The organism is Priestia sp. TRM10, assembly GCF_057808375.1.
In genome coordinates this window covers 1-57,671 of sequence record NZ_JBJZOT010000003.1, presented here as the reverse complement: position 1 = coordinate 57,671, position 57,671 = coordinate 1, and the positions used below count along the sequence as shown (strand labels likewise).

Annotated in this window: 57 protein-coding genes and 3 pseudogenes (1 of these 60 running past the window's edge); 29 read left to right on the top strand and 31 right to left on the bottom strand. The window is 34.3% G+C overall.

Annotated features, from left to right (window positions below; genetic code table 11):
* A protein-coding gene (locus ACK3CR_RS03910; RefSeq protein ID WP_328125064.1) for a PTS sugar transporter subunit IIB crosses the window boundary here: on the bottom strand, nt 1-212 show its 5' end (the start). Its footprint begins 283 nt before the window's first position; only the first 212 of its 495 coding nucleotides appear in the window; the start codon lies at nt 210-212; its stop codon lies off the left edge, out of view.
* A complete protein-coding gene (locus tag ACK3CR_RS03905) occupies nt 209-649 on the bottom strand; it encodes a mannose/fructose/sorbose PTS transporter subunit IIA (protein ID WP_328125063.1) in 441 nt (146 codons plus the stop codon). The genes ACK3CR_RS03910 and ACK3CR_RS03905 overlap by 4 nt, the downstream gene beginning before the upstream one ends.
* Before the next feature lie 195 nt (nt 650-844).
* On the opposite strand from ACK3CR_RS03905, the pseudogene ACK3CR_RS03900 reads away from it, so the two are divergent.
* Nucleotides 845-1,162 (top strand): annotated as a pseudogene (locus ACK3CR_RS03900) (DDE-type integrase/transposase/recombinase); the annotation flags it as partial.
* Between the two features lie 447 nt (nt 1,163-1,609).
* Here ACK3CR_RS03900 and ACK3CR_RS03895 read toward each other — a convergent pair.
* From ACK3CR_RS03895 to ACK3CR_RS03860, 8 genes are all read right to left on the bottom strand, one after another.
* Nucleotides 1,610-3,430 (bottom strand): IucA/IucC family protein, encoded by a 1,821-nt coding sequence (locus ACK3CR_RS03895; protein ID WP_488974816.1) that lies wholly within the window; start codon nt 3,428-3,430, stop codon nt 1,610-1,612.
* A complete protein-coding gene (locus ACK3CR_RS03890; RefSeq protein WP_328125061.1) occupies nt 3,417-4,625 on the bottom strand; it encodes an MFS transporter in 1,209 nt (402 codons plus the stop codon). Before ACK3CR_RS03890 ends, ACK3CR_RS03895 begins: the two co-directional genes overlap by 14 nt.
* A 9-nt stretch (nt 4,626-4,634) precedes the next feature.
* Nucleotides 4,635-5,936: a lysine N(6)-hydroxylase/L-ornithine N(5)-oxygenase family protein gene (locus tag ACK3CR_RS03885; RefSeq protein WP_328125060.1), complete on the bottom strand. Its 1,302-nt coding sequence runs from the start codon at nt 5,934-5,936 to the stop codon at nt 4,635-4,637.
* The gene (locus tag ACK3CR_RS03880) at nt 5,906-6,508 is read right to left on the bottom strand and encodes a GNAT family N-acetyltransferase (RefSeq protein WP_243520487.1); all 603 of its coding nucleotides are present in this window, start codon (nt 6,506-6,508) and stop codon (nt 5,906-5,908) included. The genes ACK3CR_RS03885 and ACK3CR_RS03880 overlap by 31 nt, the downstream gene beginning before the upstream one ends.
* Complete coding sequence (locus tag ACK3CR_RS03875; RefSeq protein ID WP_488974815.1) at nt 6,498-8,300, bottom strand: IucA/IucC family protein; 1,803 nt, start codon at nt 8,298-8,300, stop codon at nt 6,498-6,500. The genes ACK3CR_RS03880 and ACK3CR_RS03875 overlap by 11 nt, the downstream gene beginning before the upstream one ends.
* Nucleotides 8,278-9,786, bottom strand: a complete 1,509-nt coding sequence (locus tag ACK3CR_RS03870; protein ID WP_488974814.1) for a pyridoxal phosphate-dependent decarboxylase family protein — start codon at nt 9,784-9,786, stop codon at nt 8,278-8,280. Before ACK3CR_RS03870 ends, ACK3CR_RS03875 begins: the two co-directional genes overlap by 23 nt.
* Before the next feature lie 12 nt (nt 9,787-9,798).
* The gene (locus ACK3CR_RS03865; RefSeq protein WP_328125057.1) at nt 9,799-11,163 is read right to left on the bottom strand and encodes an aspartate aminotransferase family protein; all 1,365 of its coding nucleotides are present in this window, start codon (nt 11,161-11,163) and stop codon (nt 9,799-9,801) included.
* Nucleotides 11,164-11,288: 125 nt separating this feature from the next.
* Nucleotides 11,289-11,516, bottom strand: a complete 228-nt coding sequence (locus ACK3CR_RS03860) for a hypothetical protein (RefSeq protein WP_243520480.1) — start codon at nt 11,514-11,516, stop codon at nt 11,289-11,291.
* A 796-nt stretch (nt 11,517-12,312) separates the two neighbouring features.
* On the opposite strand from ACK3CR_RS03860, the gene ACK3CR_RS03855 reads away from it, so the two are divergent.
* The 3 genes from ACK3CR_RS03855 (at nt 12,313) to ACK3CR_RS03845 (ending at nt 16,351) form a co-directional block, all read left to right on the top strand.
* A complete protein-coding gene (locus ACK3CR_RS03855; RefSeq protein ID WP_328125056.1) occupies nt 12,313-13,170 on the top strand; it encodes a peptidoglycan-N-acetylglucosamine deacetylase in 858 nt (285 codons plus the stop codon).
* A gap of 532 nt (nt 13,171-13,702) precedes the next feature.
* Nucleotides 13,703-14,131 carry a hypothetical protein gene (locus tag ACK3CR_RS03850; protein ID WP_328125055.1) on the top strand — a complete coding sequence of 143 codons (429 nt, stop codon included), beginning with the start codon at nt 13,703-13,705 and terminating at the stop codon, nt 14,129-14,131.
* A gap of 1,242 nt (nt 14,132-15,373) precedes the next feature.
* The gene (locus tag ACK3CR_RS03845; protein ID WP_328125054.1) at nt 15,374-16,351 is read left to right on the top strand and encodes a bile acid:sodium symporter family protein; all 978 of its coding nucleotides are present in this window, start codon (nt 15,374-15,376) and stop codon (nt 16,349-16,351) included.
* Between the two features lie 175 nt (nt 16,352-16,526).
* Here ACK3CR_RS03845 and ACK3CR_RS03840 read toward each other — a convergent pair whose 3' ends face one another.
* Nucleotides 16,527-16,682 (bottom strand): hypothetical protein, encoded by a 156-nt coding sequence (locus tag ACK3CR_RS03840; RefSeq protein WP_243520472.1) that lies wholly within the window; start codon nt 16,680-16,682, stop codon nt 16,527-16,529.
* A 279-nt stretch (nt 16,683-16,961) separates the two neighbouring features.
* On the opposite strand from ACK3CR_RS03840, the gene ACK3CR_RS03835 reads away from it, so the two are divergent.
* Complete coding sequence (locus ACK3CR_RS03835) at nt 16,962-17,312, top strand: hypothetical protein (RefSeq protein WP_243520470.1); 351 nt, start codon at nt 16,962-16,964, stop codon at nt 17,310-17,312.
* Between the two features lie 68 nt (nt 17,313-17,380).
* Here the strand turns inward: ACK3CR_RS03835 and ACK3CR_RS03830 are convergent, their stop codons facing one another.
* Nucleotides 17,381-18,259 carry an Rpn family recombination-promoting nuclease/putative transposase gene (locus tag ACK3CR_RS03830; RefSeq protein ID WP_480381061.1) on the bottom strand — a complete coding sequence of 293 codons (879 nt, stop codon included), beginning with the start codon at nt 18,257-18,259 and terminating at the stop codon, nt 17,381-17,383.
* Between the two features lie 1,005 nt (nt 18,260-19,264).
* On the opposite strand from ACK3CR_RS03830, the gene ACK3CR_RS03825 reads away from it, so the two are divergent.
* Nucleotides 19,265-20,665 carry an MFS transporter gene (locus tag ACK3CR_RS03825; RefSeq protein WP_328125251.1) on the top strand — a complete coding sequence of 467 codons (1,401 nt, stop codon included), beginning with the start codon at nt 19,265-19,267 and terminating at the stop codon, nt 20,663-20,665.
* A gap of 543 nt (nt 20,666-21,208) precedes the next feature.
* Here ACK3CR_RS03825 and ACK3CR_RS03820 read toward each other — a convergent pair.
* Complete coding sequence (locus ACK3CR_RS03820) at nt 21,209-22,123, bottom strand: 1,4-dihydroxy-2-naphthoate polyprenyltransferase (protein WP_328125250.1); 915 nt, start codon at nt 22,121-22,123, stop codon at nt 21,209-21,211.
* 513 nt (nt 22,124-22,636) lie between these two features.
* Here ACK3CR_RS03820 and ACK3CR_RS03815 point away from each other — a divergent pair.
* A complete protein-coding gene (locus ACK3CR_RS03815) occupies nt 22,637-23,026 on the top strand; it encodes an SET domain-containing protein (RefSeq protein WP_243520602.1) in 390 nt (129 codons plus the stop codon).
* A 124-nt stretch (nt 23,027-23,150) separates the two neighbouring features.
* Here ACK3CR_RS03815 and ACK3CR_RS03810 read toward each other — a convergent pair whose 3' ends face one another.
* On the bottom strand, nt 23,151-23,813 hold the full coding sequence (locus ACK3CR_RS03810) for a ParB N-terminal domain-containing protein (protein ID WP_243520600.1): 663 nt from the start codon (nt 23,811-23,813) through the stop codon (nt 23,151-23,153).
* 184 nt (nt 23,814-23,997) lie between these two features.
* Here ACK3CR_RS03810 and ACK3CR_RS03805 point away from each other — a divergent pair, with 184 nt between their 5' ends.
* On the top strand, nt 23,998-24,279 hold the full coding sequence (locus ACK3CR_RS03805) for an AbrB/MazE/SpoVT family DNA-binding domain-containing protein (protein WP_243520598.1): 282 nt from the start codon (nt 23,998-24,000) through the stop codon (nt 24,277-24,279).
* Between the two features lie 281 nt (nt 24,280-24,560).
* On the top strand, nt 24,561-24,734 hold the full coding sequence (locus ACK3CR_RS03800) for a DUF3934 family protein (RefSeq protein ID WP_243520596.1): 174 nt from the start codon (nt 24,561-24,563) through the stop codon (nt 24,732-24,734).
* A 111-nt stretch (nt 24,735-24,845) separates the two neighbouring features.
* Here the strand turns inward: ACK3CR_RS03800 and ACK3CR_RS03795 are convergent, their stop codons facing one another.
* Nucleotides 24,846-25,001 carry a hypothetical protein gene (locus tag ACK3CR_RS03795; protein ID WP_164468797.1) on the bottom strand — a complete coding sequence of 52 codons (156 nt, stop codon included), beginning with the start codon at nt 24,999-25,001 and terminating at the stop codon, nt 24,846-24,848.
* Nucleotides 25,002-25,343: 342 nt separating this feature from the next.
* Complete coding sequence (locus ACK3CR_RS03790) at nt 25,344-26,312, bottom strand: NAD(P)-dependent alcohol dehydrogenase (RefSeq protein WP_328125199.1); 969 nt, start codon at nt 26,310-26,312, stop codon at nt 25,344-25,346.
* A 395-nt stretch (nt 26,313-26,707) separates the two neighbouring features.
* Between ACK3CR_RS03790 and ACK3CR_RS03785 the strand changes: the two genes are divergently transcribed.
* Nucleotides 26,708-27,013, top strand: coding sequence for a DUF5634 family protein (locus ACK3CR_RS03785; protein ID WP_243520591.1), 306 nt, complete (start codon nt 26,708-26,710; stop codon nt 27,011-27,013).
* Between the two features lie 338 nt (nt 27,014-27,351).
* On the opposite strand, the gene map is transcribed toward ACK3CR_RS03785, so the two are convergent.
* From map to ACK3CR_RS03765, 4 genes and pseudogenes are all read right to left on the bottom strand, one after another.
* Complete coding sequence (gene map / locus ACK3CR_RS03780; RefSeq protein ID WP_328125200.1) at nt 27,352-28,092, bottom strand: type I methionyl aminopeptidase; 741 nt, start codon at nt 28,090-28,092, stop codon at nt 27,352-27,354.
* Between the two features lie 187 nt (nt 28,093-28,279).
* Nucleotides 28,280-28,459 (bottom strand): annotated as a pseudogene (locus ACK3CR_RS03775) (hypothetical protein); the annotation flags it as partial.
* 885 nt (nt 28,460-29,344) lie between these two features.
* Nucleotides 29,345-29,614 carry a hypothetical protein gene (locus ACK3CR_RS03770; RefSeq protein ID WP_488974813.1) on the bottom strand — a complete coding sequence of 90 codons (270 nt, stop codon included), beginning with the start codon at nt 29,612-29,614 and terminating at the stop codon, nt 29,345-29,347.
* A 4-nt stretch (nt 29,615-29,618) separates the two neighbouring features.
* A complete protein-coding gene (locus ACK3CR_RS03765) occupies nt 29,619-30,803 on the bottom strand; it encodes a ParM/StbA family protein (protein ID WP_328125202.1) in 1,185 nt (394 codons plus the stop codon).
* A gap of 1,268 nt (nt 30,804-32,071) precedes the next feature.
* Here ACK3CR_RS03765 and ACK3CR_RS03760 point away from each other — a divergent pair.
* Nucleotides 32,072-32,683: a DUF3967 domain-containing protein gene (locus tag ACK3CR_RS03760; protein ID WP_328125203.1), complete on the top strand. Its 612-nt coding sequence runs from the start codon at nt 32,072-32,074 to the stop codon at nt 32,681-32,683.
* A 578-nt stretch (nt 32,684-33,261) separates the two neighbouring features.
* Here ACK3CR_RS03760 and ACK3CR_RS03755 read toward each other — a convergent pair.
* The 4 genes from ACK3CR_RS03755 to ACK3CR_RS03740 all read right to left on the bottom strand — a co-directional run bounded on the left by ACK3CR_RS03755 (nt 33,262) and on the right by ACK3CR_RS03740 (nt 36,730).
* Nucleotides 33,262-34,251: a hypothetical protein gene (locus tag ACK3CR_RS03755; protein ID WP_328125204.1), complete on the bottom strand. Its 990-nt coding sequence runs from the start codon at nt 34,249-34,251 to the stop codon at nt 33,262-33,264.
* A 459-nt stretch (nt 34,252-34,710) separates the two neighbouring features.
* Nucleotides 34,711-35,256, bottom strand: coding sequence for a replication-relaxation family protein (locus ACK3CR_RS03750; RefSeq protein WP_488974812.1), 546 nt, complete (start codon nt 35,254-35,256; stop codon nt 34,711-34,713).
* 10 nt (nt 35,257-35,266) lie between these two features.
* Nucleotides 35,267-36,433, bottom strand: coding sequence for an FtsK/SpoIIIE domain-containing protein (locus tag ACK3CR_RS03745; protein WP_488974811.1), 1,167 nt, complete (start codon nt 36,431-36,433; stop codon nt 35,267-35,269).
* Between the two features lie 120 nt (nt 36,434-36,553).
* Complete coding sequence (locus tag ACK3CR_RS03740; protein ID WP_430238101.1) at nt 36,554-36,730, bottom strand: hypothetical protein; 177 nt, start codon at nt 36,728-36,730, stop codon at nt 36,554-36,556.
* Nucleotides 36,731-36,893: 163 nt separating this feature from the next.
* Here ACK3CR_RS03740 and ACK3CR_RS03735 point away from each other — a divergent pair, with 163 nt between their 5' ends.
* Nucleotides 36,894-37,106, top strand: a complete 213-nt coding sequence (locus ACK3CR_RS03735) for a helix-turn-helix transcriptional regulator (protein WP_151588166.1) — start codon at nt 36,894-36,896, stop codon at nt 37,104-37,106.
* A gap of 118 nt (nt 37,107-37,224) precedes the next feature.
* Here the strand turns inward: ACK3CR_RS03735 and ACK3CR_RS03730 are convergent, their stop codons facing one another.
* From ACK3CR_RS03730 to ACK3CR_RS03710, 5 genes are all read right to left on the bottom strand, one after another.
* Nucleotides 37,225-38,742: an FAD-dependent oxidoreductase gene (locus ACK3CR_RS03730; RefSeq protein WP_328125167.1), complete on the bottom strand. Its 1,518-nt coding sequence runs from the start codon at nt 38,740-38,742 to the stop codon at nt 37,225-37,227.
* Between the two features lie 141 nt (nt 38,743-38,883).
* On the bottom strand, nt 38,884-40,005 hold the full coding sequence (locus tag ACK3CR_RS03725) for an ABC transporter permease (protein WP_328125168.1): 1,122 nt from the start codon (nt 40,003-40,005) through the stop codon (nt 38,884-38,886).
* Nucleotides 40,006-40,018: 13 nt separating this feature from the next.
* Nucleotides 40,019-41,149, bottom strand: coding sequence for an ABC transporter permease (locus tag ACK3CR_RS03720; RefSeq protein ID WP_328125169.1), 1,131 nt, complete (start codon nt 41,147-41,149; stop codon nt 40,019-40,021).
* Nucleotides 41,149-42,093 carry an ABC transporter ATP-binding protein gene (locus ACK3CR_RS03715; RefSeq protein ID WP_488974810.1) on the bottom strand — a complete coding sequence of 315 codons (945 nt, stop codon included), beginning with the start codon at nt 42,091-42,093 and terminating at the stop codon, nt 41,149-41,151. The genes ACK3CR_RS03720 and ACK3CR_RS03715 overlap by 1 nt, the downstream gene beginning before the upstream one ends.
* 62 nt (nt 42,094-42,155) lie before the next feature.
* Nucleotides 42,156-42,731 carry a TetR/AcrR family transcriptional regulator gene (locus ACK3CR_RS03710; protein ID WP_268586755.1) on the bottom strand — a complete coding sequence of 192 codons (576 nt, stop codon included), beginning with the start codon at nt 42,729-42,731 and terminating at the stop codon, nt 42,156-42,158.
* 359 nt (nt 42,732-43,090) lie between these two features.
* On the opposite strand from ACK3CR_RS03710, the gene ACK3CR_RS03705 reads away from it, so the two are divergent.
* From ACK3CR_RS03705 to ACK3CR_RS03630, 16 genes are all read left to right on the top strand, one after another.
* Nucleotides 43,091-43,276 carry a helix-turn-helix domain-containing protein gene (locus tag ACK3CR_RS03705; protein ID WP_328125171.1) on the top strand — a complete coding sequence of 62 codons (186 nt, stop codon included), beginning with the start codon at nt 43,091-43,093 and terminating at the stop codon, nt 43,274-43,276.
* 16 nt (nt 43,277-43,292) lie between these two features.
* Entirely contained in the window at nt 43,293-43,715 is a 423-nt protein-coding gene (locus tag ACK3CR_RS03700; RefSeq protein WP_268586757.1) for a sigma factor-like helix-turn-helix DNA-binding protein, read from the top strand.
* Nucleotides 43,716-43,747: 32 nt separating this feature from the next.
* Complete coding sequence (locus ACK3CR_RS03695; RefSeq protein ID WP_328125172.1) at nt 43,748-44,152, top strand: cupin domain-containing protein; 405 nt, start codon at nt 43,748-43,750, stop codon at nt 44,150-44,152.
* 11 nt (nt 44,153-44,163) lie between these two features.
* A complete protein-coding gene (locus tag ACK3CR_RS03690; RefSeq protein ID WP_328125173.1) occupies nt 44,164-45,183 on the top strand; it encodes a methyltransferase in 1,020 nt (339 codons plus the stop codon).
* An 11-nt stretch (nt 45,184-45,194) separates the two neighbouring features.
* Complete coding sequence (locus ACK3CR_RS03685) at nt 45,195-45,320, top strand: hypothetical protein (protein ID WP_328125174.1); 126 nt, start codon at nt 45,195-45,197, stop codon at nt 45,318-45,320.
* The gene (locus ACK3CR_RS03680; RefSeq protein ID WP_430238110.1) at nt 45,313-46,995 is read left to right on the top strand and encodes an NAD(P)/FAD-dependent oxidoreductase; all 1,683 of its coding nucleotides are present in this window, start codon (nt 45,313-45,315) and stop codon (nt 46,993-46,995) included. Before ACK3CR_RS03685 ends, ACK3CR_RS03680 begins: the two co-directional genes overlap by 8 nt.
* Nucleotides 46,988-47,812, top strand: coding sequence for a cyclase family protein (locus ACK3CR_RS03675; RefSeq protein ID WP_328125176.1), 825 nt, complete (start codon nt 46,988-46,990; stop codon nt 47,810-47,812). Before ACK3CR_RS03680 ends, ACK3CR_RS03675 begins: the two co-directional genes overlap by 8 nt.
* A gap of 13 nt (nt 47,813-47,825) precedes the next feature.
* Nucleotides 47,826-48,803 carry a class I SAM-dependent methyltransferase gene (locus tag ACK3CR_RS03670; protein ID WP_328125177.1) on the top strand — a complete coding sequence of 326 codons (978 nt, stop codon included), beginning with the start codon at nt 47,826-47,828 and terminating at the stop codon, nt 48,801-48,803.
* Nucleotides 48,800-50,080 (top strand): beta-ketoacyl-[acyl-carrier-protein] synthase family protein, encoded by a 1,281-nt coding sequence (locus ACK3CR_RS03665; RefSeq protein WP_328125178.1) that lies wholly within the window; start codon nt 48,800-48,802, stop codon nt 50,078-50,080. The genes ACK3CR_RS03670 and ACK3CR_RS03665 overlap by 4 nt, the downstream gene beginning before the upstream one ends.
* An 18-nt stretch (nt 50,081-50,098) precedes the next feature.
* Nucleotides 50,099-51,340, top strand: coding sequence for a beta-ketoacyl-[acyl-carrier-protein] synthase family protein (locus ACK3CR_RS03660; protein ID WP_328125179.1), 1,242 nt, complete (start codon nt 50,099-50,101; stop codon nt 51,338-51,340).
* A complete protein-coding gene (acpS, locus tag ACK3CR_RS03655) occupies nt 51,337-51,711 on the top strand; it encodes a holo-ACP synthase (RefSeq protein ID WP_268586766.1) in 375 nt (124 codons plus the stop codon). The genes ACK3CR_RS03660 and acpS overlap by 4 nt, the downstream gene beginning before the upstream one ends.
* Nucleotides 51,708-51,953, top strand: a complete 246-nt coding sequence (locus tag ACK3CR_RS03650; RefSeq protein WP_268586767.1) for an acyl carrier protein — start codon at nt 51,708-51,710, stop codon at nt 51,951-51,953. Before acpS ends, ACK3CR_RS03650 begins: the two co-directional genes overlap by 4 nt.
* Complete coding sequence (locus ACK3CR_RS03645; protein ID WP_328125180.1) at nt 51,937-52,392, top strand: SRPBCC family protein; 456 nt, start codon at nt 51,937-51,939, stop codon at nt 52,390-52,392. Before ACK3CR_RS03650 ends, ACK3CR_RS03645 begins: the two co-directional genes overlap by 17 nt.
* A gap of 1 nt (nt 52,393) precedes the next feature.
* Nucleotides 52,394-52,909, top strand: a complete 516-nt coding sequence (locus ACK3CR_RS03640; RefSeq protein ID WP_419146692.1) for a methyltransferase family protein — start codon at nt 52,394-52,396, stop codon at nt 52,907-52,909.
* 273 nt (nt 52,910-53,182) lie between these two features.
* Nucleotides 53,183-54,394, top strand: coding sequence for a cation:proton antiporter (locus tag ACK3CR_RS03635; protein WP_268586769.1), 1,212 nt, complete (start codon nt 53,183-53,185; stop codon nt 54,392-54,394).
* A gap of 220 nt (nt 54,395-54,614) precedes the next feature.
* Complete coding sequence (locus tag ACK3CR_RS03630) at nt 54,615-54,935, top strand: TetR/AcrR family transcriptional regulator (protein WP_419182650.1); 321 nt, start codon at nt 54,615-54,617, stop codon at nt 54,933-54,935.
* Nucleotides 54,936-55,010: 75 nt separating this feature from the next.
* On the opposite strand, the gene ACK3CR_RS03625 is transcribed toward ACK3CR_RS03630, so the two are convergent.
* Both ACK3CR_RS03625 and ACK3CR_RS03620 read right to left on the bottom strand, forming a co-directional pair.
* Nucleotides 55,011-55,160, bottom strand: a complete 150-nt coding sequence (locus ACK3CR_RS03625; RefSeq protein ID WP_419182651.1) for a ferredoxin family protein — start codon at nt 55,158-55,160, stop codon at nt 55,011-55,013.
* Between the two features lie 199 nt (nt 55,161-55,359).
* Nucleotides 55,360-56,523 (bottom strand): annotated as a pseudogene (locus ACK3CR_RS03620) (YhgE/Pip domain-containing protein).
* Nucleotides 56,524-56,625: 102 nt separating this feature from the next.
* Between ACK3CR_RS03620 and ACK3CR_RS03615 the strand changes: the two are divergent.
* Nucleotides 56,626-57,234, top strand: a complete 609-nt coding sequence (locus tag ACK3CR_RS03615; RefSeq protein ID WP_328125181.1) for a TetR/AcrR family transcriptional regulator — start codon at nt 56,626-56,628, stop codon at nt 57,232-57,234.
* The last annotated feature ends 437 nt before the right edge of the window (nt 57,235-57,671 follow it).

Here is a 57,671-nt window from a genome sequence, read left to right as displayed (position 1 = left end):
CTATGGAAGGCTTTTTCCATTTTAGAGATAGAGACAACACTCGCTTTTACGTTCGAAGGAGCGACAGAAAGAATGAGTGTTTTTCTCATTTCGTCTGCTGCCACTTCATCTGAAACAACGATAATTCGGTCTGCTGCATTTGTCTTTATCCATCTTGTTAATACCTGCCCATGAATAAAACGATCATCAATTCTTGCTAAAACGATTTTCATAATAATCCATCCTCTCCAATTTGACTGGTTTTTTGAATTTTTTCTAAATGTTCGCTGCACACTTGAAAACTCTCTTCATTTACTTGCTTTAATCTTCCTAGCATTTCCTTTAATGTGACATGTTCTCGCATAGCTAATACTTCTAATAATATAGGCAAGTTCACGCCAGATACCATATCTGCTGTTTTGTTTTTAAGAATATATGGAGTAGCCGCGTTATAAGGAGTGCCCCCAAAAATATCAACCAAAAAAAGCACTTCGTTTGCCACTGGAATTTTCCCTAGCACCTCTTTGTACTTTTCTTGAAGTGTTTGGGTGCCTTCTCCTTTTAAAAAGGGCACTGCAACTAGATTATCTTCCTTCCCAAATATCATTCTTGAAGATCCTTCTAATGCTGTAGCAAAATCTCCATGTCCACTAATAATTACTGAAATCATATATTTCTTCTCCCCTCTTTTAAAGCTTTCCACTAATTATCATTGCAATTTCCGTGCCAATAAAGTGTATTAAGCGCTTTCAATTGTTTTTCATCTGCTTATTTTTATTTTTTAATACACATTTATCTAAACAAACAAACCTGTATTAAAATAGACATCATTTTAATACAGGTTTGTTTTTACACTTATAAATACACAATAGACAAGAACCCAGCCTATCCTATAGCAATTAAAGAGCTAAAGAAAGGGAAAAAGATGCCCGTAGGTATCCAAATAAGGCAGGTAAAATATCTTAATAATATTGTAGAGCAAGATCATCGTTTTATTAAAAAGAGAGTTTGTTCGATGTTAGGATTGAAATCTTCTCGTACAGCCAAATCTATTCTTTCGCGAATAGAAGTGATGCATATCATTAAAAAAGGACAACTTACTTTACAGGACAAGTCTGTCCAAAATCAAGTAAAGTTCATTCATCAACTATTTGAACGACAGCATAAAAACAGATTCCATTAGAAATCTATATAGCTCTTTTAAAGAGATGTAACCCTTGCACCAGAACCTTTTTATTATGCCAAAAACACTCCCTTATGATACATAGATTTAGAGATGGATTTTGATACAAAAATAAAATGTAATTGAGGAGGAATTAAAGGTGTTATTACATTGTCTCAAAAACTATAAGCTTTAGAATATAAATAGCACATGTACAATTTAAAAGATGAACGTTGTAAAATGAAATAATAAATTTCTTAAAGAATATTCATCATGTTATGCTAACTTTGTGCCATTTAATCGAATAAAACAATGCCTAAACGATTAACAAAACGAACTCCTTGATAAAAGGAATTCGCTTTGTTAATCGTTTTTTAAATGGTTTCAAGCTTAATAAAATGATATAAAGTAACCCTCTTAGTATCAAAAAAACCATTTATTTTTCACCTATCCTAATTTGCACTTATCTTATTTCACTTCAACTTTTCCCATTTTTTCTGCTACGTCAATATGTAGGGCATTTGTTACTACCCCAAACTCACTAGCATGAGGACGATCGTCATCATCTTCATATCCATAATCAAACATCCGGTTGCGATTTAATGTTAATTTTGTAAACGTTGGACGCAGTAAATCAAATAACTGATAGCGCTCCTGTAAATGCGGAAATCTTTGTTGATATGAAAGGATTTCCTCTCTCATAATTCCCCAAAATGTATGTTCAGAAAAGGCTTCCTTTTCTTCTAAAATGTTACTTAAATAACGGAAATGACAAATGAATAACCCTGTTAAAATAAATTGTGTTAAACCTTCTGGCTCTTCACTTCGCAGCACTTGTTTCATTCTGTCTGAAAGACCCTTTAGCTCAGGGAATGGTTGATCACTAACATTGACATCGTCAACAAAATCCTTCATGATTGTTCGTTCAGGCGTATAGTCCTTTAATACAAGAACCGTGTTCTGCCCATGCGGTGAAAACACCGTTCCATATTGATATAAGTAGTGAAGCAGAGGTGGTAAAATTGCTTTGGCAAGCTTGTTAACCCATTCCTCAACCGTCAAGCCGGATTTTTCAATAAGCTTAGAAACGAATGGTGTCCCTTCATGATCGACATGTAATAAGGAAGCAAGCGTGATTGCTTGTTCTTCATCCCTTAATTCGTTATAAATGCTCTCCCTCCAAACAACACCAAGCAACTCTAGATACTGGTAAGGAGCTCCTTTTACAGCATGAAAGGTTGGTTGGTCGACATTCATGGTAGCGACTTCTCCTAGTAATCCGAGTCGGCATTCATCTTTTAAGAAGGAGTCATTTTCAAGAATGTTTTTCATAAATGTCGTAACTTCAGGTGCAATCACGGTTCTCTCACCAGGTAAACCACGGTAAACTAATGTGTTTAAAATACTCATTGGTAATTTCACATGATACTTTTCCTTATTGCTCATATTGACAAAAGTTCGAATTGACTGCTGTGGAAGGTATTCGTCTCCGCCTTCTCCTAATGGAATGAGCTCCTGCTTAGCAATTTCCGCAGCAAACATCGGGACAATCGACTGATTCCACTGCCAAAGGTGAATCGGCATAAAATAGTAATGCTCTGGCTGAACATTCATTGCTTGTAATCGCTTAGTAAATCGTTGGCGCTCTTCCTCTCCTAGCTCTTCATCGATCACTTGATCATGGGATAACCCTTCAACTGAGTGAAAGGTTCCAATGTTTTTATGAACGGCAATCCATGAAAGATTCACTTGTTTCTTTTGTTCTGGTGCAAATTGAACGTAATCATCATAGCCAAATCCGATTCGTCCTTTATTATATGTAATCCATGGATGACCAGTCATTTCTCCTTCAAGTTCTGCGTAGTCCATATATACTAGCTTTTCAGCAGTCTTTGATTTTTCTTGTATATGAGTATCTGCTAGTAGTGTGTGTAAGTATTCGCGAACCAAATGGCCAGTCGTAGATCCTGACATCTTTCCTTCTTCTTGAATACTAAGTAAAAGAGATAAAGCAATTGGGATATCCTTGTCATCATTTTTTAAAATCCTAATACTATCAGGAATAACAGAAACACTATCAAACAAACGTGCCTTTGCCTGGAAGTGATAAACCTTTCCTTTTTTATCCTCCCATTCATACGTACGAATGCCGTTTTCCTCACTCAATACATCTGGCACGAAAATTTCTTCATAAATAAATTCCTGAAGCATCTTCGCTAATAACTTCTTATCGGCATGAATCCAATTTTCTTTTGTTAACATGGTTAAAGGTGTATCACATATCTTCACGTTGTCCAACTCCCTTTTTTTTAATATAGATTGAAGACTTAATAGGTATATAAAACAGTAGGAACAAGCCTATCGCGGAGCCAATTAATAGCAATCCACTTACGAGGAACGGTCCTTTAAAGCCACTTAATTCGACCATGACTAATGATGACATCGGTGCAAACAACAACGCGATGTTTTGGGTTGAAATCACAAGGCTATAGGAAAGCGGTGATCTCTTCCCAATTCCTAATTGAAAAAAGAGCAAATCCATTCCGATTAAACTGACAAAAAAACCAACACTGTATATGACTCGTACGAAAATAAAGCTCCAAACTTGATCGACAGTGGTCTGAAGAAAGACCATAATGCCTGTTAATCCTGTTAAAGCAAGTAAAATCACACGAATATGTGCTTTTAAAAACCCTCTTGGTAATAATCCTTGTAAAAAGATCGCAACAAGACTAGGCATAACATACATCAGACTTAAACTTTGATTAGACAGAGTATAATTCTGTTCAAGAAACATTGTTAAGTAAGGGCGAATTGCTTGATGACCTAGGAAGAACAGAAAGACAATCAGCAAATAGACGATTAATTCTCCTTGCCATCTATTCTCTTTATGAGCGTCTTTTTTCTTTTCTTCAGAGCCTGCCTGTCTCGTTTGCTTCGGCAGATATAGCCAGCAGCCAATTGCAAGAACAAGATCACAGAAAGCAAAGATATAATAGCTATTCAATGGCAGTGATTGATTGATCGCAAAACTGCCAAGTAGCCCTGATACAATCACGCTTCCATGGAAGATGAATAAGTACGTTGTTGTTCCTTTTAGCTTTTCTTGTTCATTTTTACTGGCTGCCACTAATGCTGGATAAAGTAAATAGATACTGCTTTGAAAAAACAATAATAGAATAGAGACTAGTAAAAACTGTTCAAAGCTAGTAACGGTGGGAAGAAGGAATTTACAGCCTCCCATTGCGAACAATCCCACAGGAATGATCAGTTTGAGACCCCATTTTTTTAGAAAAATAGACCATATTGGTGTCATAACAATTACAACAATTCGACACACACTTATATACAAGCTTGTTGCTTGAACCCCTTCCACTTGAAAATACGTCGAAAATAGCTGTGGAAAAAAAGGGGATAGAAGCATTTCTGATATAAGAGTTGAAAGCAAACAAAGATAGATAAAGCCTTTTTGGACAGTTGTCACATTCGCTTCCTACATTCCAAATTGTTGAAATACATTTTTTTCATATGTTTGATAAATCTTTTTACCAGCAATTTGGTTAATAATCGTTGCACTTCTAAACGCACCAAGACCTAGATCTGGAGCACCCACTCCGTGTGTATGTAACTCACCATTTTGAACAAAGAGATGATTGTTTCCTTCCATCTTTGTTTTTACTTTATAACCTTCTGTAATCTGTAACTGGCTGTTTTCATCCCACTCAAGTTGAGACTCAATTCCCTTTAAGAAATCTGGAATATATGGATGATACCCAGTTGCTAGAATAACAACATCAGAGTTTACTTGTTTATTAGCTTCTTGTTCATACTGATAGAGCGATAACTGTAAATAATCATCCCATTCCTCTATAGAAACTAGTTCTGTTAACGCTTGAAGGTGGATGTTTGGTTTCTTATTGCTAACCGATCGCTCATACATTAAATCATAAATATCAGCAATCGTTGAAAAACTAATTCCTTTGTATAATAGGGCTTGATTGGCTAAAACCCCTTGCTTCTTCTCTTCGGTCAGCTTATAAAAATAGTTTGTGTACTCAGGTGAAAAATGCTCTAGCCCTAACTTCGAATACTCCATCGGATAAAAGCCCTTTGATCTTGTATACCAGGATAATTCATAGGAATGATCTGGCTGCTTAGATAAGAGATCATAGAAAATTTCGGCTGCACTTTGTCCTGAGCCAATAACCGTGACAGAGTTAGCATCGAGAGCTTTATTCCGTTTCTTCATATAGTCAGATGAGTGAAAGATCTGATCACAATCCGCCATTTGAAATCTTTCCGGAATATATGGCTTCGTACCGATTCCAAGCACAACATGCTTTGTCACATAGGTTTTTCTTTCCTCCTTACTAAGGGAATAAACTTTCACACGGTAATAGCCTTCCTCTGTCCGTTCAATCCCCTCAACCTCTGAATCAAATTGAAGCTGTGGAAGCTGTTCTGCAACCCATTGACAATAATGATTATACTCATTTCGCGGGATATGAAACTTCTCCAAAAAGTAAAACTGATATAACCGTTTTTGCTCATGTAAATAATTTAAAAAGCTAAACTTACTTGTTGGATCCACCATTGTAACAGCGTCTGCCATAAATGGGACTTGGAGAGTTGTTCCTTCTAATAACATCCCAGGATGCCATTCAAATTGCGGTTTTTTATCAAAAAATAATGATTTGCATTCTGTTTTTTCTAATAATGCTGCTAATCCTAGATTAAACGGACCGATTCCGATTCCGATGACATCTAAAATTTGTTTTGTTGCCAATCCGTCCATCTCCTTTCAAACACGCCTCTTTCACAAAACATCAATAATCCAGTTTTATCGGGAAGTTCAACCTCTTTGATAGGGGTAAATCCGCATTTTTTAAACACATGAATCATTTTTTCATTTCGGATATCTGGTTCTACGATAATTTTCCTCGTTTCAGACACTTTGAATTTATGAAATAAGATTGTCAGCAGCAATGGATAAATATACCCTTTCCCTAAATACTCTTTAGGTCCAATTAACAAATGAAGCCCCTGATCAAATCGATCAAACTCATAATAATTGCCAATCACATCATCTTTGACCCAGTAGGACTCCCAATAACTCATTGGAGAGCCGTTGATTTCCCCAATCAATAATGTTTGATGATCATCTGCCAAAAATGCCTCGACATGTTTTTTATATTTTTCAAATGGCAGATCCAGCTTCCAATAGGGAATCACATGGATCTCATGCATCCAGGAATGAAGCAGGCTCACATCCTTTATTGTGACTTCGCGATACGTAAGAATAAGTTTTCGAATTGGATCACAATGCTCAATAGGATAGGTTTGCTTTAGTGCCAGATTAGACTTCATAAAGCTCACCTGCCCTTTTAAACAGTGGATTTTCAACAGATACGTAGACAGATTGTGTCTCAAGGGATCCGACCAACTCATCCATATTATGTACTCTCGTTAAGAGATTGGCCTTACATGGCAGCGTTTCTTCATGTAATAAAGAATTTATAAGATTCGTAAAGTCACCATATTGCTCGAATAAGTCATGTAATTCTTCTTTTAACAGCCTTAATAATTGATGTTCTTCAGCCAGACGACTAACGCCAAAGGCATTGATTAACCCAAATAGGTGGTTGAAAAAGAAATAATAACGAAAACGCTCCTCTGCAATCGAATCGGTACAAATGGTATCGCTTTTATCATTTAAAGTTGGAATCACTTGCTTTAACTGTTGTGCACGTGATTCCATAAAGTAATATCCTTGGTTATCACGGTAATAAAACGTTGCAGGGTAGCCATCCTCATCTAATTTGACCACTGAATTCTGCTGGTGTGCTTCAAGAGCAATCCCATAGGTAGCATACATCCAATAAAGCGGATGCAGGCTTATGTTTAGATAACGGCGAAACCACTCCTCACTTGCTTGCTCAGTTGAAATCTGTTTTTGTTCAGCAAGGTGATAAATAATATTTGCGAGGTGGGAATTCCCGCCTTCGATATGGTCCTGACAAAGACCTGCAAGTAACGTTGTTCTTTGTGTATAACCTGACTGAAAAGGATTCTCACGAATGACAACCTCAAAACCTGACTCTTTGTCTTGACCAAGCTTCACCGTTATATAGGCAGGATCTTCAATAATATTGAATGAAGGGTGCAAATCGTTTAACCCGGTTGTTAATACTTGTTGGAGCAAACGGCTCACTTCCACTCCACGATCAAGCTCTTTTCGCTTATTGATTCGCAGCGAGTTCGTTATTTTTACTGGAATTGAAAACTTAAACATATACCTGGCTTCCTCATGGTAAACCGTTCGTACCGAGGACGTTGGATAAAACTCGCGTCCCTGTGGTCCTAAGTAGGAAAGGTTCCCTAATTGAATTTGTTTGTGAACCCCCTTTCTTCCAAGTAACTTTCTTGCTTGTAAAGGATGAATAGGGATTAAAGAATAGTCATCCTCCTTGCAATATTGTTCTTTAAAAGATTTTGTAATGGATGGATCTCTTGTTAATTCTTCTTTAATTAACATTGTCGCTGTTTGAGGTAAAATGGAATCTTCCTCCACCAGTTCTTTTTTCACTTGGAAATAATGAAGCTGAAAGGCACCTTTTCGTTCAGGAGCATAGATATGTTCCTCGTCTTCATCAATTCCTTGACGACTTTTTGGTGTTGGGTGAACTTGATGACCAATTAACAGTGACTGCTCTGATTGAAGAAAGCTTTTTTCCACCTGATAGGATTCTTCAAGGTCATTTCTACGATGCGAGAGAATCCCTTTCATCGTTTGATAGCTTAGAATTGTTCGAAGCATCAGCTCTTCCGTTTGTACAGGATTCGTAGATGCTTCAGCTAAATCCTTTTGCAGATAAGAAATTAACGTTAAAAAATCTAGCTGCTTTACTTCATCATTCGTTACTTGGTAGTACATATTTGGTGAAAATAAATGACGTCCTGTTTCCGATTTATAGCGAACTGGTATATATAACGTTACAGACTGATTAGCAAAAGGAATCACAAGCACACACTCAAACTTATCTTTCAAAGGAAGCTCTACATGTATAGCTTCCTCCCATTCTCCTTTACCTGTTTCCTTAATATAGCAATTTAATAGATTTTGCATCGTTAAATGATTAGTAATGAACGGAATATTCATAGACTTTCTCGCCTTTCTCACTCTCGATTTTCTTTCCAATCTGTTTGATGTTTTCAACATGGTTTTTCATGTTTTTAAGCGAATTTAACGGATGAAGCATCGTAAATTTTAAATATACCTTTCCATTTTGCTTTGTTTTTGCCATGATTAGCTCTCCACTTTGGTAGAAATAGCGCTGCAATTCAAGATTTAGCTGATTGACAAAGTGTGGATCGTCAACGTATTCAGGGAGAAGACGGAATAATACCGCATTCAACCTTGGTTCATGAAGAACGTCAAAATTATGCTGACGTAAAAGATCAGCCGTTTCTCTTGCTAATTGAATCGTATAATCTATCATTTTTCCAAACATATCCGTACCTAGTAACTTAAAAGTCATGAGGACTTTTAACGCATCAAATCGTTTCGTTGTCTGAACACTTTTTTCAACAAGATTGATAATGCCTTCTTCATGATCTTCTTCAGGATTTAAGTAATCCGCATGGTACATAATGTGTTGAAAAGATTGTTTATCTTTGACAAAAAAAGCCCCGCAGCTAATTGTTTGATAGTAAAGCTTATGGAAGTCAATGGTAATCGAATCTGCTTCCGACAAATGATTAAGTAGATGCCTGTATTGATGAGAAAATAACAAGGCCCCCCCATAGGCCGCATCGACGTGCAGCCATAATTGATACGTATCCACTAGGTCGGCAATTTCTTTTAGATTGTCGATACTTCCAAAATCAGTTGTTCCAGCAGTTGCAACAATCGCAAACGGGATTAACCCCTCTTTTTGTAGCTGTTCAAGGTTTTTCCTCGCATCATCTAAGCAAAGCTGTTGCTGATCGTTTGTTTTCACTTTTACAACCGAATGAATACCTAGACCGAGTTGAGCAGCTGATTGCTGAACTGTAAAATGTGCATGCTCTGAGCAAAGAATACGCAGTTTGCTAGCCTCAACCGGGAGTCCATCTCTCTGAGCATTGACAGAAAAATAGGTCCGGCAGGCTTGGTTTCGAGCAAGCAGCAATCCCATGTAATTGGACTGTGTCCCGCCACTTGTAAATACTCCATCCGCCTTCGCTGGATAACCAATTTGTTTCATAAAATATTTCAGAACCTCTTCTTCAACATACGTTGCAGCTGGGCTTTGATCCCATGAATCCATTGATTGATTTAGTGCCCCTATAATCACTTCTGCAGCAATCGATGGCAGCAATGGCGGACAATGAAGGTGCGCCATTGCTGAAGGATGAGAAATCCATAACGAATGTTTGGCGACATCATGAATGTCTTTCATAACAGCTTCCATTTGCTGTCCACTTGCAGGCATATGCGTTACTTTTCTTGCCATCTCTTCAATGTCTTCACGTGAAGTTCCAGTAAATGGTTTGTCGATCTTTGCGTTTGCTATGAGCCTGACAGTACTTTCGATTAGTTCATGAAAGGTTTTTTCGCTTTGCTCACCTGGATACAGAAACCATTGTTCAAAATTCGTATTCATTTCTATCACCTACTAACGCAATCCGAACTGGGCTTCAGCTTTTTTTATAGATTCATAGAAACGTTGTAATACGTCATCAATTTGCTCTTTTGTCATGATGAGAGGCGGTAATAAGCGAACCACTGTGCCAAATCGACCGCCAACCTCTAAAATTAAGCCGCGTTTAAAGCATTCCTGTTGAATTTCACTTGCAAGTTCAGGGTATGCTGGATAGCTTCCTAGTTGATTGGCTTGTGCTTTTGGATTAACAATCTCCACTCCAATCATCAGTCCGCGTCCTCTTACATTACCTATTGATGACATCTCTTTTTGAAATGCACGTAGCTGTTTCATGAAATATGCTCCATTCTCAGCAGCCTTCTCAGGCAGATAATGCCCTTTAATATACTCTAAGCCTGCTTGACCAGTTGCCATCGCCATTTGATTTCCTCTGAATGTTCCAATATGTGCTCCTGGTTCCCACTGGTCAAGGCTGCGGTCATAAAGTATCACTGATAATGGAAGACTTCCTCCAATCGCTTTTGATAACACAAGAACATCTGGTTCAATCCCTGCGTGCTCGAAGGCAAACATTTTTCCTGTACGACCAATTCCGGTTTGTACCTCATCAATGATTAACGGAATATTTCGTTCCTTCGTGATTCGCCGAAGCTCCTTTAACCACTCAATCGGCGCTGGGATGGAACCGCCTTCCCCTTGAACGACTTCGACAATAATGGCTGCCGGAGTAACAATTCCACTTTCAGGGTCATCTAGTAAATTTTCAATATAGGTGCTGCTCACCTTATGTCCTTCTTTTCCAATACCAAAAGGACAACGATATTCATATGGATATGGTAGAAAATGTGTATCTGGGACAAGGGCATGAATATTCTTTTTTGGCCCTAAGGTTCCACTTACACTTAAGGTTCCATGTGTTGAACCATGATAACCTCCTTGGAATGATAAAATCGATCGATTCCCAGTAGCTGTTTTTACTAATTTCAAAGCAGCCTCAATTGCATCTCCGCCTGTAGGTCCACAAAATTGAATCTTTGCTTTTTCAGCAAACGAAGCTGGTAAGGAAGCAAATAATTCATCAACAAATTTCTCTTTTACAGATGTTGTGAGATCAAGTGTATGTAATGGAAGTTTTGAAGCTAGCACCTTTTGAATTGCTTCATGGATCACAGCATGATTATGTCCTAAAGCAAGGGTGCCTGCTCCTGCTAGGCAATCGATGTATTGTTTTCCATCCATATCTGTTACATATACACCTTCAGCCTGTTTAATCGCTAGAGGAAGACGTCTAGGATATGACCTCGCATTCGATTCCCTTTTTTCCTGTGAAGCTAATAATACTGAATTATCCGAATATGATGCAGTTACTGATACCATAAATACTCACTCCTTAAACAATTTTAAATTTAATTGATAAAGATTTTCATTATCACTCTAAACAACACAGTAATTGATAATGATTATCAAAGTCAATAGATTTTGCGAAAATCAAATCATAGTACCTAAAATGGAAATAAATACGGTTCGAATGGTCCTATTTTTTTATCTAACTCTTCAATTGCATTTACCAGTGTTTCTACTTTAGCCATCTTTTCACTAAAGACAGTGACCTCTAAATTCTCATCTGTAAATTCTTCAATCACATTACTAATCACTTCTATAGAATCAGTTGATTCCTCCGCAGACGAATGATTATAGGAAGGTGAAGCAACACCTAATGCTAAAATCAAAAACATTAAAACTGAAATCAGATTTTTTATTAGAAAAGTGCCTATTATTCTCTTTTCAGAACCATACACTTTTAAATGGGAATTTAGTTGTGTTTATCTCTAAATTTCGCTTTTGTTGAAAATGTTACAACTAAGGATAATGAAGCTTTTTAAGAGAAGAAAAATATCAAGTTCTATTTTTTTATTATTTGATTTCATTTTCCCCACCCGTATATAGGTTAATTTATATGAAGTAAGAAAATCACCAAGGTATAGCTTTGGTGATTTTCTTACTATATTAATAATTTACCTAGTATCAAATATGTTCTTTTATAATACAAAGATTTTGAGACGAATTTTGATACAAAAATAAGTTACGATTGAGGAATAAAGAGAAGAAGCAGGGGAATGTCTCAAAAACCGTGGTTTTTGGGATATTATTAAACTTATTTTAGAGTAATAGTATCCATACATCCGAAATTGAGTGATTAATTACAATTTTTAAAAGTTTTCGGACTAGAATCATTATAAAAAACCTAAAAAGTAATATCATTTTGTAAATATTAGGATTCTTTGTTTAGGAAGTTATTAAACAAGTTTATTAACCTAAGTACATTCTTTTGAGTATTTTTAAGAATCAAAGTCGGCTTTGTCAGGTGTTTTTTTCTTTTGAATGTAGTTTATTATAAGTTTCTCGACATATAAATTATTAAGGTATCGTTCATTATATTTGGAAACTGAATAAGAAAGTGTTGTTTACGTATAATGGAAAGAATCTGCATTGAAAGTATGTATAATAAACTTAGGAGGTATTTCAATGATGAATTATTTTAATCCCCTAGATAGACTACGAATGCCAGTCCCTTTTCAAGGATATCCTTATTATTATCCACAGTATAGAATCCCTACATCACATTACCCACAAAGTTGGAATACATTCCATCCTTCCATTAAAACAAATCAAATACACTATTTTCCTAGAAACTTCACCCCAACTCCATACTTAAAAGAGGATGTGAGAGGATCATGGACACCTTTTTCATGGGTAGAGAAGTATGCCTATGCATTTTCAGGTCCGTATAATAAAGCTGAAGTTGCTCTCACATTTGATGATGGTCCAGATTTGGTGCATACTCCTCTCATATTAGATAAATTAAAAAAATATGGCGTTAAAGCTACTTTTTTCTTATTAGGTGAAAATGTTGAGAAGCATCCTAATGTTGTAAAAAGAATGGCAGCAGAGGGGCATATAGTGGGGAATCATTCATATGATCATCCCAATTTCGTAAAGATAAGCAATGAAGAATATCATAATCAAATTCTAAAAACAGGAGAAATGATCCAAAAGTTAACTGGATATTTTCCAAAATTCATCCGTCCCCCTTATGGCTTTATCAATGAAGAGCATCTGAAATGGGCTAATGAGCAAAGATTTATGATTATTCAATGGAGTATAGATACATTAGATTGGAAAGGAATCAGTGCAGAGGCTATTACTGAAAAAGTATTTGCTAATGCTTTTCCTGGAAGTATAATCTTACAACATTCTGCACCATCTGGAGCGAAATTAGAGGGTTCTGTGAAAGCTCTTGATCTAATCATTCCTCAACTTCAATCTAAAGGAACAAGATTTGTAACTCTTCCAGAAATGTTTTCTACTTCAAAGGAAAGATGAATAATATGATTTTGATGAAAAAACTTCAAGGTAATTTTAATTAATCTCTAAATCTTGCATATACTAATACTATCACTCCAAAAAAGTGAAAGCATATTATTTATATGAATAATATACCATTTGATTAAGTTATTATGGTTATTGTACTGACGAATTTTTAGTGCAAAAGAAAAAGAGAAAAGTTACTTATTCCTGACCCATCTCAAAAACCATGGTTTTTTGAACCTCAAACAAATGTCGATGTAACCAATCATGACTAACCTTTAATCTGCAAAACTTTGTATTAGAAACAAATACATTCCTTATTATCCCTTAACTTCATTTTATTACCATGTAAAAACCGTAAGTTTATCCCTATTTATACATTAAATGATTTTTGTTACGTTATACATATAGTAAATATTTAATTTAGTTAAAAAATTTAAATGGAGGATGTTAGAATGAGACAGCGTAGTATTTTTATACTAGTTTATTATTAGCTTTTACTATAGCGTGTGTGCCTATATCAAATGCAAAAGCAGCTAATAAAGAAATGATTGCAAGTGACGATTATGATAAGAGGGTTCAGCAATATAAAGAGGATTTTGAGTTTATTTATGAAAAAGCCGCAATAAATGACGAGAATGGTAATGTTATAAACTTTGACTTTGATAAAATTAGAGATAAATATGGAGATTCAGAAACCATTGATATGTTAGAAGAGGAGATTAATGGTGAGGGACAAACAATGAGTACAATGAGCACTTCAGCCTATTGGAGTTGTATGAAATCGTCTCTTATTGACTTTTTTGGAGTAAATGCTGTTCAAGTAGCTATAAATGGTGGAATTGCTAACTACATAAAAAAACATGCTTTTAAGGAAGCTGCAAAATTAGCTGTAAAATATTTTGTTGGTACTAGTGTTGCCGGTTTAATTACTACACTTACGTATTATGGAACAAAATGTGCTTTTGCTGAGTAAAGAGGGCTATAGTGAGTACAAGTAACAAATTATTATTTAAATTACTCCTTATTGTGTCACCTATTATTTTTATAATTATATTCATGTTATATAACTTATTTATTAACCATAAAGATTTTTCATCTAGTGCTATGGTTACTTTATCTTTGGCAGGTATATACTATTTTTGCATCAGTATATATTTTCTCCTCTTTAATATGAAGGAGAAAAATGAATAAAATAGCTATTGTGTAAAAGAGAAGTTCTTTCTTTTAGAAAGAACTCCTCCTTTGGTTTCTTTATAGAATATTTATCCCTTGTTTAAATAAATTATACTAACTCCAAACTTTTTATTTCCCTTTAAGTATATCTTTATGACTGTTCCTACTATATAAAAAATACTTAGAGCATTAACTCTAAACGTAGCAATTTATATTCATTTTAAGATTCTAAATTAAGTAGAAGCTTTCTTTTTTAATTCCAGAATAAGCGCAATAATTCCGATAAGGCCACCTATTGCAAAAAGATAAGAAGTAAATGGTATTGGTTCATCTATTAATAAACCTCTTACTCCATAAAAACACAGTATAATATTACCAATTAAACCAATTACAAGCCGAATATTTTTATTAATGTTTTCGACCTCCTTTTTGTTTATACAATACCATATAAAGTAAATTATTCTCCCTAATATATAATGAATACTCTATGCGATTTTAGTTAATATAATGAGTTTTATCAGAAGTAAAACTAGTACAAGCACCGTATTTGTGTTGCCAATATGGTGCTTAAAAATGAAGCTTCACATCATTTTAAGGTCGAACAAGATGCAACAAAGCTTCGCAATGTTGCCTTGTTCTCTCCGCCCTTCGGTTGCTCAAAATGAAAGAAAAAAGCCATCTCTCGAATCGCATTGACCGGAGGTGTAGTTGTCAATTTGGACAACTACAAAAAAATAAAAACACAGGAAAAAGAGAGCATAGCCGATGCCCTCTTTTCCTTTATCAGCTTCAAAGCTGAAATATAAAAAAATGCCCTTAAGAGAAAAGAAGAGAGAAATGTTTATATAAGGAGGAGGAGACGTGAAGACGTCCTTCATTACTCGACAATCAAATTTATTTTCTGAATAATATGGACTTTCAAAATTCTTAAGGTTATAATAACTAACAATTTATCTCAAAATTATGCAAATAAAAGGGGAGGAAACAATAAAAAAATCTATGAAAATTAAAAATGACTAAAAAGATTGGAGAATGAACAGCAATGAATTTAGTAAATCAAATCAGTACATTGGCGAATAAGTACTTCAGTGTTATATCTATTTTATTTGCCATCGCAGCGTTTAGTTGGCCTGAACAGTTTGTCTGGTTAGGGTCTTACATTACTACTCTACTCATGATTGTCATGTTTGGTGTAGGAATGACATTAAAACCAGTTGATTTTAAGATGGTTCTTACGAATCCAAAGCCTGTCATTGTTGGCGTGTTAGCACAATTTACGATTATGCCTTTGCTCGCATTAGGAATCGCCATCTTGTTAAACCTTCCACCGGAATTGGCTGCGGGGATTATTTTAGTTGGATGTGTCCCTGGTGGTACGTCATCAAATGTTATGGTCTATCTTGCGAAAGGAAATACGGCGCTGTCGATTGCAATGACATCCTTATCGACCATGTTGGCGCCAATTCTTACACCAACCCTTCTCTATTTCTTAGCAGGGCAGTGGATGCCAGTTGACCCAATGGGAATGTTTGTATCTATTATTAAAGTAATCATCCTCCCCATTGCCTTAGGATTCCTGATTCAGAAAATCATTCCAAACATTGTTGAAAAGGGTGGGGCAGTCCTGCCGTTAATCTCTGTTATCGCGATTGCTCTTGTTTGTGCGGCGGTTGTTTCTGGGAATAGAGACAATATTGCCTCTTCGGGAATGATTATTTTTGTAAGCGTCCTTTTACATAACATATTGGGATTATTTATTGGCTATTTGGTCGGGATTTTAATGAAGCTAGATATAGAGACAAGAAGAGCCATTTCAATTGAAGTCGGAATCCAAAACGCTGGATTAGGAGTATCTCTTGCCAAAACACACTTCGCTGCTTCTCCCCTAACGGCCTTGCCCGGCGCTGTGGCTGTCACGTTACATGTCATCAACGGATCCATTCTGGCGTCTTATTGGTCGAGAAAGGAAATTAATAAGAAGGAAAGTGGCGTGGGTAAAGATATAAAAATAACGGGGTAAGGAAAGGCTTTGGGCGTCCATCATCCCTATACGATTTTTTAGTTGTGTATGATATACAAACTTAGTTAACATAATGAGATTTATCAGAAGAAAAGCCGTTGGAATCCTTAGTTCCAACGGCTTTTCGAATATGTATGACTGCAAGTTGAAATTTTAGTTTCTCTCTTCCTTCGTGTTATCCTAAAATTGCAACTGTTATAATTGATAAAACTATACTGAACAATAAAGACATAAGCCAATCTCTTTTTGCTGTCAGTTTAAAAATTATATTTAAGAATGAACTAATGACAATCAAAATAAGAAAAACAAATAAAAGCATAATAAATTCCATTTTCTACTCCTCCTTAGACCATCTCCATTTCTACCTCTCTAACTTCCTATTAATCCCATTTTATCAAAAGGCAAACCATAAAGCACTATGTATAAACTATACAAAATTAGTTTACATAATCCATCTTCGAGGAAGTTAGAAAGCCATAGCCTCTTTGTTTCCCAAGGAGTACATAACTTTTGGAATACTCTTAAACTCAAAACTTAACAAAATAAAGAAATTCCTTTTTTCTTTGGAAAGAATTACAATAGAAAAATATGAAAGAAAAGGAAATAAGTTATGGTAGAAATATTTTGGCACGTTTATTTAGGTTTATTAGGAACTGCAGCAATTGGTTTTTTAATTAAAGGAGAAAAAACGCTTTTCTATATGGTTGATTTCATTATCTCCATCTTCACTTGGCTTGGACTTTTTGGATATGTCACTCATACAATCATGTTTACACCATTTGTATGGAAGCTTGTATTTGTTGGAGGTCTCATTTGGGATATTGTATTTAGCCTTATTAAGGGCGTAAGGAATGAAGAGCTTGAAGGGATACCTACATCCATTCGATTTATCCTTATGTTAGTCACTACTCTTATCTTGCTTGGTCCTTTGTATTATGGGCTGTTTAATTATGCATTCTAAGAAGTGAGAGTACATAAATAAAAAAAGATTACCTTATACTCCGATAGGTAATCCTTTTTTCATTAAATTTATTGATGTCGAAGGTTATTAATCTCCTCTTGGGTAAGACCTGTAAGATCACTTATGGTTTCATTGTCTATGCCTTTTTGAATCATACCTAGAGCCATATTTTTAATGGTTTCCTTTCTTCCTTTTTCTTCCCCTCTGCTTTCGGCTCGTTTTAATGCAGATTTTTCATCCAATAAAGCCTTTCTTCTTGCTTCATAAGCTAGTAAAACTTCCGGATCTTGACTCACACGTTCCCATTCGTCTATTGCTTTTTTCAGTACTTGATCTTCTTGCATCGCAATCTCCTCCAGTACTTGAGTGATTTCTTCATCTTCCGATGCTTCAAGTAATAATAACCATCTTACTAATTGATCTTCTCTCGGATCGACTTCTTTTCTACGCCACTTAATAAGTAGTTTGGGAAGTTCCATAAAATGAATTTCTAACATATCTGTTAATAATAACTTTTCTTCTCTTTCGTATAATTGGAAGACAGAATGATAGTGGTTGATATGGGATAAGTAACGGAAGTTTACAATATTAATGGTAATCGTTTGACATAACTCCCCATAGTCCATTCCTTCCTTCATTTGACTGCTATACATCTTAGACCAATAGTAAAGCGTTCTTTTTTCCATATCATGTTTATTATTAAGTTGAATTTCAATGTTTATACGGGTTCCATCTTCTAATTGGGCATGAACATCTAGGATGGATCGTTTATCTTCTTGATATTCCTTATTAAAATGTGGATCTAATAAGTGAACGGTCGTAATTTTCTTTTCCTCTGGTAAACGTAGAGCTGCATTTAAAAAGGCAGCTAAGATGGATTCATTTCCATGCGTTCCAAAAAGAGATTTAAAGGCAAAATCGACACGTAAATCTAATCGTTTTGTCATTATATCCTCCATGATTGTTTCTTTTCCTCTAGTATAACATGAGTTGTACTTTTTCCTCTTAAGTATACTTTTAATGATACTTTGTTTTTGTTCCAAATAATAGGGATGACTCTTTTATTGAATTTAGGATAACTCTTCCCATTTATATTTCTCGGTTTATTATGACAGCCATAAAGGGTAAAGACGAATAGAATATTTTTCATTTATAATCAAGAACAATCTTAATGATCTTATTGAAAGTTCATCAAAGAAAGTGAAGGTTTTCTATGAAGAAAAATTTAAAATTACAGCGACGGATTACCTATTGCCCACGTGTTAATCGTTCTGTCAATCATGACATTTCTTATATTCATTCAAATGGACAAAGCGAAATAATTGCTACTTGTACAGGTATTGAGGATAAATGTTATGACTGCTTTATCCTAGAGACATATAAATAATCATAAAAACGTTAGATTTCTTATAGTATAAGATAGATTTTTTTAATTATCATAATCTTTGTTATCAGAAATAAAAGCCGTTGGAATTAATAATCTCAACGGCTTTTTTCTATATCTAAACATGTCCAAATGCTTCTCATTGACCCATATTTCTACTGGTTCAAGCACCGCACCTTATTTGCGATGTAAATACCCGCCTCGCTTGCTTGAAGTAAAAAAATGATTGACTGTCTGACGACACTCTTTTTCTTATTCACTTACAAATAAAAAAGCCTTCACGATTTCCCATCAATAGGTTTAGTGATCAGCATCGATATTCAAAAAAGGCTATGCATCCACATGAAATAGAGGATTTCCATCATTCATTTCTGGAGGATATCTCACAGACACTTTGGGAATATTAAAAATTAAATTGTTTAATATTTTTAATTTCTTTAAAGCATATCCACTGAGTGTTACAAAAATGTATGTTAACATAAAAGACGTGAGAAAATTGGGTGGGTGCAAATTTTAGGAAAATACACCCAGATTTATGGAATCACACAGTTGGAGTTGACATAATTAAATGAAATTTAACAAGGAAAAAATCAACGTTGTAAACATGCAACAAGCTAAGAAAAGCGTGTTTGCTACAGGGATAGGAAATGCGATGGAATGGTTTGACTTTGCTTTATATTCTTATTTGGCAGTTATTATTAGTCAAAACTTTTTCAGTCCCGTTCAAAACGATGAATTAAAGTTAATATTTACTTTTGCTACATTTGCCATTGCCTTTTTACTGAGACCCGTAGGGGGCATTATTTTCGGTAAAATTGGGGATAAATTTGGTCGAAAAATAGTATTAACGACTACTATTTTAATGATGGCTTTATCTACTTTAATAATAGGGTTACTTCCTACATATGATCAGATTGGGATATGGGCTCCTATATTATTACTCTTAGCTCGTATCCTACAAGGTTTTTCGGTGGGTGGAGAGTATGCTGGTGCAATGGTATATATTGCTGAATCTTCCCCAGATAATAAACGTATAAGATTAGGTAGTGGTCTAGAAATTGGCACATTATCTGGTTATATCATAGCTTCTATTTTAGCTACAGTCCTTTTTTGGACTTTATCTGATGCTCAGATGAATAGTTGGGGATGGAGAATTCCTTTCTTCTTGAGTATTCCAATAGGATTATTTGGTTTATATTTGAGACGTCATTTAGAAGAAACACCAATCTTTGAAAATGACATTTCTGAGAACCAAGAACAACAACCAGGTTTATTAGAAGTCATTAAAACATATAAAAAAGATATCTTCTTATGTATTGTATTTGTGGCATTCTTCAATATAACCAATTACCTGTTGTTAGGTTATATGCCTTCTTATTTAGATGAAAACATTGGGATAAGTGATACGATCAGTACACCGATCACAGCCATTGTATTGATTATTATGGTACCTTTCGCTATAACTTTTGGCAGACTAGGAGATAAATTAGGAAATAAACGAGTTATAACCATTGGATTAATATTGGGAATTGTATTTTCCATTTTCTCTTTCCAAATTCTTAATATGGGAAGTATGGCCTTCCTATTTATAGGACTTTTAATGTTAGGTATTGTTTTATCTGTATATGAAGGTACTATGCCAGGATCTTTACCTACGTTGTTCCATACTAACATTAGATATCGTACATTATCATGGACATTCAACATATCAGTCTCTATTTTTGGTGGAACAACACCTTTAGTGGCTGCTTGGTTAGTCCATGTGACAGGAAATAATTTGGCGCCAGGCTTCTATTTATTAGCCGTTAGTTTAATTGGTTTAATAGTTGTATTAACTTTATTTAAAGATACTTCAGGTAAATCTTTAAAAGGTTCTTACCCTACAGTTGCTTCTAAGGCTGAGTACAAAGAAGCTGTTGAAAATCCAAAAGATTCATTATGGTGGCAAACAGAACAAACAGATAAATAAATCGAATTAAAAAGTACCCACTCAATTGAATGACAACCCGAAATATGGACACTAAAAAATAGCGTCTGTATCTTGGGTTGTTGTTTTACTTATCGGGGTATCGACCACGTCTGTCCCTCCTATTTTGATTTTCTTAACTCATCGGTATCACTATCGAAAATTCCTTCGCTCTGTATGAATCAATAATTTATATATATTAATTTTCTTTTAAATAATTTGCATGTCATGAATAAACTTTTATCGCTTGAGTAAACTACTCAAGATGCAATATAGCATCACCTCATAGTGTATAATTTTGCAACAGAAAACCTTACTGGGCATGGTCAGTAAAGTTTTCCGTTTTTACTCCGTTGTAAACTATTCATCTTTAGTTAACATAATTCTCGTTATAGTAAGTTAAAAGTTTTCTGTTTCTTGCTCAATTAAAGCACCCCGTTTATTGAATAAGAATGAGTATCCCCAACTTTCTTACCTCTTTGAGACTGGGAATCGGCAAATAAATAAAAAAAGCATCCCCTCTACCATTTGGGAATGCTTTTCTATTTAAAACAGATAACTGATTAATAATCCTGTTGATAACAGAAAGGCAAAAACCGTATTTGTTATCGCTGTTGATTTCATTGCTACACGCATATATTGAGGTTCTTTTGCTCCTTTTCGAAAACCTTGAATTGCAGAAATTGGCGTCTTCAAACCCAAGAACATAATTAATAACCAAGGGCTTACATATCCCATTATCACAATCATCACTATCCATAAATAGGAAACTAAAAAGGAAATAGCTAGCGTTACCACTGCTTTCTCTCTCCCAAGGAGGATAGCCAACGTTTTTCTTCCACCTTTAATGTCTTCATCAATATCTCGGATGTTATTAGACATGTTGATTGCCCCTACTAAAATTCCAATCGGAATGGAAATCAATATACTTTCAACTGTTAACGTATTAGTTTGAATAAAGAAAGAAATTAATACAAAACCTGTACCCATTGACAATCCAGAAAGTAACTCTCCAAGTGGCGTATACGCAATTGGTAATGGGCCGCCTGTATATAAATAGCCCACTGCCATCCCAAATAAACCGATGACCACTAACCACCAGCTACTATTCATGCAAATATACACACCGATAAATGCTGCCACAATATACAATAAAATAGCAACGGTTAAAACATTTTTTGGCTTCAATCCATGACGAACGATTCCACCACCAATTCCAACAGAATCAGCAGTATCTAATCCACGTTTAAAATCATAATATTCATTAAATAAGTTCGTTGCGATTTGCAATGCTAAACATGCCAGCATCATCGCCATAAATAAAAACCAATTAATCTTGGTTTCATAAAGGGCTGCAACTGTCCCTAATACGACAGGAGCAAATGTTGCTGTTAATGTATGAGGTCGCGTCATTTTCCACATTAATTTAGCAGAACTGATTTCTCCTTTTTCATTCTCCATAAATCTTTCCATCTCCCTGCATTTTCAGTATTACATCACTAGAAGTATTCTTTCTACCTACTTCCTGTTTCCATGATACATTATATCAAGTCAATGCTATCCTTGACATGATTTAATATTAGGAAAGTAAAAAACATACATCAAAATTTGAACTACCCTGCACTTTTAGTTGTAGAAAGAACCATGCATATCCTATACATTTCCAATTTATATAATGTATCTTAGGGGAAGTCAGAAAAGTCCAGATCCTTTGTATCACAAAGGATCTGGACTTTTCCTTTTTTTTCGTTATGTAAGATTTTATACATTGTTGAACTATCAAGCTTTCCTCACTTCTCCAACATAAAAAGAGGGCATAAAAATCCTAGGTTTTATGCCCTTACTAAATTCATAGATTACTTGCAATTGTTCTAAAGTTTTTGCACCAGAATCAAATAGTTGATTTTATCACCCTAAACTGTCAAGCTTAACGAAGAACAAAATCTTTGAGGAAAGAATATATAGGTGACAAGTATGATTGAAATAAAAACATCTGCGCTAAGCGATGGAGAATTCAATAGAGGTGTATTCGCTAAGCAAGATATCAAGAAAGGGACGCTTCTTCATGAAGCACCTGTTATCCCTTATCCTAATAAAGAGCATGAACACATTGAGAAGACAGCACTTGCGGACTATGCTTTTGAATATGGTGTAAATCATACAGCTATTCTTCTAGGCTATGGTATGCTGTTTAATCATTCGTATACACCTAATGCTACTTATAAAATTAATTTTGAAAATCATACCTTTGATTTTTACGCTTATACGGATATCCAAGCAGGAGAAGAGATTCTTATTAACTATAATGGAGATGTAGATAATCAAGAACTCCTTTGGTTTGATCGTGAAGATGAGAACGAGTAGCAGTAAAAAAGTAAGCCCATCGATTTTCGATGGGCTTACTTTTTCATCTCAAGACATTGTAGAATTCAATCGAATTTTGATCTATTCTTCTTTTTTATTCTTATAAAGAACAAAAATAGAATCTTTAGTAATGTACAGGAACACGATCTAAATTCTTTTTCTTGGCTACAAAATAACGACTATAACTATCGAGAAGCTCATGTGTATCTGGATCAATAATAATCGGTTTATCTACGGTTCCATTCTTCTCAATACTTTCTTCTACTGCTTTTTGTTTCGCTATTCCTGGTGTAAATTGAAGAAAGGTTTCCGGAACCTTAATTTCTTCTAAGGACATCCAATCCTTCGTTCCCTTTGGAACAAGAAGAGGCTTTTTCTCTTGCTGTGGTTTACTTTCTTGTTCGGATTTACTTTCCTCTTGTTTTTTAGCCCTTGAACCCTTTTTGGGTGTTTGTTTTGGTTGTTTCTCCTCTTTTCCTTTGTCCTCAATTTCTTGTATTTGCATACAAATAACGCCAATCTCACCTGTACATTGTTCAAATGGAATATCCAAACAAGGCTCACCTTGCACAAGGAAGCGTCGTAGAGAAAATTCCTCATGGCTTATATTTAATTTGTTAAATTGTTTTTGACTCAGGACAACCGTATAGGTAATGGCATTACTTTTAAATGGTATACCTTTTGGTGCATTGGGACTTCCCTTTTCCTCCATATCAAAAGCCAGGTACTTCCCATAGTCTTGAATTGAGCTCGTCGGACAGCCAGTTAAACTGATTTTGTGAGCCATCGTTCTCCCTCCTTCTCTTTCTATATTCCTAGTATATATACCCTTATATACGATTGAACAGAGGAGAAATCCAAAAAACAACAGAAAAAAAACATTTTCCCATGATTTTATGAATTTACTACATTATTAATATTTCCTATATTTGTTACAATAAAGAAATCAAAGAGAAAGAGGAGTGGAATAAGTGAAAAGTACAGGGATTGTAAGGAAGGTCGATCAACTGGGACGTGTGGTCTTACCAAAGGAGCTAAGAGAAAATCTTGCTATTGAAAAGAATGATCCTTTAGAAATCTTTGTAGATGAGAATCAAATCATCTTAAGAAAATATCAATATCATAAAGCTTGTATGATTACGGGAAAAATATCAGAAGACAATATGGTATTAGCAAACGGAAAAGTAGTATTGAGTCGAGAAGGAATGGAGATTCTCTCTAAAGAGGTAGGGCAAATCGACGTTTACGTCTAAAGGATGAATAACAGGTATAAATGAATATGTATAGATGTGATGACAGACCCGAATTTTGCATTTATCTTTTGTTTCGTGGGTATTCCACTGAATGTAAAGTTCGGGCCTCTTTTAACATGTACTTTTCATTGTTTAATCGACTTTTAAAATTATTTATTGTTCAAAATAATATCTGACTGTTATATGCTTATATTTCATTGTGTTTGGTTTTTACCAAAGTAAAAGGATAAGACTAACTAATGATAGTTACCTTAACGTACAAGAATAATGGAGTTGATTTTATGAGTAAAGCTAAGGGTAAAGGCGGAACAGGCAGAGGAACAGGTAAGAAGGGCTGGAATCGTTGGCAAGCTAGTGCAAAAAAAGCAAAGAGTGCAAAACCCTACAAAAGTAAAGGTGTTAAAAATAGCGATGGTACAGAGACAACTATTAATGGTGATAAATTCGAAAAATAGTGGCTGTTGCTAAAAAAGACTATTACTTAATGAACTAACGAATGCATTAGCTGAAAATCAGCGCTGTCGAATCGATTTCATAAAATAAAAAATAACCCCGAAAGATCGAGGTTATTTTTTATTTACTTGACGTCCACTTTTTTTGGAGCTTTGTGAACTTGTGTTTCCAATTTGAAATTCATTACCTAGTTCAACATCATTTCTTTTATCCTGTTTCTCGATTTGCTTTCTTGTTTGATCCTTATTTTGCATCCCTTGTTTAGACAATACATATCCATCTCACTTTCAATGTTATTGTTTTTAATATGCGCAAGTATAAGAAAAATACGTATTATTTATTTTAAAAATAATTCTTGTCTTTAGTAACTTATTATTTAGAACTTGTTGAAATATCAGGTACGTCAGCTTAAAATTGACTGTCTTTAAGGCAGTCTTTTTCTTTACGCAACTAAAAAAAGATCAACCAGAAATATTTTCTTATCTAGCTAACCTTATAATACGAACGGGCAAGTTAGCTGAACAAGAATAGACACATCTTTATTTGTATATTTTATTAAGTTTATTTTACATAAGCAGGAATGATTAGGGGATTTTATTGTCATTTTTAAATTATAGAGTAATTACCACTTTGCCTTGAGCGTGACCTTCCTGAAAATATTTGAATGCTTCAGTTATTTCACTTAACTTATACCGTTTATCAATTATTGGTTTTACTTTTCCAGTATCAAGTAATTCTTTTACACAATTCAGGTCTTTTTGGTTTGCTCTCTGTAATAGGTTACTTATTTTCTTACTTCCAGTCATTGAAATAAAAGGTCCAAGAACTAATGTTTGAAAAAGTTGTGATTCGGAACCTCCCACGTGAACGAAATTTCCATTTGGTTTTAATACACGTTTATAAGCTGATATGGAATTAGAACCGTTCACACCAAGAATCAAGTCATAACTCTCCTCATTTTTTGTGAAATCCTCTTTTGTATAATCAATAATATGGTCTGCTCCTATCGAATGCAATATTTCTAAATTTCTTGTACTACATACACCTGTTACTTCAACCCCAAATGATTTAGCAATTTGTACTGCAAAAGTACCAACACCACCAGACGCCCCATAAATTAATACTTTCTGTCCCGATTTAATCTTACCTTTATCACGTAGTCCTTGTAAGGCCGTCACACCTGCCATAGGTGTCGCAGCAGCTTCCTCGAAGGAGATATTGGCTGGTTTTAAGGCTAGAGCATATTCGGGGACAGTTACATATTCAGCAAAACCACCCCAGCCACAACCAGAGAGGTCACCAAAAACTTCATCACCTACTTGAAATAGCTTAACGTCTTTACCAACAGCTTCAACTTTACCAGCTATGTCACCTCCGGGTATGGAATATCTTGGTCTCGTTAGTCCGAAAGCAAAACGAGCTAAGAAAGGTTTTCCTTTCAAAAGAACCAAGTTACCAAAGTTCAAGGATGCCGAATGAACTTTTACCAATATTTGATTCTCAGTAGGTAAAGGTTTTTTTATCTCTTTTAATTCAAGAACATCAGGTGGACCATATTTATTACAAACTATAGCTTTCATAAAAACTTCCCCCATTTTCTTAATTGTATTTACAAATAAATAAAGGAACTATAACAGAAAGTTAGTGAAGTGTTATTATGTAAATATTTATTTATACGAAATAACGAATGAAAAAATTCAATAAATATTAGAGTAATAAAAATTATTCAAAAAAATAAAAGTAAGGTTGTTCTTAATCATAGATAATGAGGAGTATGTGAAGTATTGTACTTAAGCTAATGGAACGACTTTATTGTTTTTTTATTATAGTGAAGTATCTTACACCAAAATTTAAATAACTCTATTGTCATTTTACACTTAGTGCAAAACACTTTTATTTTATGAAGAAAACAGGGTTTAAATGAATGAAAGTATGACATATTAAGGGAAAGAACCATTTGGAAGGGAGAATTTTAGTGGATTATCTATCTCGCGAACAAATCATGAATGAATTACAGCAATCCTTTCAACCCTATTTAAATATGTATGGAATTGAAAATATCGGTATTTTTGAAGAAGAAGGACAAGACAATCGCTACTATCTTGGATATACAACTCAAAAAGATGGCAAAACCCATCATATTCATCTGCCTTTTCAAAAAAATAATGATGGCGGGTTAGCTCCAATTGATGGTAAGTGGACGGTAGAATCAGACAATCCACTGGAAAAAGATCTTAAAGAATTTGAAGATCTGGATCATGTATTCCGCGAAATATACTAACGATTACTTAGATTACTTAGGTGAAGGGCATTTGGTAAATCATCACTCAGGCTTCATCGGCTTTATAATAAGCTTGTGCTCCATAGACCTCTTGAATAGCTGATATGCCTATTCAATTTTCAAACTCATATGTTTGGTTTGAATCACAATCTTTTGTTGTCCTTTCATAATTAAATCAGTGCTGAAATTTATCAAGATTTAAATCGTAAAAAGTCATAAAAAAATAAAGGGTGATACATATTGTACATGTACAATATGTATCACCCTTTTACTGTTGGTTTATAAAAAATTTAATTAATTTCTACTTGTGTTGCTCAACAATCGCATCCTATTTGCTCTTACAATGTAGTAATAATTGGTCCTTCCTTCGTAAGAATAATTGTATGTTCGTATTGAGCCACAAAGCTTTCATCGGTTAGTAAGGTCCATTCATCTTCGGATTGGAAAACCTCCTCTTCAAATGTAGAGATAAAAGGTTCAAAGGCAATTACCATGCCATCTTTTAAAATCTCATCATCCTCGTGAGAGTAGTAATTGAAAATATGTTCTGGTTCTTCATGAATGGAGCGCCCAATACCATGTCCAGTAAGATTTTTTATGACGGTTAAGCCATGCTGTTTTGCTACATTGTGTGCAGCTTTTCCGAGCGCGCTTTTTTTCGAACCTGGTTTTGCCTTTTTAAGTCCAGCTTCGAATGCTTCTTTAGCAACGTCACATATTTTCTGTAAAATGATCTCCCCCTTCCCCACTACAAAGGAAATTCCGGTATCTGCGAAATAACCATTTTTCGAACCTGAAACATCAATGTTAACAAGGTCCCCTTCTTGAATAGTCCGTTCCCTCGGAATCCCGTGCGCTACCTCTTCATTTATGCTAATACACGTATACCCAGGGAAATCGTATTCTCCCTTTGGTGCAGATTGAGCACCTGCTTTTTCAAACATCGCTGCCGCAATTTCATCAAGTTCTTTTGTAGTCACTCCAGGTTTAGCACAATGGACTAATTCATCTCGAATCGACCCGCAAATTTCACCAATTTCTTTTAATCCATTAAAATCCTCTTCTGTCTTTGCAATCATCGTATACCCTCATTTTTTAAAGTATTTTATAATCAGTATTCCATTTAGATTATAGTATAAACGGAACAGCTTTTTCTTCAACAAAAGGTTCGTTGTAAGAATAGGAAATCCGAAGAATACCATTCTCAATTCCTAATTTTTTTATATACCTCTCCATAAAATATTAACACTTCACATCATGTTAATATTTTATTAATAAGTTTTCCAGGTAAAGTTCTCGTTCATTCTGTTCTCGAAAAAAGCCCAGCGTTTCAAGCTGACCTTTCAAAAACTCTTGTTGTGAAATTCCTTTTTCTTTCGCTATTTCATTAATTTTTTTCACGGCAACTGGATCTACATTTCTTACTTTAATCTCCCTTTCATTCATCCTTTCTCTAAATGAAGTGCACTACATTTTGAAAACCTGAAGAGCATAAGGGGTTTTTGCCCCCACTAAGGTGTGGGATTAGGCAGAGCCTAACAAAACCATGGGTACAAAGAAAAGCGCCAAACGTCCCCTCAACGTCCCCTCAAATCATGGTGGGGGCCCCTCAGCGTCCCCACATTTTTTCATGAAGTCCCTTCAACGTCCCCCCAGGTTTTCTCAAGTTCAAGCTAAATCTTGCTCTTTTTTGTTTAACTTTTTGAGCTTCTATTTCAGCTTTTTCTGTCTTAATTTGATACTTCATATTGGCTTTAATTCGCCAATTTCTTTTCGTAAAGCTCTCTGATTTTCCACCGCAATTTCAGTCGTTTTTTCGTAGGACTTCCTTTTCCTTTTCACTTCTTTTTGCTAAATGTCGACCACTAACAATCCGGAAGCTTACCTATTCTTAAATGACCTTTTTGGACTCGGAGGTGTTTTTGTTTAATCAGAAGAGGTTGCCTGAACAAGTTCACCTTCTCGATTTTCGAGACAAATCAAGCGTTAAAACTTCCTAATCTAAAGATAATTGTTTCACCCTTCCCACGTCCCTGAGATAAAAATTCAATCTGTAAGTCTACCCTTAAATGGACTTTTTCTAGACCTTAAAAGGAAACGCCTCTCCCTTTTATTTATTCAACTTTTTCATTTTATCTCCCTACAAAAACTAGCCCTCACATGATGTGAGGACTATACTCTATTTCCTAAAAGTCATTAAAAAATCGATTTCGGGTTAACCTCTTGATAATTGATTTTACTTTTGGCTTCTGGTTTATTCAGTTCTTCATTTACTGAACGTTCTTTTTGTACAGAGGAAGACGTTTTTTCAGGGATAGATGCATCTTTTCCTCAAGATCCCCCTGAAAGGATACTCTCCTTTACCATTAAAGTATCTTTTCCTCTAAGAGCCTCTAAAATAAACATATCTCGACTCATTTCTTTATCGACATGATGATTTAAAACACTCTCCGTTCCGTACAACTCAATCATATGGTACACAATTTTACGTAAAGAAAGCGCAATGTTATCTTGATTTTCAAACCATTCGTAAAACTCATCGGTTTCGTTGCTTTTAAATTTCCAGTTATACTGGGTTTTTCTCTTCTTTTCATTCGTCATACCTTTACATCACCACAGTTTCTTTGTATTCTTCTGTAAATAGCATGTTGCGATTTAAAATATCTAATCCTTTCACGTTCATATCAACGGCATATCGTTCTGGAATCCAAAGGACTTTTGCATCCACGGAATCCGCAAATTCCTTCAGATACTTATACATATCTTCTTTAAACTCAATGGATCCTCCACCATAACAAGCTAAGTATTCCGGTTCACTGGATAATGTAGTCGTATACTTACGTTCTACATCTTCCAGAATGAAATCAACTTGATTAATACGCGCCTCACGTAAGTAATGAACAGCTAAATCATGATCTTTTGGATACTCATCTGGTCGTTCAATATACTTGGCAAATTGCTGACGGTTAACGTTTAAGCCTTTGCGTTCTTCTTTCATCAATTGGATGGCTTCTTCTACTGCATGACCTACTCCTCGTCTTTCCCCCGTACACTGTTCTGGTTGTGGGTTCACACCTACGGAGTAAATATACTCAGTTGTTCCACTTCCAATATCGATATGCATAATTTTGGAGTTCGTGAAATGCGAACCATCAACTTTCTTCATTCCATACTCTTTACAAAACTCTTTAAACATATCATTTGGCCCTTCAAAGATCGCATATAATGCCGGAATACCTTCTTTGGTAACCTTTACTTGTGAAAAGTTTAATTCTACGGTTACCTGTTCTTGACCTACATACACAATGACCACATGAGAAATTTCCATAAAACGCTCTTCTAACTGTCTCGCTGTCTCTATATTGTGTTGGCTAGCTGGAATGGCACTACTCATACCCACCTTTGCTTTTATGAATTGAGGAAGGTTTCTTTCCCCATCATAATGTTTTTGCACAGCTCTCCCTGCTACATAACCTAACGTATTGATTAAAGGTAAATCACTACTATGTTTTTCATGAACAGCAATATCCATGTTGCTTACGCCTTCTGTGGTTTGAATTGCTCGTTCTCCAATCATATATAAACCATCACGACGAATCGATGGGCTTGAAATATGTACGAGTAATTGATCAATGAGATTGGTTACGTTCTTTTTTACATCATTCTCATAAACTGATGGCTTTCTGTTAATTCGTTTATAAGCACTTGGAACTTTCACTACCTCTTTCATGCCTGGTTCAAGAATCTTCATTTTATCGTTGCCGATATCATTCGCAAGGATCAACTTCATTATTAAATCCCACTCCCTTTTTTAATTATCCTAGTTAGATTTTAACGTATTTTATACCTTAAATTAACCTTTTTTATATAATTATTTAATTTAAAATGTATAAAAGAGTTTTCAATCCATCTCCCCCTTGGCTAAGATTGATATTTTTAATAAATTAATTATATAATGTATATTTTTTTTATATAAAAATGTTAAAAAATAAAATATCTCAATACAAAAAATAAAAAAACAATCTTAATTTATACTTTTATTATATAAAATATAAATATTTTCATATAATTAGAGCAACAAAAGTAAAGTAATCAATTATTTTAAAATGTGAAATTTCCAGGCTACCTTAAGGAACAAGCCTATTAATTAGACTTTTGGGCTAAAATAAAGAACTTTTGTATTGTCGCAGTATCAAGAACAGGGTACGAACATGTTCTAGAATAAGATAATGAAGCTTTATTCTTAATAGAAAAAGAACGAGAAATCTTAATCCTACTAATCTCTCCAAAAGGCATAACTTAACACCATAGGAAAATCAATATAATTTTACAAGACGTGAGAACAACTTTATTTTTTTACACAAACAATATAATTTTATCGCAAATATAAGCAATAGTAATGAAAACACCTTTAAACTTATTGTTATCAACGGTTTTAAATCCCTGAAGAACAAGTCTTGTTCTCATCAAGAACAAGACTTGTTCTTCAATTTCATTACAATATTCTCATCATAAGAACAAGTTCGCGAACAAGATCAGGAGTTAATAAATCGTATTATTGTTTATTTAAAAATTATAGTAAGTAAATAAGAAGGAGAATATAGTTCAGCATAGAACTATTTGTTAAAATAAGAAATGTAGTAGTATTATTGAAAGTAAGAATAAAAGAGGAATAGGGTTTAGAATAGGATAAACAAATTTCATTCTGAATGGGGAAAGAACGAGAAATCTCAGTACACTTAAATGTCTTCTATAAGATACGACCTAATTCCAAAGGGAAATTATTATTATTTTATAAGACTCAAGAACAACTTTAAAATCTTCACACTCAAAAATATAATCTTATTGCACATAAGAGAAGTTTTATTTTCCACAAAAATTGTTAATGATAACACCTTTAAACCCAGTGTTATCAATGGTTCTAGAGAAATAGAGAACAAACCTTGTTCTTAACGAGAACAAGGCCAGGTCCTTTTATCTTATTGCAGTATTTCTAGTGCGGGAACAACCTCGCGAACAAGAGTGTGAATTAATTACTTTACTATGGAAGGTGAAAAAATGACAGAACAGGAGAATGAATTTGTATTTTTAGGTGGGGAAGTTTCTAAAAACCTTGGTATTCCTCGTAGTTCTTTAACGAAATATTGCTTGGCTTTAGAAGAAAAAGGGTATCGTTTTATAAGATATGAGAACAACTCGAGAGCCTTTACAAACAAAGATATAATCTTGTTACAAAGAATGAAAGACTTAGTTCGTGAGAAAAAAATGACAATGGAAACATCGGCTCAAGTAGTTTTATCAAAGCTTCCAGAAGACGAGAAAACTGGTACTAGTCTTAACCGTAATCATTATGAAGCTGATCATTCAAATGAGATGGTTGTCGCACAAGAACAGGTAGGGGAACAAGAGAACAAGGCGATAACTTTAATTATGAAGAAACTAGAACAGTTTAACGATGTTATGGACCGGTTAGACTTAATGGAACAGGAACTTAAAGAAATAAAATCACAAAATGAACTTTTACAAGAACAAAATGAGCAGCTTCAAACAAACGTGGAAGTGAATTCATCAAAGAGAGATGAAAAACTTGTCTCATTAATGCGTGAGGTTCAAGAAACTAGAAAGATGATTGCAACTGCTAAAGAAAAGAAATGGTGGAAATTCTGGTGAATCCATAAATAGGGGGGAATCCCTTATTTTCTTTTACTCCTCTCTATTTAAATTAAAGTGAGTTTCCTTTTAGGAGTTTGGTGAATTGTTATACATGATTTATTGGTTTGGTTTTGAGGTATAATATAATAATAGAAACTCTTATAGCCATGGATTTCTATTTAATCACATCCCCAGTGATTCTGCTATAACTTCAAATAAATCAGGAAAACCTTTTATAAAGTAGTTCTTTACTATTTTTATAAAAGATGATTAAAAGAAAGAATAAATGCGAAAAAAATTATAGCAAAGAGAAAGAAACAACCTTATTCATTAAGATCTATAGCAACAATTCGAGAAAAGAGAAAAGTAGACAAGTTCTAGCATTATAGAGCTTTTTTATATGAGAAAATATTACATAAATATTTCACATGAATTCTAAGGAGTCATTTTTATGACTCCTTACTTTTTAACAATTTTCTAACAAGTGGATACATAACTTCAAAAATTCAAATCACCGAAATAGGCTTTATTCTCGCCAATTCTTCATTTTTATCACTGATAATCCTAGCGATTTCACAACCTTTAGTTGGCAATAGTTACGCATAATGGGCCAAAATAGCCTTCATTTTCGCTATTTCTTCTTCTTCAGCTACTATAGCTACAGACTCTTCGCTTTCTGTTCTATTCTTATCCTCTTGTTTTTCTTGGAACCAATCCGGCAGCATTTCTTTACGCACAATCTTACGAGGGGTTACAACTACAGACTCTTCTTTATCTTCGGTTTGCACAAGTTCATTAAATTTATTTAAAGCAATACGATACACCAACTTACATTGCTCTTCAAAGCTCATAGAACGCGTTTTTATGTATGTAAATAAAGCATGAATAGATTCATAAGCAATAGAGTGAATATCCTTTTTAGAAAGAGTTATAGAGACAGACTGGCACACTTTTTGAGAAGCCACACGTACACGTAAATAGAGATCCCTTAAAGAATCTTTAAATACATCTTTAAAGGTTTGATTAATGAGTTTAGGGACTCCTTTGATAAAAGGAATTGTTTTGTACATAAAATGATTTTTAATATAATTATTAGGTAAAGAATAGGTAGAAACTTTTTTTGACTCTTTATTCTTACTCTCACAAGGGATTTCAGCATTTTCAGCTTGGACATCAGCTTGGACATCAAAGTCAAAATACGTTGTCCAATGGGCGAAATAAGGGTGATTTACAAAGAAATAAACAGCAGCGCCTCGACCATTATGTTTAGAAGAAGAACGATGAGCCTTCACGATCTTTCCAGCTTCCTCTAAAGTTTTCATGACACGACGGATGGTACGAGCAGAAATATCGTGCTTCTCAGCAAAATAAGTATCTTTCGCATAAACAAAGCCTTTATCTGTGGCTAGAAAGCAAATCATATCAATGGCGTCTCGTGTTTCTGGTTTTAAACGAACATATGAATCTCCAAATACAGATTCTACAATACTTAATAATTTATACTTCATTTGTTTCTGTTCATGTTGGGTTCTCGTATAAGATTCATAGTTTTGCATACGGGCAAAATCATCACTGAAAATTAACATATTTTCTCTCCTCTTTTCCTACGGAAAAAGAAAAAGGGTGTGTTTACCGTTTGAAAATTCGGTAAACACACCCTTTACGAAAGAGAGTACAATAAACCCTTGCAATAGTTAAAGTTTTGCTGTAAAATGCAGATAGAAACTTTAACTATTGTGAACAAGGTTTGAGGTAAGTGTTTACCGTGGGTTAGCACGGTGAGCCGTCGTAGGATGCGACCAACATCGCTACGATTGCCTTGAACCTTTTTTCTATTCCGAACTGTCTAATTGCTGTTATTATAGCAAACTCTACCAATGTGCACAATGTATATTCGACCTATTTTTATAGATTTCTCTTAAATGAGTCATTATTTTTTTGTTTATATATTATCTTTTAGAACATAGTTCTAAAAGATAAATAGTGTATCATAAGGGCTGCCTGGTTGCAGTTTGTCCATATTAAAATGTATGCCGTTTGTAAGTTTATAAAAAATAATTTTCAAAATCCTCTGTCGTTAGAATTTCCGCATTGATTTTATATTCCTGACACCAGCTTAGAATCCTTTCTTTTCTCACTGGATTGGTCGTATAAAAGATGAGTAAAGCTTGTTGATGACCTAAAGCTTGAAAAAGGGAATGATACAATTTGATTTTCTTTTTATTTTCGAGCATCTTTTGTTTGAGATCCACTTCCACAAAGCAAATGACACCGTGAAGAGAAAAGCGAGCATCACTAATGAGCTTATACGTTTCGCCCTGGATTCTCCATTCATTTGGGCGTTCGACTTTCCAATCTTTCGGACACCCATAATACAAGTAAATATCATTTCGTCTCACTTTATGTTCTAGTTGAGTTAAATGAGGTTTGTTCTTCTCCGATCCAATGTGTTGACGACCTTTCTTAGACAAATAATAGACATTTTCATGAAGACGCTTGTGGTTTAAAAAGGGACTCATATTATACAGAACGCGGTTTGCATTTCGAACACTCTTTAACTGGAATAGGTACTGCAATTGAGACCGACTCATACACTCCAACTTATCCAAGGCGTACATAATCTTCTCCTGTCTCGTTTGACACAACTGTTTGTTTTGCAATTTCATACCCTCCAATCCGTTTCCATATTTCCTCATGATTCAGGTAGGGGACTTGGACTTCTTTCACTTCATGCGTTTTAATCAACGCACGTCCTTTGATATTGGAAGGTAAGGTTTCGGCTCCATACGCATCAAGAGCTACCTTGGAGGCATAATCACTTCCTAGACGAAAACTAACCTTTAAATCCGCATTTTGCTTGATGGAGCCATTCAATACATTCGAGGTAGGGTATTGGGTTCCATACACCAATCGAACGCCCAGAGCGCCTCCTAGACGTGCGATTTCACTGAGTATGGATTGACACTGTGTTAATGTCTTCTTTTCTTCTTTCTCCATAAATTTTTCAGGTGTCAGTTGTGCGGCTTCATCAACCAAAACAAAAAGACGTTGAGAGAGGGGAGTGTCTACAATATTGGACCATCCTTGACGCTTAAAACGGTCCATTCGTTCCTTCATGTCCTTCTGTACCTGTTTCAAGGCATACAAGGCCTCTATGGAGTCACTGGCTATACGTTTGACTTGTTGAAGGTTCTTATACCGATCAAACTCTAATCCACCCTTTAAATCGATGATGATGAATTGAGCATCCCAGGGATGATGCTCGATGAGATAGGTCATCATGACTTTCATCATGACCGTTTTTCCAAAACGAGTCGTCCCGGAAATGGTGGTGTGGGGGGTATGGTCAAAATGGTGGAAATGCCACCCCTGATGGTTTTTCCCTAACGGGACCATCCAACCTTTTCGATAGGGAACCTCTTGATACGATACATAGGAAGGCATTTTATCTTTAGAAATCTCAATAATGAGCCATTTCTTAAACGATACGTTTACTTCTTGATCTAAGGTGACCGATAAAACCTGTTGTAAGGTTCGCAATGTTTTTTCTTCTAAAGCTAAAGGTGTGCGATAAATGAGCTTAATTTGTTTTGTACTTTTACACTCTCGAACAAGTTGAGGATATCGATTGTTTTTTCCTTCTTTTATACAAACGTGATACTGTTCAAATATTCGTTGAACGGTCTGATGTTCCTCACTAGATGTATTTCTTCCAAACCACAAAGCAGCTGCACTCGTTACAATTGGAATCGCCATAAGCTCCCACATCGTTCTCACTCCTTCTTTTTATCTTTTATAGATAGTTCCATAAAAAAGGAAGCTTCCAAATGCCTTTATTACGGAAATAAACCTATTCCTTTTTCTCTTCCAGCCTGGTCGGAACCCTGGTCATAAGAAAGGAAGGAAAGAAGACAACGTATATAAAAAATAGAGCAAGCTCCCCAATATACCCATATTCATTCCAATGTGCATGATGACTCTTACTTTTCCTTTATCGACCCAACCCTTTTTCTCCGCATAAACCACCGTAAACAACACTAGGCTTGTTCCCAGGACTGTAACCATATGAACGCCTCCTAAGTTGGTATAGTGGAGTGTATGTCATATGGGTTGTTCAACTTATCTTGTCTACTGGAAAAAATCCCTGATACTTATAAAAATAATGTATAAACCTTTGGATACCTGGGCATAGATGGGAATATGAAAACATAAGATAGAGGTGTAAGTAATGGGCGACAAGAGACATAAGTTAAAAAATTGGTTAGTCGTAGAAGGACGTTCACAAAAGTGGTTAGCTAAAAACTCCAAAGTCTCAATAAACTCAATTAGTGATATTTGCACAGGAAAACGGCATCCAAGTGTTCCAACAATCAAAAAAATCATGTCAGCTATCAAGAAAGTAGATAAAAGTGCAAAGGCAGAAGACTTTTTTGATATCTAGAATCATAGATTGGAATATTGTCGTGAAAAAGCGAATAGTTATATGGCATAAATATACTTAAGACCGCCTTATACACTAATGCATACTGGGCGGTCTTTGTTATTAATATTCCAATAAGTTAACTTAATTTCAATATAGAGACTATGTGCTGATCAGGTCTAACTAGTGCAAATACAAAATCCCTGCCATCCTTTCTATATTTAGAGTCAGCACCTATATGCAAAAACTCTTTACAAATAGGATATTCTGAGCCCTGGCACAGAAATTTAAAGTACTTTTGCTCACGTTTTGGATGATGTTTACCAATGGAAATAAACATATGTTTAGTCGTATTTTGTTCTAGGGGATGGGCCCCTTCCTCATTTGAAATATACGGCATTCGTTTACCTAGGATCCATTTTCCATAAGATTTTAAATTACTAGCAGATTTTGAGACATATTGATCCACTGCACCGGAAACTGGTAGAATTTGATTCAAAAGAGCATCCTTCTCAATAGTCTTTTTTTTAAATAATGGAATGTATCCAAGAAACTTTAATATAATTGATCGTCCAGTAGCTAGGATTGGATTGCTTATTGCCATATTTCTAAAGATTATAGCGTTATTATCTTGTATTTCGTCAGCTCCCACTTTTTGTTCCCTTGAATAATCGTGGAGAAGTCTAGCAAGATTATGTTGTTTATTTACTGAAAGAGCCAATCTCCAGCCAAGCCTCCAAGCTCCAAGTACTCCTACCATCATACCTGCTCCTGCAGAGGGTCCCATGGCATGAGCAGAATCCCCAGCTAATACCCATCTTCCTTTATGATATTTATTACTTTGTCCTTCACCTAGTCTAAATGCACTTGCCCATAGTATACGTTTAATCTTTGCATTTGGTAGCCTTTCACTTAAAAGTCCTCGAACGAATTCGAAACTACTTGCTTTTTCTCGATCTTCTCCTTTATTTATCCTATAAATCAGTCTCCAACGTTGGGGGGCAAAGTAAAAAAAACCATAAGGTCTTTTGGGATCTAAAGTAATATTTGAAACGTCCTTAGGAAGATCACAATTTAATTCAAAATCTGCAACTCCTGAGTCTAAACCAAAATCCCTCCAATTCTTTTCTATTTCTAACTTTTCTCTGACTATTGTTTTGCTACCATCACATCCAACCCCAAAAAGAGCATAGGTTTTATAGATCCCACCTTCATATTGAACCTTAACCATTACACTCTCTTCTGTTTGTCCAATATCAATTACTTCATGTCCTCTTCTGATTTCCACTAATCCAGTTTCTAGAGCTGCTTTTTCAAGGATTGCCTCTGTTTCGTGCTGAGGAAGTTGGAGGGAATAACTATAAGGTGTTTGCAATGTTGTAAAAGGTAAAACAAGTAATTCACTATGTTGGTTTCTAAATTGGTGGAAAGTACGAAAAACACCTTTCTCATGGAATTTACCGTAAATTCCTAACCAATTTAACAATTCCAATCCCCGGGGCATCCATGTTATTGCTCTAGATTCATCTAATGGAGTGGCTTCTTTCCTTTTTTCGAGAATTAATGAAGAAACATTATGACGAGCCAATATAAGTGATAAAGTCAGTCCTACCGGTCCTCCACCTACTATAACTACCTTATTTGGAATGTTATTCATCTCAATTCACTTTCTACTCCTTTTCAAAGTGTGATTTGGATCCAAATGTTAATGAATATTTACCCCATATATTGCAGACTACTTTAGTGAGGGAACTTTCATATCATCTGGATCCATATTGAAGATAGATAAAATCACTCTTTAAATTTTACTCTTCGTAAAGGATATATATGAAGCTGGTAAGGCTATTATAAGGAGTAGAATCCAAATAATTAATGAGCTTACATAGTTCCATCCAACGACATGAAATAAGATAATATCTTGAATTGATTCATATACATAGGAAGGGGGGATAACAATATTTAAATTTCTGGCTAATTCAGGTAAAGTAGCAACACTGCTGAATCCTCCTGAAACAAAGAAGAAGGCAAATGACAATATAATCGAAATTGGTAAAGTAATCCTGTTCGTTTTTACTAATAATCCTAGAAGCATCCCAACAGCCGAGCTTGAAATAACTACTATTAAAATAAGAACGATAAGTTCAGCTATGTGGCTCTCTACGTGCAAATTAAATATAAAAATATTAATTAACAATAAAATGGAGAATATTGTTAGAGAGAGTAAACTAGATGAAAGTATCTTTGATATGATGAAATTCCATTTTGAAATGGGCGATAAAAGTACCTCTTTTATAGTTGTTTCTTCCCATTCCTGAACTACAATAGATGATCCGAATACAACTCCACCAAACATAAGGGAGAATATAAGAACGCCTAAAGCTATATATGTTTTTCTAGGTGTATCATCCGAAAATGTTGTCTGAAATTCCGGCGATACTAAATCATTCTTAATACTTTCTCCTGCATATTTCTCCTGAAAATTTCTTAGGACATGTTCAAGCCTTAATCTTGTATTTTTTGACATATCAGTATTTACATTATACTGATATGTGTTTATATTCGGTGAATTACTATTGGCAAACTTTTCATCAAAATCCTCTGGAATGTTAATTACCATGGTAAGTCTTCCTTTATGTGCTAACTCATTAGCCTTATCTTTATCCATAGTGATTATAGCAAAATAAGGTGAGATATTAGATTTTGCAGACTGTATTTCTTCTACTAACTCTTGAGAATACGGTCCTTCTGACTCAACAACTAGACCAATTGGCCATTTATCTCCATCTCCACTAAATAATATTACAGAAATAAATAATAAAATTAAGGGGGCCATACAAGCTGCAGTAAAGGTTACAGGGTCACGTCTAGTGACCTTTAAATCTTTCTTTATTAGCCCTAATATCACATTTAGTTTTATCACTTTTGTCACTCCTTTAATAAACTTTAGGTCTAGGTGCTTGTTTAAGTCCTTTGCTGAGATATAAGGAAGCTAAAAATATTATTACTAAGCTCGATCCAAATACAATTAGTAGATACATAAAGAAGTTATCTAAAAACTCAGTGTTCATAATTAAATGGCCAGCTTTAAATGCATAATAAGGTGGTAAAATCTTAGAGAAATAGTATACATATTGAGAGATTCCCCCCCAAGCTAAACCATCTAGAGGACTAAATCCTCCTCCTATAATTAGGGACACTACTGCAATAATTATATTGATTTGAATTGTAGGCAAAATTCTCTTAGTAAGGGAACCAATTAAGACCCCTATACCCACACCTAAAAGGGCCGTTATTAATACTAACAAAGATATTAGTAATAAACTTCCGGTAGGTTTAAATCCCTGAATTAAGTAAATTAGTAGATAGATAATACCTCCACTGATAAATGTAGGTATTAAACCTGAAAGCATCTTACCTATTACAAGATAAGTTTTAGATACAGGGGATAAAAGTAGTTCTTTAACAGTATCCTCTTCCCATTCCCTTGCAATTAAGACTCCTGTATTAACCATCCCTCCGTAGAGAAAGGCGAACACTAAGAGACTAGATGCCATATACGTTAACATAGGTATATCTTTTGGAACCCAAGATTGTTCTTTTATCGATATTTGTTTATCAGCATCGAACTTATTGTGATTATAATAATTTATAAGCTCATCTAATCTTAATTGATAGTTTTTAGTATAATCACTATTCACGTTATGAGTTTTCATAGTAACCTTGGAGTTTTCGTCAAATCTTTCCGGTATAATTACAACAGACATTACTTCTTTGTTATTAAACATATTCATGGACTCTTTAGCGTCTGTAGACACTATCTCCCAATAAGATGCTTCCAAATCTCTCTTATCATCAAGTTTCTCACTAAATAATGAAGTAAACTCTTTAGAGTTAGCATTGTTAGCATTGTCCACAAGAGCAATAGGAACTGTCGCACTTCCCGAAGTAATGATACTAAAAAAAATGTAAAACATTATAGGGAGAACAATGGATATCCCTATGTAAAAGGGTTCACGTAACATCAGTCTAGTATCCTTTTTTATTATTGACCATATTACTCTCATTAGTCTCTCAACTTCCTTCCAGTGAAATGTAAAAAGACATCATTTAAGCTTGGTTCCCTCATTGATATTTTTAAAATCTTTAAATTGTTTTCGCTTACAACCGAGATAATGTCAGGAATAATATCTTCTTTTTCTTCATTTAGAAGTGTTAGAAGATATTGGGGATTTTTGTCTTCAACTTTCTTAACTGATTTAAAACAGTTAAAGGATTCGGCTAGTGATTTCTGATGAGGGGATACTTCTAATTCGATGATACCCTCTCCAACTTTCTCCTTTAAATTAGAAGGAGTATCCATTTCAATTAGTTTTCCTCGATCTATAATGGCAAGACGATCACAAAGATATTCTGCTTCCTCCATAACATTAGTCGTTAAGAGTATTGTTTTTCCTTGCATCTTCAATTCTAATATTTGGTTCCAGATAGCGTTTCTAGCTTGCACATCTACTCCCAATGTAGGTTCATCCATAATAATAATATTAGGATTTGTAAGCATCGCTCTAGCAAGTAGAAGTCTCCTCTTCATCCCTCCGGAATAATTTCCTGCTCTGTCATTGCGACGGTCGTAAAGCTGTACAATATCTAATACTTCTTTAATCCTCTGTTCCTTAACTTTCTTAGAAACTTTATAATAATCAGCATGAAATGCTAAATTTTCATATCCTGTCAATTTCATATAAATAGCTGTTTCTTGAGGAACCATACCTAGAAGTTCTCTTGCTTTATTTGTATTTGCTACGCTATCAATTCCATAAATATATGAGTTACCTTGAGTCGGTTGAGATAGTCCAGTTATACTATTAATTAATGTAGTTTTCCCTGAACCGTTGGGGCCTAATAACCCAAATATCTCACCTCCCTGTATCTCTAAGTTGATATTATCAAGTGCCTTAAAGTTCCCAAAATTTTTTGTAATTCCTATACATTTAATAGCCTTTTCGGACATAAGTATACTCCCTTCTTGTACAAGCATTAATTAATTGTTCAATTAATTTTATTTTAAAAAAATTAGTTTAGAACCTTACTAAGCTGTTGGATAGTATTTTGTATATATCTTTCTTCATCAATAACTGGGTTATCACCCTCCATATAAAGTAAATGATGCATAAATGATGCAGTAAGTGTATTTCTAACTGCTACCTCTACATAGTGAAAATCAAGTTTGTATTTGTTTGCAATAAAATAACTCAGTCCTTCAGTTGCTTCTCGAATAAGGTTTATCAAACGTTTTCTAATTTTAGGATTTCTTTGAGCTTCTCCTAGAAACATTGAAATGAAATATGGTTTCTCTTTTAAAAAGTGAAAAACAGCCGTTAAAATATCTTGTAATAGTTCATCAATAGTTAGATCTTCAGTAGAAAACTTTATAATATTATAAAGTTTATGATTTAGGGTATGTTCCTCTATAATCCCCCAAAGTAAATCCTCTTTATTATCAAAGTAATGATAGATTAAACCACTTGTAACACCAGCCTCCTGAGCTATATCCTTTATAGTACTACCAGAGAATCCTTTCCTCGAAAACACTCGTAAACCAGCCTCTATAAGTAAATCTCTTTTCTCTGTATATTTAGTTTTAGTCACTATATAACCCCCTATTAATTATTTAATTAATCGTTCAATTAATTATAAAAAAATATAGAATATAAGTCAATTTTTTCTATCTTTATATTAATCGCTTACATTGGAACTAAAAACTTATATTTAGAATTAGTCAAATAGATCTACGCACTATTAAGCAACATAGATATAAATGATTTAAATGGTTCATTATAACTATACATACATATTCTTCAAAAAATGTTGAGATATGTATAATTTTTGTTTATTATGATTTACGTAGGTATAATTAATCAATTAATTAATAGAATTTTCTTTTAATTTTTTTCGTTTTATTAGTTATAAAAACATATCCCGAATTAATTGTTGAAAGGTGAGTATTGATGGAACATTTGATATTAGAGGCTCTAAATGGTCAAGAGGATAGTAAACGAGAATTGATAGAAAGATTTCATCCCCTAATTATTAAATATGCAAGAACACTAACCTATATGGAACTAGAAGATGCCATTCAAGAATTAAGTATAGTTTTCTTAAAAGCAATAGAAAAATTTGAAGTTAGACAATAAGAAGGGATAGATATCTATGTTAAATACTTGTACTGAGAGACAATTCACAAAATATATCATTATGAACCTAACAGGAAAACGATCACGCCTACAAAAATATTACAAATCTAAAGATTATTATGAACAAAACACTTTAAACAAGTGTAAAAGTAGGGACGATAACGAGGACCTTGTTTATAGTATTGCTGAAACAAGGCATACTAACTTGGAAGAGTATGTTGTTCTTAAAACCACTATAGAACAGATTATGAGGCAACTAAAACCTTTAGAATATCAAATCATTAAAAAGATTTATTGGGAAGATAAAAAAATCCAAGAAATTGCACAAGAAATGGATATGGCTAGAAGTAGTATATTTCGGATCAAAAACCAAGCATTTAATAAAATTAGAAATTTTTTAGAAGATTGTGAGACCTTTAACTTAAAAAGTGTCTTTTAGTTATATGTAAACAAAACTTAGGAGGATGAAAAATGATTAAAAGAAGTATTAAAAATATTCAATCTGATATTGTGCGTGAACCAGGAGCTAAACAAACAACCTTAAAACGTTTAATTGATACGCCAGACGGAGCAGACCGATTTGTTATGACGTTATTCCATATCGAACCCAAAGGCTCTACTCCTCCTCATTACCATGATTGGGAACATGAGATTGTTGTATTAGAAGGCTCTTGTCAATTGCAATTACCTAAAGAAGAGAAGAATGTAACAATTGAAAAGGGAGATGTCGTTTTCATTCCTAGAAATGAACCTCATGGATTTACTACAAGTGAAGGAGAAGAATGTAAGTTTATTGTAGTAGCCCCAACTGAGCGACCACCTATTCATAACTATTTCTTAAGTGAAAAACCTTATGAATACACGTCTAATAAATAGGAGGCAGATTGTTGAATAATACAGTTGAAAAACTAAACCCTACAGAAGTTCATAAACTTATTACTGGATTTATTTCATCCAAAGCTATATTTACAGGTATAAATTTTGGATTATTCACACTACTCGATAAAGAACCAAAAAGCATTGAGGAAATTGGAAAAAGTTTAGATTTACAACCTCGACCAACTAGAATCCTTGTTCAATCATGTATAGGAATTGGACTGCTTCATAAAAATAATGAACTAATTCATAATAGTTCACTTGCATCAGCCTTCTTAGTTGAAGGCAAACCAGGATATATGGGAAATTTAGCAAAGCATCAAGAGGCACATTACAATAACTTTGTTATGTTAGATGAAGCTTTAATAAATAATACTTCTATTACCGGTAGAGTAAAAAAAGACGGTTATGCTAATGAGGGTGCGGGGGCTAATGAAGATCGTCAAGGGACTCGTACTTTTATTAAGGCTATGCATGCTAGTTCAGTCGTTCAAGCTAAATCGTTAGTATCTAACAGTAGTATAAAGGGTAATCATCTTTTAGATATGGGATGCGGATCAGCAGCATACTCTATTGAATATGCTAAGCAAAATCCCCATGTGAAAATTACTGCAGTTGATTATGGAGCTACTTGTGAAGTTGCTAAAGAATTTGTTAAAGATCAAAATCTTGAAAATCAAATTACATTTATTGAAGGAGACATCTTTAATATTAGTCTACCCGAAAATATAGATACTGTTTTACTATCACATGTACTAGATGGATATGGAAGAGAAAAAGCATTCAAAATATTAAAAAAGATCCATACTTTATTGCCTGAAGGTGGAAAATTAATTATGCATGCTCATCTGCCAGAAAGGGCTGAAACCACTTTTCCTTATCTATTTAATTTAATCTTACTAGCTAATACAGCAGAAGGAGAAGTTCATGGTGAACAAACTATACTAGATTGGATTAATGAACTTGGGTTTAAAGACATTACGCTAAAGAAAGTATCACCTATCTCCTCAGTAATCGAGATGTATAAATAGGAGGATAAATAATGGAAAGTAAAGAACCGGAATTTCACTTAGTTATATTAAACGATTTTGGTTTACCGCATGTTGTTATAGAGCCAGAAAATGAGACTGAAAGTCAAGAGATGGAGGTAGAGTCAGCAAATGGCTGAAACTTATGATGTAATTGTCATTGGAGGTGGACCTGCCGGTTCTAGTATCTCCACCCTATTATCTAGTTGGGGTAGAAATGTTTTATTACTTGAGAAAGAAATGTTCCCTCGCGAACACATAGGTGAGTCTCTCTTACCTGCTAACTGGAAAGTATTCGATAAGCTAGGAGTTAGTGAAAAGATCAGAAATACATCTTTTGTACCGAAACCAGGGGGAACCTTTATTTGGGGAAAAGATAGAACACCTTGGACAGTATATTTTGGTGAAGTAAATGGATTACCAGCTGCTAGACAAGTAAAAAGAGATGTTTTTGATAAAATCTTATTGGATAATGCAAAGGAAAAAGGTGCAAAAGTTAAAGAGCAATCCGTAGTTAAAGAAATTATATTCGAAGAAAATCGAGCTACTGGTGTTATCTATGAAAATGGTAATCAAACTTATAAAGCTAAAGCTAAATATGTAGTAGATGCGAGTGGCCAAGATAAATTTTTAGGTAAGAAACTTAAAAGTATAGAATATAACCCAGACTTTAAAAATGTAGCAGTATGGTCTTATTGGGAAAATGGTAAACAATTAGAAGGACATGATAAAGGAAATGTCATCTACATTACATTCGAACACGGTTGGTTCTGGTATATCCCACTTGACTTTGATAATAACCTAATCAGTGTAGGCGCCATTGTAACTCCAACGGGTCGTAAAGTATTGAGAGAAAAAGGGTTTGAAAAATTCTATTTAGATGCTATTAACTCATCTGATACTTTACCTTCACTACTAGAAAATGCGAAACAAGTGGCCAATATTAAAGTTACTAAAGACTATTCTTACCGTAATACAAACTTATTTGGTGAGGGATGGCTTATGGTGGGAGATGCTGCATGTTTTGTAGATCCTATCCTCTCATCCGGTGTAATGTTAGCTACTTCTAATGGAATGATGGGCGCATATGCTTTAAATACCCTATTAGATGAACCTAATGTAGAGAATGATGTTTTCAAACGATATGAAGAAATGTATATACGAAATTATAACACCTTTACTGCATTGTGCAATAACATGTATGACACTCAGAAGAAATCTAAGGAAGATTATTTTTCAGGAGCCCGAAATCTAGTACAACCTAAGCTTGCACATGAAAAGGTAGACCAAACCGGAGATCGGCAAGCCTTTATCAGCTTAATTTCTGGACTAAACCAGAAAGACACTGAAAAAGTAATTAACAATTTTATGGAAAAACGCAAAAAAATCGGAAATACTCATACTACCTTTAACGAAGAAACAATGTTTATGGTATTTGATCATATAAATCAAAACCTAAGGGACGAAGGGAAAGACAATACAACTATCAATTCTGAAACAGTAATTGAACTAGATAATAGAGTCGAAATTAAAAATGAGTATTTCGTTCCTGTAATACCAAATGCAAATAAGATGGATAAAAAACGTGTGCTAAAGAATCCATTCGGAGATATTATTCAGTTATCGCCTTTGTTAGAAAATTTAGTAGAGTCATTAAAATTAGACAGACTAAGTGTGACAGAATTAAAAATGATTCTATCAGAGAAGCTTCAAAGTGAAATAAGTGAATCAGAATTAGTTCGATGGTTAAAGCTTTGTCATAATTATGGATTAATTACATTAAATAATCGAGTATTAGGTGCCACAAATGTCTAATATCATTGATTTAAGTTTGCCTATTGATGATAAAGTTCCAGACCCAACATTTGTTAAAAAAAAACAAGTTGAGCACAGCGAAGGTGGAAATTTAGTTTGGAAAAAGGTCTTTTTCCCGAAAAGATCTTCTATTATAGAAAAAATTAGTCGAATCCCTAAGTATCTTAGACATAGGAAGCTACTAAAAAATAGTAGCTTCCCTGACAATATGTTTTTAAGTAATGAATTTCTGGCTCTATCTGTACATTGTGGTACACATATTGATGCACCTTTCCATTTTGGCCCATATTGTGAAGGAGAAAGAGCACCATTTATACATGAACTACCCCTAGACTGGTTTATCTCCGATGGAGTAGTACTGGATTTAACACATAAAGTTCATAATACACTTATAACAGAGAAAGATATAAGAACTGCGTTATCTTCTATTAATTATACACTAAAGCCATTTGACATAGTACTTATAAGAACAGATTTCGATAAATATTGGCCTAAAAAAGAATATTTTACTAAGCACCCTGGAATGTCTAGGGAAGCAACTGAGTGGTTGATTGACCAAGGAATTAAAATTATAGGAATAGATACTAATGGTTTTGATCTCCCCTTTATGCAAATGGCAACTAGCTATTTAGTAAATAAAGACTCTAGTAATTTATGGCCTAGCCATATGCTAGGTAGAGAGAGACATTACTTGCATATTGAGAGGTTAGCAAATCTTAGAAACATTCCAGTATCTCATGGTTTCAAGGTTTCCTGTTTACCAATCTCGATCAAAGATGTAGGAGCAAGTTGGATTAGGGCAATAGCTATAACATGAAGGGAAGTAAAATATGGAAACAGTTAATTCAATAACTAAAGATATTAACTTGAAAGATTTACTTGATCTAAACTATGGATTCGTAAGAAGTAAAATCTTAGATTTCTCCCTTAAACTTAATCTCTTTGATATTGTGGAGTCAACCTGTAAAAATCAAGTTGAAGCTATTTCAGAAATAACATCTATTAAGAAGGAGAATGTCAAAAAATTATTAGAAGCCTTAGTATATATGGGATTACTATCTAAGGAAAGTGATATATATTTAAATACTTCAAAATATCTTTGTTCATCAAGTAAAGATTATATAGGAGAACACTTAGCATTAGTCTTTAAACAATGGGATAGTTGGGGCGCTTTAGATACCATCATGTTAAAAAATGAACGAAATGATAATAGTCAACTCCTATTACATATGAAGAAAAAGAGCTATAACCTAGCTTCCCCAATTGTAGAAAGACTTCTGTCTACACTTCCCTATAATTTTGATAACACAAGAGTCCTTGATTATCATTGCGGTGAAGGTGAATGGACATATGCCCTTGCTAAAAAATATAATGAAGCTGTTATTGATGCATTTGATTCCGAGGAATATAAAAAAGTTTTTAACGAACGCATGAAAACTAACTATAAAAGTTGTCAAGATAATATTAAATTTATTTCTAGGATTAACGATGAGTATGACTATATTATTCTGTCAAATTTCTTACGTTTTTATGGTGGGGAATACTCAAAAACATTATTAGTTTCATTACAGAGACACCTAAAAGACAATGGAAAAATAATAATATACGATGTATTTCATAGTGATGAAGCTAATGGGCCATCTATTGCAAATTTATTAGACCTGAGCATGTTAGTTAATACCTGTAGTGGTGGAATATTTACTATAAATGAAGCGTGTTCTCTTCTAAAGGAGACAGGTTTTCAAATTGAAAATATTTTTGACACAAAACCCTATCCAATACTCATTGCAAGGAGTGAGAAATATTGAGAAAAGTAGCTATTACAGGAATGGGAGTAGTAAGTCCACTTGGAATAGGAGTTGATAACTACTGGGATAATCTAAAACTAGGTTACACAAAAGCTAAGAATCTAAAGGATATTGAATCATCTCGCCTCTTTCAAGATATAAATAACTTTAATGCTAATGTATCTATAGAAGTTGAAAATTTCTCCCTAAATGATTTATCACGGATCCCTAGTGACATTAAGTCATTAGATCGCTATATTCAATTTGCTGTTTTAGCTGCAGAATTAGCTAAAAATAATAGTAACTTAACAAATAGAAGTAGTGATTTTAATACTGAACGTGTCGGCGTATCGTTATCCACGGCTATTTGCGGAACAAAACATATGGAAGAGGTATTTGTGGAGGTTACGAACAACGGTACAGAGGAAATAGACCCTTCTAAGGGATCCCCCAACCTATATTTATCATCAATGTCTAATACTCCATCTAAAATTATTGCTTCTCTTATTGGAGCTGAAGGTCCATGTACTACTCTCTCTACAGGTTGTATTGGGGGTATTGACGCAATTGGCTATGCATATGAACAAATTTTAAATGGGGATATGGATGTCATGATAGCTGGTGCGTCCGAAGCACCTATTACACCTATTTCTTACGGGGCTTTTGATATTATAAATTGTCTTTCCACAAGAAACAATCATAATCCTTCTAAGGCTTCTAGACCTTATGACCGCGACCGCGATGGATTTGTTCTTTCCGAAGGGGCCGGTATCATTATCTTGGAGGATGAGGATCATGCTAAAAGACGTGGAGCAAAAATTTATGGCTATATTACAGGGTTTAGTAATACCAGTAATGCTCTACATATGACAGATTTAGTAAGTGACGGAGAAGATTTAGCAAGGGCTATTGAAAACGCCCTAAGTCATGCAAACTTAAAACCAGTAGATATTGATTATATAAATGGACATGGTAGTTCTACCCCCCAAAATGATAGATGTGAAACGAAGGCAATAAAAAAAGTTTTTGGAGAATTAGCTTATTCAATACCAGTTAGTTCTACTAAATCAATGACTGGACATCCCTTATCTGCTGCTAGCGCTCTAGAAATTATAGCTTCTTTAAAAAGTCTAGAAGATAACACCTTACATCCCACTATTAATTACAACTCAAAAGATGAGGAATGTGATCTAGATTATATTCCTAATGTGTCTAGAAAGAAAGAATTAAAAAATATTCTAAGTATTGCTAGTGGCTTTTCAGGTTTACACTCAGCTATTATTCTAGAGAGTTTTTAGAGAGGCGGTAGTAGAAAAATGGACAATATAGTTGTTACAGGTATAGGAACCCTCAATCCAGCTGGAATTGGGGCGGATAATACTTTCGATAATGTATTGAAAGATGACTCATACATTGATTTCATTACCCGATTTGATTCTTCAAAATATAAATCAAATGTTGCTGGAGAAATCAAAGATTTTGTACCTACAGATTATATTTCTAAAAGACTTGTAAAAAAGACTGATCGTTTCACGCAATTAGCTCTAGCAGCCGTACAGATGGCCTTAGACGATGCCCAAATAAATACAGGGGACTTTGATCCCAATAGGCTTTCCCTTATGGTAGGAAATGTTTTAGGAGGATGGGAATTTGCAGAAAGGGAATTAAGGAATTTATGGGTGAAGGGCGAAGAGTATGTAAGTCCTTATCAAGCTACAGCATGGTTTCCAACCTCGGCCCAAGGATATATAAGTATTGCTCAAAACATTAAAGGAAAAGCTCGAACATTTGTTGCGGATAGAGCAAGTAGCGCATATGCACTGCAGGATGCAATTAGTACATTGAATAGAAATGAGGCAGATATTGTACTAGTGGGCGGAACAGAAGCACCCTTATCCCCTTATGGGTGGTTATGTTGCGAGTCTAGTGGTTATCTGTCATCTAATAAAAATGAACCCTCGGAGACGTATAAACCTTTTTCTGAGGAACACAGTGGAATGGTTTTAGGGGAAGGTAGTACTTTCCTAGTTCTTGAAAGACTAAGTCACGCTCAGGATAGAAACGCTAAAATCTATGGAGAAATAAAAGGATGGGGTGTTACAAATGATGCCTATTATCCATATTACACTCATCGTCCGGATGGTCAAAAACTTGCAAGATCAATGCAACAATCCATTGATCGAGCTTCAATTTCTCCAGAAGAAGTAAACCTGCTATTTTTACATGGAACGGGGATTCCTTCAGAGGATGCAACTGAGGTTTATGCATACAGAGAGGTCTTTAAGGATGGCGATAAACCTATTTTAACCTGTCCTAAGGCTTCCTTTGGTCATCTTTTAGGTGCTGCAGCTGTAACTGACATTATGCTTTCCTTATTATCTATTGAAAGAAGGCTCATCCCACCAATCATCAACTTGGATACACCAGCTTATGGATTTGATGATTTGAATTTCGTCACCAAACAACCGTACAAACAAGATATTAGCAATGCTCTTATTATTTCGAGAGGTATGGGCGGAAATAATCTAAGTTTCGTTGTGGGGGGGGTTAGTTCTTGAACGGTATTGGTATAGATTTAGTGGATGTTGAAAGGATTAAAACATTATATGAAAGATGGGGGATACGACCTCTACAAATGATTTTTACACAGGAAGAACTTAATTTAACAAAGTCTAAAACTCAAGACTTTAATTGGAATTCACTTGCTGGCCGTTATGCTTTAAAGGAGGCTATAATTAAGTCTTTACCTAACACACAAATCTTCAGTTTGAAAGATATTGAAATCTTGAGGGGCCATTCGAAAGAACCAGTGATAAATCTTAAGGGAAAAGCAGCTGATTCTTTTTCCCATCTACAATGGAGATGTAGTATTTCGCATGATAAAAACCTAGCAACTGCTATTGCTATGAATATAGGGGGATCTCAATGAAAACAGAAATAAACGATATTATGCTACAGATTGGTTTTGAAACTCAAGACTTAAATGATGACTTTTCTTTAATTGATGATTTAGGAATTGACTCAACAGAATTAGTAGAACTAGCTTTTCAAATTAAAGATAAATTAAATATTCTCCTAACTCTAGAGGAACTAAAGGCATTGGAGAACTTGAGGGATTTATATAATCTAGTAGAACTTAAAGGAGAGGATACTTATGCCAAGAATAAATAATAGCATTGTAATACGAGAAGATATTGAAAAAGTGTTCAATATTACAAATGATATTAGCAAATGGAATGAGCTATTCAGCGATTACCATAATAATAAGATTTTGAATATTGAAAAAGAAGGTAGATTTACAAAGATTGTATTTGAATTAGGTAAGGGAGATAGTACTTGGAAATCATATAGATTATTAGACCATAAAGAATACACAGCAATTGCACAACGCATTGAACCAATGTTTCCTTTCCTTTATATGCATTTAACTTGGTATTATGAACATCATCCGGAAGGTACTTTAATGACCTGGGTACAAGACTTTGAACTTGACCCTGGCTTTAGAGAACCATTAGATAAAGTGACAGAGAAAATGGATAAAAACACTAAAATTAATCAAGAAAATATTAAAAAAACTATTGAAGAGAATATGCATTCTCTTATTAAATAATATGCGGAAGAGCAAGATAATAAATTTTCTGATTCCTAGCTTTTTTGGTTTATGTATCCCCTATCTATTTTATATCTTAATACCTATTAATGTGCCAATTAATCGTTTTATATGGTTTTTCCTAATAAACTCAGCAGGTTTAGGCTTTATGATCTTTGGAATCCTCAATGTAATAGTGAGTGCTAGGATAATTTACGGTCATTTGGATACCCCATTATGGGATAAACCACCTGAGAAATTAGCTGTCTACGGACCTTATAAGTATTGTAGAAATCCCATGACTTTGGGGTTCCTAGCTATCCTTTTAGGTGAAGGACTGTTTTTTAAATCTATTGGTATTTTAATCTGGACAGTTATATTTCTAATCATATCAACATTTTTAATTATAAAGATTGAAGAACCGAGCCTAAGACGGAAATTTGGTAAGGAATATGATAATTATTTTCATAAGACACCTAGATGGATTAACCTTAACTATTCCTATCATAAACAGAATAATTATAAAAGAAATCTTTAGTATTCTGTTCTTATAGACTACTCTCTTATCGTGAATAGAAAAGTATCCATACTCCTAATCATATTATCTATGTCTTCCCTAATTAAGAATAAATTATAAAAGATATTTTTATAAAAATCATCTATTTGCGTCCATTACCCAGGGATTAATTATTTGGTAAGACATTAGTATTAGGGAAAGAGGAGGTGTGAATTCTTTAAAGAATTCACACCTCCTATATTTTATTGAAAAAACTTAAGCTTTACTCAAGATAGTAAGGGGGATTCCTACCATATGACGTTTATTTTATCCCTAGCTTTGATATTACTTTTGACAAAACTTTCTGGCCATCTATCGGTTCGTTTGGGACAACCACCTGTATTAGGAAAGTTAATTGTCGGAATTTTGTTGGGTCCTGCGGCTTTAGATTGGATTCACAACGACCAATTTATCTACTATTTCTCTGAAATTGGTGTCTTACTACTTATGTTTATGGCGGGTTTAGAAACAAATTTACACCAACTTAAAAGTAATTGGAAACCCATACTTATGGTAGCTATACTGGGGATCCTGTTCCCTTTTATCGGGGGAGTAGGATTAGGAGAATTATTTAATTTAGATAGAACTTCTTCATTATTTATGGGTGTCCTACTATGTGTGACATCTGTAAGTATCACTGTGCAAGTGCTTAAGGATTTAAATAAACTAAACTCTAAAGAAGGTAATATTATTCTAGGCGCTGCAGTAATAGATGCAATAATTGTTGTTGTATTATTAGCTATCTTAATTAGTTTATTTGGAATAGATAAGGATATTTCTCTAACTGACCTTATTGTTAAGAAGATAATGTTCTTCATTGTGATCATATTAGTAGGTTGGTTTATAGTACCAAAAACCTTAAACGTGATGATGAAATTAAAGGTTTCAGAACCTTTAGTCTCTACAGGATTAGCAATTTGTTTTAGTTACGTCTATTTTGCAAACCTAATGGGGATGTCCGGAATGATAGGTGCTTTTGCTGCTGGCCTCGCCATCTCACAGACTAATCACAAAGATACAATTGTAAGTAAAGTCGAACCGGTTGCATACTCCATATTTGTACCAGTCTTTTTCGTCAGTATAGGATTGAACATATCTTTTAAGAATATGGATAATCAACTAATATTTATAGCAACATTCTCCTTAGTTGCTATTTTAACTAAGCTGATAAGTGGGGTATGGGGATCCAGATTGTCAGGATTACCTACGAAATCTTCGCTACTTATTGGATCTGGAATGATATCTAAAGGAGGAGTAGGATTAGTGATAGCGTCTGCTGGGCTTCAGAATTCACTATTAACGCCGGATTACTTCACTCCAACTATCATAATAGTAGTTATTACAACATTAATATCCCCACCTCTTACTAAATATATTATTCAATTTGAAAGTAAAATGAATAGAAGGAATTCAGTCTTAAAAATATACAAAAATAATGTATTAGGTAAAGAAAAAAAAGCAAAATAATGAATTTAATACCTCATTCCTTTTCCCTAGACAAATAACCCCCAAATTAATCTAGGATTATCTATTCTAAATAACAGTAAAATTTATATATTATGTATACTTCTCTTTCCCGAAAATAAGATAGGGATTCTTTATAAACTAACGATATGTAAAATTCTAAAGAAGGTGTTGAATTATAATAAATTATCGGACTACACGTAAGAGAACATTAGAACCAACTTTGGAATTAATAAAGAAGAAAGGTTTTAAGGGGACCACTACACGTGAAATTTCAAATGAATCCGGAGTAAATGAATCAACGTTATTTCGTCATTTTAAGAATAAGAAAGGAATTTCAATATCTGCTTTTGAACAATTCTCATATATTCCTACCTTTTCAAAATCTATAAGAGAGGGAGTACAATGGTATTTGGAAGAAGATTTATTGATGTTCTCTAGATTATATCAGCAAATTCTAAGGAGAAATGAGAATTTAATTGTAGTTGGTTTGAAAGAAAAAAACTTTTTCCGGAGCTTAAACAACAAATCACGGGATTTCTAAGAGGATTAAAAGATATTTTGATACAGTACCTTAATAAAATGAAGGAAAGAGGAATTCTCATTAGAATTATGTAAACTAGAAATGCATATACAAACAGAGTTTCCTCCCTTTTTTCTTATATATTAACGTAAATGTAATTCCTTCATCATTATAATCGTACATATCAGATGCTGTTGTTCCATATGCAATACATGTATCTTGATCTATTGTTGTATAGATAGGCATCTTCTTCTTTCCTTTTTACTAGTCAGTCCCTACACTCATTAAAGTGAGTATAGATTATTGATAAAATGTAAACCTGTTAAGTTTATGAATGTCCTTAAATTATCGGATAACTTTATTTTAATCTAAAAGCCGTATCACCTAAGAGTGATACGACTTTCTTTAGTATGAACTAGTTGTATTCAAGGAGCGAAATAGTTTATTATCTTTCTAATTTCCTTTGGGATTCTTGCTCTTTTGCTGAATTGAATCTTAAGGCAGAGGCTAGTAGGATTAACATGCTTACTAATCCAATCCATACTAAGACAGAAACAGGGGTGTTCCAGCTTAATCCTTTTTCGAAGAAAAACAATTCGCGAAGTCCGTCTACCATGAATTACATCGGCAACCAAGAATAAATCCAATCCCGATAAAGCGAAGACATCATTTCAGGAGCCATGGCGATTAAAGGTGACCCAAATAATAATAATAAGGCAAATACAGGTACTCCTTTAATACCTAAAAATGATAGGACAGCTGAAATCATTAAGAAGAAGCTAAATGCCGTAATTGTTAAAAACAAGGCAGTATCCGGAATATCAAGTCCTACCATTCCATCTGCTATCCAAGTAAAGCCCAATCCAACGATAAGAGCTACAATAGCCCCCATTAAAATTCGAACAATTTTTATCTCAAATTTCTCCATTCTACTTTTGATCGGCATTTTACTAACAGCAACAAAGATGATAGCTGTACTAACCATAATGGCCATCCATAGGGGTGGGAATAAATAAACAGGGGTATTTCCATTTGCACTATTCATATCGATCTCATTTACGTTTATAACGTTTTTCTTAATAGTCGTTGCTAAACTAGATGCCTGTACGACTGTTAGATTGATTCTTTGTTTGTTAAACTCCTCTAGTAGTTGAGTACGAACATTACTATTCAGATTATCTAATACTTGATTTAATACCTGCCCCGTCAATGTAGAAGCAGCCGTATTCATTCCCTACTTAATAAATATTTTTATTTCAGGTGAAGAAGGTGTTGGGGTTCGTAGTGAAGCTAGCTTTGTATTAAAATCTTTTGGAATGACTAACGCTCCATAATGCTTTTAGTTATCTAAGTCTTTTTGTAATTCCCCCAACATTTTCCACTTTATAGCAGATTCGTCATCTGTTGTAGACGTCTTTTGGATGGTTTGATCAATATTTTTTCCCATATTGATCCTTGGTTGATTAGGGATATCTAAGCCTTGATCTTCATTAACGATGGCAACCGGAAGATTTTTCGGTTGAGATTGCACCTAAGGAAATAAGATTAGAGAAAAAATAAAAATAACGATCAATGCAATAACGGGCGATAATAATACGAATTGAATTATAAGTCTAAATCAATTCGTATTCAATCATCAAAAATCTTAATTGTGTTGGTTATAGAACACTTATAAATAATGTGTTGGATAAATACTCAAGGAGGATAAAAAATGCGAGATAGTAATAGAGATTTACGCGTTATGCGAACAAAAGAATCGATTCGGGATGCCTTAGTAGAATTAATAGAAGAAAAGGGATTCAAAGCTATAACAGTCAAAGATATTACAACAAGGGCGAACATAAACCGAGGGACCTTCTATGCCCACTATCAGGATAAATTCGATTTAATGACTAAGTGCCAAGAAGAGATTATGAGCGAGATGCTTAGAATTGGGAAAGAATATTTTCCGCAGGCTATAGAGGAACTTAGAACTTCAACTCTTACATCAAAACCATTTACCTTTACTGTATTAATGTTTGAATACTTAAACGACAATAGTAGATTTATGAAAGCTATTTTAGGACCAAAAGGGGATTTCTCTTTTCAAACCGAGTTAAAAAAATTTATGTGGAATACCCTATTTGAACATGAAATGGTTAAACAGGAAAATTTATGCGTTCCAGAGGAATATTTAATTTCCTACGTATCTTCAGCCCATATTGGTGTAATTCAGCAATGGTTAAATAGTGGGGGAAAAGAATCTCCTGAAGAAATGGCGCAAATCCTATCGACCATAACGGCTAACGGACCCTTTGTTGCAGCAGGTTTGAAAAAGTAATCATAAGAAAAGGGATATTTTCCTTGGTGAATAGATTTTTAATGTGAAATTATAAGGAATAATACAAAGCAACCAATCTATAAAAGGACAAATATGTGAACTTAGATAACCATTCCTTCCATCTCGTTGATCGTCTACTTTCTTATGTTAATTTTTGGAGTTAAATAAAGGATGTCATACACATAAGTATTACATCCTTTTAATTCACTTACTCTTTCTCTACTCTATAAAATTGTTATGAGCGAACTCATTCTTTTCCACTAACCGTCTGTAAAAGTATACTTTTGCAGACATTCACTTTACGAACTATCTGTTTGGGTTCACTTTTTATGGAGTGAAAAGGTGATTAATGGATATGGAAATTATGCTCGTTCATAATTGAAAAAAGCGCCAACTCGTTTTTAATAAACGGGTTGGCGCTTTTTTACTTCCTAGAA

Coding starts and splice junctions, on each gene's coding strand:
- ACK3CR_RS03905 (WP_328125063.1), bottom strand. CDS start 649: ATGATTTCAGTAATTATTAGTGGACATGGAGATTTTGCTACAGCATTA.
- ACK3CR_RS03885 (WP_328125060.1), bottom strand. CDS start 5,936: ATGGACGGATTGGCAACAAAACAAATTTTAGATGTCATCGGAATCGGA.
- ACK3CR_RS03880 (WP_243520487.1), bottom strand. CDS start 6,508: ATGAAGTCTAATCTGGCACTAAAGCAAACCTATCCTATTGAGCATTGT.
- ACK3CR_RS03875 (WP_488974815.1), bottom strand. CDS start 8,300: ATGAATATTCCGTTCATTACTAATCATTTAACGATGCAAAATCTATTA.
- ACK3CR_RS03870 (WP_488974814.1), bottom strand. CDS start 9,786: ATGAATACGAATTTTGAACAATGGTTTCTGTATCCAGGTGAGCAAAGC.
- ACK3CR_RS03865 (WP_328125057.1), bottom strand. CDS start 11,163: ATGGTATCAGTAACTGCATCATATTCGGATAATTCAGTATTATTAGCT.
- ACK3CR_RS03855 (WP_328125056.1), top strand. CDS start 12,313: ATGATGAATTATTTTAATCCCCTAGATAGACTACGAATGCCAGTCCCT.
- ACK3CR_RS03850 (WP_328125055.1), top strand. CDS start 13,703: ATGATTGCAAGTGACGATTATGATAAGAGGGTTCAGCAATATAAAGAG.
- ACK3CR_RS03845 (WP_328125054.1), top strand. CDS start 15,374: ATGAATTTAGTAAATCAAATCAGTACATTGGCGAATAAGTACTTCAGT.
- ACK3CR_RS03840 (WP_243520472.1), bottom strand. CDS start 16,682: ATGGAATTTATTATGCTTTTATTTGTTTTTCTTATTTTGATTGTCATT.
- ACK3CR_RS03835 (WP_243520470.1), top strand. CDS start 16,962: ATGGTAGAAATATTTTGGCACGTTTATTTAGGTTTATTAGGAACTGCA.
- ACK3CR_RS03830 (WP_480381061.1), bottom strand. CDS start 18,259: ATGACAAAACGATTAGATTTACGTGTCGATTTTGCCTTTAAATCTCTT.
- ACK3CR_RS03825 (WP_328125251.1), top strand. CDS start 19,265: ATGAAATTTAACAAGGAAAAAATCAACGTTGTAAACATGCAACAAGCT.
- ACK3CR_RS03820 (WP_328125250.1), bottom strand. CDS start 22,123: ATGGAGAATGAAAAAGGAGAAATCAGTTCTGCTAAATTAATGTGGAAA.
- ACK3CR_RS03815 (WP_243520602.1), top strand. CDS start 22,637: ATGATTGAAATAAAAACATCTGCGCTAAGCGATGGAGAATTCAATAGA.
- ACK3CR_RS03810 (WP_243520600.1), bottom strand. CDS start 23,813: ATGGCTCACAAAATCAGTTTAACTGGCTGTCCGACGAGCTCAATTCAA.
- ACK3CR_RS03800 (WP_243520596.1), top strand. CDS start 24,561: ATGAGTAAAGCTAAGGGTAAAGGCGGAACAGGCAGAGGAACAGGTAAG.
- ACK3CR_RS03790 (WP_328125199.1), bottom strand. CDS start 26,312: ATGAAAGCTATAGTTTGTAATAAATATGGTCCACCTGATGTTCTTGAA.
- map (WP_328125200.1), bottom strand. CDS start 28,092: ATGATTGCAAAGACAGAAGAGGATTTTAATGGATTAAAAGAAATTGGT.
- ACK3CR_RS03770 (WP_488974813.1), bottom strand. CDS start 29,614: ATGACGAATGAAAAGAAGAGAAAAACCCAGTATAACTGGAAATTTAAA.
- ACK3CR_RS03765 (WP_328125202.1), bottom strand. CDS start 30,803: ATGAAGTTGATCCTTGCGAATGATATCGGCAACGATAAAATGAAGATT.
- ACK3CR_RS03760 (WP_328125203.1), top strand. CDS start 32,072: ATGACAGAACAGGAGAATGAATTTGTATTTTTAGGTGGGGAAGTTTCT.
- ACK3CR_RS03755 (WP_328125204.1), bottom strand. CDS start 34,251: ATGTTAATTTTCAGTGATGATTTTGCCCGTATGCAAAACTATGAATCT.
- ACK3CR_RS03750 (WP_488974812.1), bottom strand. CDS start 35,256: ATGAGTCGGTCTCAATTGCAGTACCTATTCCAGTTAAAGAGTGTTCGA.
- ACK3CR_RS03745 (WP_488974811.1), bottom strand. CDS start 36,433: ATGTGGGAGCTTATGGCGATTCCAATTGTAACGAGTGCAGCTGCTTTG.
- ACK3CR_RS03740 (WP_430238101.1), bottom strand. CDS start 36,730: ATGGTTACAGTCCTGGGAACAAGCCTAGTGTTGTTTACGGTGGTTTAT.
- ACK3CR_RS03735 (WP_151588166.1), top strand. CDS start 36,894: ATGGGCGACAAGAGACATAAGTTAAAAAATTGGTTAGTCGTAGAAGGA.
- ACK3CR_RS03730 (WP_328125167.1), bottom strand. CDS start 38,742: ATGAATAACATTCCAAATAAGGTAGTTATAGTAGGTGGAGGACCGGTA.
- ACK3CR_RS03720 (WP_328125169.1), bottom strand. CDS start 41,149: ATGAGAGTAATATGGTCAATAATAAAAAAGGATACTAGACTGATGTTA.
- ACK3CR_RS03715 (WP_488974810.1), bottom strand. CDS start 42,093: ATGTCCGAAAAGGCTATTAAATGTATAGGAATTACAAAAAATTTTGGG.
- ACK3CR_RS03705 (WP_328125171.1), top strand. CDS start 43,091: ATGGAACATTTGATATTAGAGGCTCTAAATGGTCAAGAGGATAGTAAA.
- ACK3CR_RS03700 (WP_268586757.1), top strand. CDS start 43,293: ATGTTAAATACTTGTACTGAGAGACAATTCACAAAATATATCATTATG.
- ACK3CR_RS03695 (WP_328125172.1), top strand. CDS start 43,748: ATGATTAAAAGAAGTATTAAAAATATTCAATCTGATATTGTGCGTGAA.
- ACK3CR_RS03685 (WP_328125174.1), top strand. CDS start 45,195: ATGGAAAGTAAAGAACCGGAATTTCACTTAGTTATATTAAACGATTTT.
- ACK3CR_RS03680 (WP_430238110.1), top strand. CDS start 45,313: ATGGCTGAAACTTATGATGTAATTGTCATTGGAGGTGGACCTGCCGGT.
- ACK3CR_RS03675 (WP_328125176.1), top strand. CDS start 46,988: ATGTCTAATATCATTGATTTAAGTTTGCCTATTGATGATAAAGTTCCA.
- ACK3CR_RS03670 (WP_328125177.1), top strand. CDS start 47,826: ATGGAAACAGTTAATTCAATAACTAAAGATATTAACTTGAAAGATTTA.
- ACK3CR_RS03660 (WP_328125179.1), top strand. CDS start 50,099: ATGGACAATATAGTTGTTACAGGTATAGGAACCCTCAATCCAGCTGGA.
- ACK3CR_RS03650 (WP_268586767.1), top strand. CDS start 51,708: ATGAAAACAGAAATAAACGATATTATGCTACAGATTGGTTTTGAAACT.
- ACK3CR_RS03645 (WP_328125180.1), top strand. CDS start 51,937: ATGCCAAGAATAAATAATAGCATTGTAATACGAGAAGATATTGAAAAA.
- ACK3CR_RS03640 (WP_419146692.1), top strand. CDS start 52,394: ATGCGGAAGAGCAAGATAATAAATTTTCTGATTCCTAGCTTTTTTGGT.
- ACK3CR_RS03635 (WP_268586769.1), top strand. CDS start 53,183: ATGACGTTTATTTTATCCCTAGCTTTGATATTACTTTTGACAAAACTT.
- ACK3CR_RS03625 (WP_419182651.1), bottom strand. CDS start 55,160: ATGCCTATCTATACAACAATAGATCAAGATACATGTATTGCATATGGA.
- ACK3CR_RS03615 (WP_328125181.1), top strand. CDS start 56,626: ATGCGAGATAGTAATAGAGATTTACGCGTTATGCGAACAAAAGAATCG.